This is a genomic window from Streptomyces sp. AA4, from assembly GCF_000158875.1.
Taxonomy (GTDB): Bacteria; Actinomycetota; Actinomycetes; order Mycobacteriales; family Pseudonocardiaceae; genus Amycolatopsis.
This window is the reverse complement of sequence record NZ_GG657746.1, coordinates 6,347,422-6,404,315: the sequence shown is the minus strand read 5'-3', so window position 1 is coordinate 6,404,315 and position 56,894 is coordinate 6,347,422. Positions and strand designations below refer to the sequence as shown.

Here is a 56,894-nt window from a genome sequence, read left to right as displayed (position 1 = left end):
GGTCGGGGCGTTGACGTCATTGAGATACCCGTCCCACGTCTCGGCGACCACCGGCAGCAGCCATTCCGCCGCGGCGTCCGGGCGTTCGCGCACCACCCAGTCGATCGTTCCGCGATGGCACTGCCCCACCGAATGGGTGCTGGTGATCAGAACCGGCAGAGTCAAGGACCCGGTCTCCGCGAGCCAGGCTCGGCCAGTCATTTCTCCGTTGCCGTTCAAGGAAAACGTACCGGCGGAGCACGGCACGTCGAACCGCGAACGGCCGCGCGGGAGGATCGCGGTGACGCCGGTCCGCACCGACGAACCCTCGATCAAGGTGGTGTATCCGACCTCGACGCCTGGGATGTCAGTGATCGCGTTGTGCGGGCCGGGCTTGCCGCCGAGGGCGATGCCCAGGTCGCGGGCGCGGGTCATGCGGGGTCCTCCAGGGAGCATCGGGTCGAAACGCGGGCGTAGGACAGCACCGCCGCCTCGGCGACGGATCGGTCGAGCGGCGGCACCGCTTGCGTCAGGTGCAGTCCGTACCCGTCCTCGAGCGTGACGAGGTTGCGGGCGATGGTGACAGGGGCGTCGGTCAGGTCGAAAATCCCCGTCGCGGCACCGGCTTCCAGGATGCCGACGTACCCGCGGACCTGCCGTTCGTACAGCGCGATGTGCCGCGCGGAGTACGCCGGTTCGCGGCGGGCGATGGTGCCCAGTTCGTACAGCAGCACGCACAGCTCGTCGTTCTTGCCGTTCGGCAGTCCGCTGCTGATCATCGCGCGCATCCGGGCCCGCGGGTCGGACTCGGCGGCGACGGCGGCTTCGCGCGCTACGCAGAAGCGTTCGACGGCCTCCTGCTGCACGTCTTCGAGCAGGTCGCTCAGGGAAGGGTAGTAGTACAACAGGGAACCCGGCGACATGCCGGCGTGGTCCGCGACGTCGCGCAGCTTCAGGTTCAGCACGCCGCGTTCGACCACCGTGTGCCGCGCCGCCGCGACCAGTTCCGCCCGCCGCTCGGGGGCCTTGCTCGGTCTTGCCATGCCCTGATTCTTTGAACAAATCTCGAAAAACGCAACCCCCGGAACGGATCGAGACCGCCGAAGTCTTGACGCGGCGGGCGCGAGGGCCTTAGCTGAACGCCCGGCTGGTTATTTTAGTTCCATTCAAACAACGACGTGATGGAGGCCAGCGTTGTCCACCCCCGTCTTGCGCCGCGGGTTGCGCACCCTCGGCATGCTGCTGATCACGCTTTCCGCGATCAGCCCGGCGTCCTCGGTGTTCGTCATCGCGCCGGGCGTCCTCACCGGCGCCGGATCGGGCGCCTTCTACGCCTTCCTCGCCGCCGCCGTGGTCGGCGTCTTCATGGCCTTCGTGTACGCCGAACTGGGTTCTGCCTTCCCGAGCGCGGGCGGCGAGTACACGATCGCGGCCCGCACGCTCGGCAAAATGCCCGGATTCATGGTGCTGGGCATCATGATCGTGACGCAGGTGCTGATCGTCGCGGTGATCGCGCTCGGCGTCGGCACCTACCTGAGCGTGGTGCTGCCCGGCGTTTCCCCGGCGATCGTCGCGTCGGTGACCTGCGTGCTCGCCGCGATCGTCGCGGTGTTCGACATCAAACTGAACGCCTGGGTCACGGGCATTTTCCTCGCCGTGGAGCTGCTGGCGCTGGCCGTGGTCGCGGTGCTCGGGCTGGTCAAGCCTGCCCGCCCGTTCTCCGATCTGCTCGCGCATCCGGTCGCCCCGGGCGGCGGCCCGGCGACGATCAGCGCGGTGATGATCGCTACCGCCATCGCGATCTTCGCCTACAACGGCTACGGCTCGGCTGTCTACTTTGGAGAGGAAACCAAGGACGCCGGACGCGGAGTGGCGCGCGCTGTCCTCATGGGACTCGGGGTCACCGTGCTGGCCGAGCTGATCCCGGTCACCGCGGTGCTCATGGGCGCCCCGGATCTCGGCACTTTGTTCAACTCTCCCAACATGTTGTCGTACTTCGTGCAGGCCCGCGGCGGGACCACATTGGACACTGTGCTGAGCCTCGCGGTCGCGCTCGCCATCATCAACGCGGTCCTCGCGATCGTGCTGATCAGCTCCCGCCTGGTGTTCAGCAGCGGCCGCGACCGCGCGTGGCCGAAGGCGATGAACCGCGCGCTCGCCGCGGTGCACCCGAAGTTCGGCACCCCGTGGGTCGCGACGCTGGCGACCGGCTTCATCGCCGCCGCGCTGTGCTTTGTGGACCCGCAAATCCTGACCGTCGTGACCAGCACGTCGATCGTCGTCGTGTACGCGGCGCTCTGTCTCGGCGCGATCCTGGGCCGCCGCTCCGGGGCGACGGCGGGGGCGAAGTACCGGATGCCCGGTTTCCCGATCGCGCCGGTGGTGGCGTTGGTCGCGCTGGCGTTCGTGCTGTACGTGAACGCGACCGACCCGGTGATCGGACGGCCGAGCCTCATCGTCACCGCGGCGATTGCCTTGCTGGCCTTGGTCTATTACCTCGTGGTGCTGCGTCGCCGGGGCGGCTGGCAGCTGAGCGAGGCGGTGGAAGAGGAGGAGGTCGCGCCCGCGCCGGTGCGGGAGACCTCGTAAACCGGGACTGGACCGTCCACTTGAGACCGTGGGCGGTCCGGTTGTCCGGCCGCGCCCGGTCCGGGATGATGCCCGGATGCGGGTCTCCGTGCTGGACACGTCGCCGATCGTCGCGGGATCGACCGCGCGCGAGGCGCTGCAGCGCACGGTCGACCTGGCCGAACTGGCCGACGAGCTGGGATATCACCGCTACTGGTTGCCCGAACACCACAGCATGCGCGGGGTCGCGAGCGCCGCGCCTGCCGTGGCAGCCACCCGCGTCGCGGATGCCACGCGCCGGATCCGCGTCGGCGCGGGCGGTGTCCTGCTGCTCAACCATCCGCCGCTCGTCGTCGCCGAACAGTTCGGCACGCTCGCCGCGTTCCACCCGGGCCGGATCGACCTCGGGCTCGGCCGCGCGCTCGGCGGTCCGCCACGGATCGCCGAGGCGCTGAATCCCGGCCCGGCGGAAAGCTTTCCCAGCCGCCTCGAGGAATTGCTGGAGTACTTCACCGACGCCGACCGACCGCTGCGCGCAACTCCCGCACGCGGCAACGTCCCGGAGATCTGGCTGCTGGGCTCGAGCACGGCCAGCGCACACCTCGCCGCCGAACTAGGCCTGCCCTACGCGTTCGCCTACCATCTCCGTCCCGCCGAAGCCGCCGCCGCGACCCGGAGCTACCGGGAGAACTTCCGTCCCGGCCGGACCCGCGAACCGTCCATTGTGGTCAGCGTCGCGGTGGTCGCCGCCGCGACCGAAGAGCGCGCCGAATGGCTCGCCAGGTCCATTCGGGCTAAGGCGTTGAGCCGTTCGCGCGGCGAGCGGATCTTGTTGCCGCGTCCGGAAGACGCGGTCGTCGACCCGGCGATCGGGCCCGGTCCGGTCCTCGCCGGAGCGCCGGCGGCACTGCGGAATTCGTTGCGCACAGTCATCGCCGAAACCGGCGCGGACGAGCTGATGATCACCACCCCGATTCACGACCACGCGGAGCGGAAACGGTCCTATGTGCTGGTCCGGGAGATCTCGGACACTTTACCGCCGCGTACTTGATCCCGTTTTGTCCGGTTAGTTCGAGGGAAACCGGCCGCGGCGCACGGGGTTTCCCCAACGTTCAACCTGGCGCGGGTTCGCATGTCACTTGTCGTGCCTAAGTTCCTCACGGCTTCGGAAAGTGGGGACGGATGAAAACCAGCGACGCGGTGCGAGCCCGCGCGATCACCAAGTGTTTCGGAGACGTGATCGCGCTCGACGGAGTGGATCTCGACGTCGCGTACGGCGAGATCCACGGCCTGGTCGGACCGAACGGAGCGGGCAAGACCACGCTGCTCGGCCTGCTGCTCGGACTCGCGGTCGCCGACGAGGGCGAACTCGAGATCCTCGGCCGCCCGGTCGGCCGCGCGTTCGCCATCCCGGACGGCATTTCCGGCTTCGTGGACGGACCAGGCCTGTACCCGTCGCTCACCGCGCGGCAGAACCTCGCCGCGCTGGCCTCGCTGCGCGGCCAGACCGTCGACCTCGACGCCCTTCTCGCGCAGGTCGGGCTCACCGACGTCGCCGACGACCGGGCGCGCGGATTCTCCCTCGGCATGCGCCAGCGCCTCGGCCTCGCCGCCGCGCTGCTGACCAAACCGCGGCTGCTGATCCTCGACGAGCCTGCGAACGGCCTCGACCCGGCGGGCAAGAAACACGTGCACGGCGTGCTCAGCCGGCTCGCCGACGAGGGGACCGCGGTCGTGCTGTCCAGCCACCGGATGGACGACCTGGAAGCGCTCTGCTCAGAGGTGACGATCCTGTCCGCGGGCTGTGTCGTTTTCACCGGCCCGCTGGCGAAACTGTCCGCCGAGGACCGCGAACTGGCCTACCGCCTGGTGACTTCGGACCAGAAGGCGGCCCGCGAGATCGCCGAGAACGTGCCCGGGCTCCGGATCGACGACACCCAGACCCCGCGCGGGCAGGCCGACGTCCTGGTGGTGAGCGGCCTGGTGCCCGCGCTCGACGACCTGGTCGCGCGCGTCGTCGGCAAGGGCATCGGCGTACGGGAACTGGCTCCGGTGGTTTCGCCGCTGGAGGCGGCCTTCCTGGAGCTGACGGAGCAGGGGGACAAGCGATGACTGTCGTCGACGGGCAAGCGGCACCGGCCTCCGTCCGCCCGGTCGGGCTGGGCCGCGGATACCGGTTCGAGCTGGTGAAGCTGTTGTCCCAGTGGCGGATCCGCGTGCTGTTGCTCGCTTGCTGGCTCGCGCCCGCGGTCTTCGTCGCCGCGGTCAGCCAGCAAAGCGACCTGCCGGTGGACACCCTGTTCGGCCGCCTGATGAACATCACCGGCTGGGCCGGGCCGCTCGTCCTGCTCGGGTTCGCCGGCAGTTACGCGCTTCCGCTGCTGACCTCGCTGGTCGCCGGGGACGTCTTCGCCGCCGAGGACCGGCTCGGCACCTGGCGGCACCTGCTGGTGGCGATGCGGTCATACCGGCGGATTTTCGTCTCGAAGGCACTCGCCAGCGGCACCGTGATCCTGTTGCTGGTCCTCGGCTTGGCGGTGTCCAGCACGGTCGGCGGACTCGTCGCGGTCGGCGGGCAGCCGCTGGTCGGGCTCGACGGACACCTGCTGTCCTCGGGCGACGCGGCGCTGAAGGTCATTCTCGCCTGGGTCTGCGTGCTCGCCCCGACCCTTGCCCTGGCGGGGATCGGCCTGCTCGGCTCTGTCGCGTTAGGACGGTCGCCGATGGGCTTGCTGCTGCCCGCGGTGGTCGCGCTGGTGATGACGGTGGCGCAACTGCTGCCGCTGCCGGTCGTCGTGCGGCTCGCGCTGCCGACGTACGCGTTCATCTCGTGGAACGGCCTCTTCACCGACCCAGTCCAGTTCGGTCCGCTGCTGATCGGCGTCGGCGTGAGCCTGGTCTGGGCAGTGGTCGCGACCGCGCTGGCCTACATACTGTTCGTGAGACGCGACTTCACCGATCTGACCTACGACGGGGCGGGTCGTCGCGTACTGACTGCGGGCCTGCTGCCGCTGGCCGGGCTGGTCGGCGTCACGGTCGCGGTCGTCGCGGTCGCTACGCCCGCGTCGGGCTCCGGCATCGACCAGGCGAAACTGCAGCGGTCGCTGTCGGTCGAATTCGCGCACCTCTACCGCATCCAAGCCGCGCAACTGCACCGTCCGGACGTCACGGAGGAGCAGCTCGCCGCGAGCACGGAATGCACCAAGGGCGGCGGCCTCGTCGAGGCCGAAGGCCCGGGCAACGACTGGCGTTGCGTCGTCTCCTGGCATCTCCCTGGCATCTCAGCGACCGGGCAGGCGATCTACCAGCTCGATGTCACCTCGGACGGGCGGTATGTCGCCGACGGCGACGGACCGAAGGAAGTGAACGGCTACTTCCAGGTGCGGACCCCGGAAGGGGACCGGCCCAACCCGCTGTGGCAGTTCGACGGCAACGTCGAGCTGCTCGCCTCCACGAAGGGATGAGGACATGCAAGTAACGCGCCGTCGCAGGCGTGGCGGGAAGAAAGAACTCCGCAGATCCCGCAAGCTGCGCTTCGTCACGGCAGGGGCGACCACGGTCGCTCTCGTCGCCGCGGGCTCGGGCATCGGCCTCGCCTCCACCAAGCAGTTCGGCACCGACCAGGTCGGCCAGGAAACCGAGAACGGCCTGACCATCTCCAGCGACCAGTACCTCAAGCCGATCGGCGAGCGCCTGGTCCTGCCGAACGGCAAGATCATGTCCTCGACGGTCAGCCCGGACGGCAGCCACCTCGCCGCGCTGACCACCGACGGCGGCATCGCGCTGACCATCGTCGACCTGAAGAGCTGGAAGGTGCAGCAGCTCGTCGGCAAGGACAAGAAGGCCGACCTGCAGCTGCCCGGCAACGACGTCGGCCAGGAAGGCCCGTCGTACTCGCCGGACGGCAAAACGCTGTGGCTGGGCCAGATCGACGGCTACCGCAAGTTCACCGTCAACCCGGACGGCACCGTCGCGAACCCGACGTTCGTGCCGATCCCGGCCGACGGCTCGAAGCATTCCCTCGCCGCGGGCGCGATCTTCTCCGCGGACGGGTCCACTGTGTACTCCGCGGTGAACGGCCAGAACCGGGTCGTCGCGATCGACGCGGCCAGCGGCCAGATCAAGCAGAGCTGGACCGTCGGCAACGCGCCGCGCGCGCTGGTGCAGATCGGCAACCGGATCTACGTCAGCAACGAGGGCGGCCGCGCGGCGAAGCCGGGCGACACCACGATCAACTCGTACGACACTGACATCGTCGCCGACCCGAAGACCGCGGCCGCCACCACCGGCACGGTCAGCGTGATCGACCTGGCGAACCCGTCCGCTCCGGTGAAGAGCATCGACGTCGGCCTGCACCCGACCGCGTTGCGCGCCAAGAACAACACCCTGTTCGTGGCGAACACCGGCGGCGACAGCGTTTCGGTGATCGACACGCAGCGGGGCGTCGTGGTGCAGACCATCGCGACGCAGCCGTGGCCCGAAGCGCAGGTCGGGTACGAGCCGACCGACATCGCGCTCACCGACGACGGCCACCTGCTCGTGACCCTCGGCCGGGCCAACGCGGTCGCGGTCTACCGCTACTGGTTCCCGCAGGCCCCCGCCGCGTTCATCGGTCTGCTGCCGACGGATTACTTCCCGTCTGGTATCTCCGCGTCGGGCAACAACATCCTCGTCGCGAACACCCGCGGCATCGACGCCCGCCGCCCGACCACCGCGGCCGGGCACGCCACGCACGACACCACGTCGAGCCTCCAGCGCTTCACCCTGCCGGCCGACTGGCAGACCTGGACGCAGACGTCCCAGGTGTTCAAGCAGAACGGCTGGACGCCGGGTTCGGTGCAGAAGGCGAACGGCAACCGCAACGTCAAGCCGGTTCCGGTCCCGCAGCGGCTCGGCGACCCGTCGACGATCAAGCACGTTTTCCTGCTGGTCAAGGAAAACCGGACGTACGACCAGCTCTTCGGCGACATCGCGAAGGGCAACGGCAACCCGGCGCTCGCGCAGTTCGGCCAGGCGGTCACGCCGAACCAGCACGCGCTGGCCAACCAGTTCGGCCTGTACGACAACACCTACGACATCGGCACGAACTCGGCCGAGGGCCACAACTGGCTGATGCAGGCGGACAACCCGGAGTACACCGAGTCGTCCGCGGGCGAGTACAAGCGCAGCTACGACACCGAGGACGACGCGCTGGGACACCAGCGCAGCGGCTTCCTGTGGACCGGGGCGCAGGCGGCGGGCAAGACCGTCCGCGACTTCGGCGAGTTCCACCAGTTCCTGACCAAGCCCGCGGACGCGAGCTGGCAGAACCTGTACTGCGACTCGAAGAACATGGCCGCGACCGGCGCGCCGACCGCGTACCCGCTGGTCTCGTCGTCGCCGATCCCGTCGCTGAACAGCGTTTCGGTTCCGGGCTTCCCGAAGTTCGACACCGCGGTGCCGGACCAGTACCGGTACGAGATCTGGAAGAACGACTTCGAGAAGAACGGCCCGGCGGACCTGAACATGTTCTGGCTGTCGAGCGACCACACCGGCGGGCCGCCGAGCCCGGCCGCGCAGGTCGCCGACAACGACCTGGCCGTCGGCAAGATCGTCGACAAGATCTCGCACAGCCAGTACTGGAAGGACTCGGCGATCTTCGTGGTCGAGGACGACTCCCAGGCCGGGCTGGACCACGTCGACGGGCACCGGGCGCCGATCCAGATCATCAGCCCGTACGCCCAGCACGGCAAGACCGACAGCCGGTACTACTCGCAGATCACCATGATCCGCACCATCGAGCAGATCCTCGGGATCCACCCGATGAACCAGAAGGACAGCGCGGCCACCCCGATGGCGACCGCGTTCACGCCGAAGCCGGACAACACGCCGTTCACCGCGGTGCCGAACCAGACGTCGCTGACCGCGGGTCTGAAGACCCCGCCGTCGTGCGGCACGGACAACGTCCCGACGGCGTCCACCGCGGCGGCGTCGGCGGCGGTGCCCGCGGACAAGCAGCAGCTGGCGCAGCAGTGGCAGCAGTGGCAGGCGCAGCAGAAGCTGACCGGCCCGAACGCCACCGCGGACTACGCCAACCCCGCGCAGATGGACCACTTCACGTGGTACCAGGTGCACGGATGGACCCAGCCGTATCCGGGCGAGGACAAGATCTTCGCCCCGGACCAGGTGCCGGGTGCGTTCATTCCGTCGGCCGATTCGGACGGCTGATTCGTTAGCTCAACGGGGAAAGCCCCTGTCCGCTTCGCGCGGGCAGGGGCTTTCTTCGGTTCGGCTGGGCAGCGGAGTGGTCGGGCCGGGGAGGTCAACGTCCCCGTTTTCCAGCGCTTGCGCGTGGTATCTCACTGCGCGTTCGGTGGTCGGCCACTGGTGGCGGTTGGTGCCCGGGAAGACGGTGCCGTGGTGCTCAGAGCGGGGCGGGCGAAGTGTCCGGAGTGGATCGGAGCTTCCGTGGGATCTCACCGTGCGTGGGGCAGTGGGCCAGTGACGGCGGTTGGAAATCTTGCGAAAAGTGCCGGTGTGCAGGACGCGCCTGCCTCGGCAATCCGCCTGCGGAGGGCGGTCGGAAGTTCTGGGCAGGCCGGGCGGGCCGGGCGGTTCGGCGACGAGGGTGCCGCAGTGGCGCGTGTTTCGCCGCCGAACCGTTGCCCGCGGCCGGTCAGGACCCGGTGTGCTGCTCCGGGGCCAGCGAGTTCCCCGGCGGGATGTGGCCGCAGCTGGACGGCGCGGCCTTGCCGGCGAACCGGTCGTTGAGCCACGCGATCGCGGCCGGGGCCCACACCGGGACCGCGGTGGAGTGGCTGAGCGCGTCGTACTGCGTGTACTCGATCGACGTGTTTCCGGTGTCGCAGTACTGGTTCGCGAGCGCGCGCACGTCCCCGGCCACCATCACGCCGTCGCCGCCGCCGATGCCCGGTTCGTTGCTGACCGTGCCTTCGAGCGCGCCGTTGCTGGCCTGCGCGATGAACCCGGGGATCGAGGGCGTCGCCGCCGAGCCGATGTTCACCTTGTTGACCGCGTCGACGAACGGCGGCACCGAATCCGGGTCCGCGTACTCCGGCTTCACCAGCTTCTGCCAGGTCAGGCCGGGGTAGTGGCCCAGCGCATCGGCGATCGACGCGTGCTCGAGCTCGGCGAGCACCTTGAGGCCGTACTCGCTGGCGTACGGCTTGAGGTCGATGCCGTAGCTGCGCGAGACGCCGATCAGCGCCATCGGGATCACGCCCGACCAGACGGGGCTGCCGCTGACGTACTTGAGGTTGTGCGCGGGGTCGACGAGCACCCCGCCCTCGGCGAACCCGACGAGGTTCTTCTCGACCTCCGGCGCGTAGCTCCCGGCGATCGCCGAAGCCCAGCCGGTCGCGATCGCACCGCCGGAATAGCCGAGGAGGCCGAATTCAGTGGATTCGGTCAGGCCGGTGCCGGGCGCGTGCGTCGCGGCGCGGATCGAGTCCAAAGTGGTCTTGCCGTATTCCGGACCGGCGGCGAAATCGGCCGTCGGGCCCTCGGTGTCCGGGATGACGACGCTGTACCCGAGCGCGAGCGCGGGTGCGATGAGCAGCGACTCCGCGTTCGGCAGCACGCCGCCGAACCGGACGTCGCCGGCGATCGCGCGCGACGGTGCGTCCGCCGGATCGAGCGAATCGTACGCGGACTGGTACGACACGGCTTTGCCGTTGCTGTGCAAGGGATTGCGGACGATCGAGGTGACGTTCGCGGTGGGGTTGCCCTGGGCGTCGGCGGTCCGGTAGAGCACCTGCGTGGCCTGTACTGGAGTCGGGAAGCCGAACACGTGATATGTCAACGTCCGCGTCTTCAATACGGTGCCCGGCGCGTACGACGAAAGCGGCGTGCTGCCGTCGTAACTGTAGAAGGAATCGGCCGAAGCCGCGGCGGGCAGCGCGACGGCGGACGTGATCGCGAGAGCGGCGGCGGCGATCAGCGCACGGACGGGTTTCCGGATCATGACTCCCCTTTGAACCATGAAGTGGATCACGACTGGCGGGTAACCTACCAGCGAGTAGGTATTCGCACAACTACGGAAGGTGCTGGCAGTGCCAGTGTCGAGGGCTCAGGCAGGCTCGGCGCAGGCGGCGGCGATCGCGGCGGCGCGCTCGTGCCGCGCGGCCCGCATGGCTTGTGGGGCAAGGACTTCCGCGTTTTCGGCGAGCTGCCACAGCGCCCATTCGGCGTACCGGGAATCCGGGAAGGCCGCCTCCAGTCGCAACCATCCGTTCGTATTGATTTCTTCTCCGCGAATGGCGAGCGCGGTGCGAGCCAATTCTTCCCGCTGCTCCGGGCGAATCCGGACTAGCGCGACGATTTGGTCGCCCCCCCCGGTCCGGAACCGCGTGCTGCGTTCCTGTCGCGCCCGGCCCGGGTCCACGCGATCCGGTTGGTCGAGTTCTTCGGCGGCCAGTACCCGGGACGGCGGGTAAGTCCGGTCCTCGCCCGTCCTCGCCTCCCGGCTGGCCTTGTCGAACTGGAGGGGATCGCGGTCGCCGACCTGCGGGTTCATTAAATCGGCCACCCGCATATATCGCGATGTGATATATATGGACGGGTGACCGAACGAGGCATGTCGGAGCAGGTCTTCCTGATCCTCACCGCGCTCGCCGACGAGCCGAAGCACGGCTACGGCATCGTCCAGGCCGTCGAAAAGCTGTCCGAAAACCGGGTCCGGCTGCGGGTCGGCACGCTGTACGGCGTGCTGGACCGGCTGGTCGCCGACGGATGGGCGGAGCGGGACAAGGAGGAGATCCACCAGGGCCGGCTGCGCCGCTATTACCGGCTGACCGACCTCGGGGCCCGTACGTTGGCCGAGCAGTCTCGGAGGTTGGCCGCGAATGCCGCCGCGGCGGAGTCGGTGCTGCGGGCGCGGGGCTGGGCGCTCGGGGGTGGGGCATGAGTGCTCCCGAGGTTCGGCGTCCTTGGCCGACTGGCTTCTTGTCTAGCTCCAGCAGGTTCGCATGACCGCGCCAGAGCGGCACTATCGCCGGATGATGCGGCTTCTTCCCCGCTGGTACCGCGCCGACCGCGAAGACGAACTGGTCGGCGCGCTGCTCGACGCTCGGGAGGCGGGCGGCGGCAGCCTGGCGGAAGGGCGTGAACTGCTCGCGCTGCTGGGGCTGGGCCTGCGTGCCCGGCTGGCCGCCGGCGCGGCAGCCCCGGCTCGGGTGGTCGCTTTCGGCGACACCGTCCGCCTGGCCGCCCTGCTCGGACTCCTCTGGGGCGTCATGAAGGGCGCCGTCTCCCTCGGTCACGACTTGTACGACGCGTTCGGTTATCCACGAACGAGCGGTCTGCACGCAGCCGGTCTCGACGCCACCTTGTCGCTCTACACTTTCCCGTCGGCCGAACAGCTTTGGCGGGACGTCGCGCTGGTCGCCGCCGCGGCAGTACCTCTCGCGCTTCTCTTCGCCGGACGGCGACGCGCCGCGCGGGGAGTCGCCGGGATCGTGCTCGTCGCCGGATTCGCGGCGTTCCTTTACCAGTATTCCTTCAGTTTCAGTCCTGATCTGCTGGGCTATTTCGTCCCGCAATGGCTGCCGCTGGTGTTCCTGATCGCCGGATTCCACCGTGACGCACCGCTGCCGTCCGCGCGGAAATGGTGGCTCGCCTTGATCGGGGTCACGGCTTCGGCGCTCTGCTTCGGTTTCTTCGGCGAGTCGTATTTCCGCGGGCTTTCCTGGTTCGCCTGGGCGGCCGCGCTCGTCATCCCCGCTTATTTCGCGCTCCGGCGACGTTCGCCCGCATGGTCGTTCTCGCTCGCGTTGTGCTGTTCGCTGGTGCTGATCCAGCCGCTTGTCCTCAAGGCCACCATGGCCGCGGCCGACTTCCAGGCACTAGAGCTGGTGCAGGTGTCCCTGGTGGGCACGGGCATCGTCGCGCTGATCGCGGCCGGAATCATGGATTACCGCCGCCAGGCCCTCTAAAATCCTTCAGTAAGGAAACTCATGGACACTATGCCAAGGGTGCTTCCGCACGCCCTGAATCAGCCCGTTTCGCCGCTCGATAGCAGGCGAAGAAATAGCTGGATAATAGCCGGATCGGTTCTCCTCATCGCCATTCTCGGCTACGTCACCCGCTGGATCTGCGACGACGCCCTGATTTTCACCAGAATCGTCGAGCAGATCCTCGCCGGGAACGGACCGGTCTACAATCTCGGCGAACGAGCCGAGGCTTCCACGAGCACGCTGTGGCAATGGCTGCTCGCTCTCGCCGGATTCGTGTTCGGCCAGTCGGACACGTCGACGCTGTCCTGGATGCTCGGCCTCCTGCTCACCGCCGCCGGGTTCGGCTTCGCGGTCAGCGCGACGATCCGGTTGCACGGCGGACCCGCCGTGGCGATGGTGCCGTGCGGTGTCCTCGTGTTGCTGGGTGTGCGGCCGGTGTGGCAGTACGCGACCTCCGGGCTCGAAACCGGCCTCAACACGTTCTGGATGGCGCTCTGCTGGTGGCTGCTCGTGCGTCGGCGCGGCAACACGTCGGCTAAATCCGTTGTCACAGCGGCGTTCGTAATGGGTCTAGGCCCGCTGGTCCGTCCAGAACAGACACTGGTGGCGGCGGTATTCCTGATCGCACTGTGGTTGGTGACGAAGCCGACCTGGCGCGTCACCCTGGCCGCGGTGGCGGCCGCCGGCGCGCTGCCGGTCGGTTACGAGATCTTCCGCATGGGCTTCTACGGCATCCTCGTGCCGATGCCCGCGCTCACCAAAAACGCGAGCGAATCCTTCTGGGGACGCGGATTCGGATACGTCGGCGACTTCGTGAACCCGTACCTGCTGTGGCTGCCGCTGCTCCTCTGCGCGGTCCTGCTCGCCGGGGTCCTGCGGCGGCAGAGCAGCGACCGGATCGTCGTCCTCACCCCGGTGGTCGCCGGGGCGCTGTCGCTGGGATATCTGCTGAAGGTCGGCGGCGACTACATGCACGCGCGCATGGCGCTGCCGATCTTCTTCCTGCTGATGCTGCCGGTGCTGGTGCTCCTGGCGGCGAAGAACACCCGCGTGCTCGGCGCGGTCCTGCTGGCATGGGCGGTTCTGTGCGCGGGCATCGGCCAGTTCGTGCCGCAAGACAGCAAGCTCATCGACGACGAGCGCGGCTACTACCACGCGTGGACCGGCAAGCTGTATCCCACGGAGGCGGCGGATTTCACCCCGAGGATGAAATATCTCAAGGACGCCACCGCCCCGCGCACTCTGACCTACGAAGGCCCGCGGGAGCAGCTCCTCACCGTGCGGCTGCGCGACGACGTCCCGGCGCAGTCCATGGTCATCGGGGTATACCTGGGGACGGTCGGTGTCATGTCACCGGTGGACGTCGGCGTCGTCGACTTCTGGGGCCTCGCCAACCCGATCGGCGCCCGGTTCGAATTCCCGACGGTGAAACCAGGCCACTCGAAACCGCTGAGCAACGCCTGGCTGCTGGCGGATTACGCGGACCCGTCGGCTCCGGTCCCGAGCCCGGGCAACTTCGCCGTGCGCGCGGACGTCACCGCGGACCAGGTCGCGGCCGCCCGGCACGCGTTGAGCTGCGGCGACCTGGCGGAAATCCAGCGGTCCACCCGCGAGCCGATGACGCCGGGCCGGTTCTGGGCGAACCTCACCGGAGCCGTGCACCGGACCGGGGTGACAGTCCCGCCGGACCCGTTCGCCGCCGAACGCACCTTCTGCGGCGGTCCGTGATCCGTCCGGTGGAACTGCTCTTGCCCAGGTCAGAGCGGTAGCGCATGCTGGAGCCCGCAGGGACGCGGCGGAGGTGACACCGATGGCGGCTGAGCCGACGTTGATCGGGTCCGTGCAGCGCGCGCTGCACCTGCTCGACGCGGTCGGCGCGAGCGAGCGGCCGGTCGCGGCGAAGGTGCTCGCCCGCACGGTCGGGCTCCCGCTGCCCACGACGTATCACCTGCTGCGCACCCTCGTCCACGAGGGATACCTGTGCAAACTCGACGACGGCTACGCACTCGGCAGCCAGGTCAGCGAACTGCGGCAGCACACGTCGCTGCACGCGCTGCTGCCGAAGATCCGCCCGGTGCTGCGAGCGCTGCGCGACGAGGTCCACGGCGCGGCCTACCTCTCGCTGTACTCCGACGGGGACATCAAGCTCATCGACATCGCCGACGGCCCGACCGCCCCGTCGGTCGACCTGTGGGTCGGCGTCCACGAATCGGCCCACGCGACGGCGTTCGGCAAGTGCATCCTGTCCGGCCTCGACAGCGAGGGCCGCCGGGATTACCTGTCGCGCCACCAGCTGGCGGACCTGACGCCGCACACCATCACCGACAGCCGGGTCCTGGAGCAGCGGCTGTCGCAGAGCGGTGATGTATTCAACGACCGCGAGGAGTATCTGCTCGGCACCGCGTGCTTGGCGACGACCGTGCGCACGCCGGGTGCGTTGGGTGCGGTGGCGATCTCCCTGCCCGCGCGACGGCTGGGCTCCGCGCCGCTGCAGTCGTTGCGGCGAGCAGCCCAACGGGTGTCCCGCGCACTAGCCGTCACACACTGAACCGGCCGGTTATCACCATCTGAAATCCCGCCCGTTGTCCGCCGGGAAAAGCCCGGCGAAAGTGGCCTCCAGAACGAACGGGAGGTCCCATGGAAGCGCAGGGCAGGCTGGACCTGTACCGCACGATGGTCCTGATCCGCACCTACGAGGAGGCCATCCTCCGCGAGTACCACGCCGACAAGAAACCGGTCTTCGACATCGGCGCCGGCCTCGTCCCCGGCGAGATGCACCTGTCCGCGGGACAGGAACCGGTGGCGGCGGGCGTGTGCGCGCACCTCACCGGCGACGACGCGGTCACCGCGACGCACCGGCCGCACCATTTCGCCATCGCGCACGGCGTCGACCTCGACCGGATGACCGCTGAGATCTTCGGCCGGACAACTGGACTGGGCAGAGGCCGCGGCGGGCATATGCACCTGTTCGACCCCGCCGTGCACTTCTCGTGCTCCGGCATCATCGCGGAGGGCTACCCGCCTGCACTCGGGCAGGCGCTCGCGTTCCAGCGCCGCGGGACGGACCGGGTCGCCGTCGCGGTCACCGGCGAGGGCGCGGCGAACCAGGGAGCGTTCCACGAATCGCTGAACCTCGCGGCGTTGTGGCAGCTGCCGGTGGTTTTCGTGGTGGAGGACAACGACTGGGGCATCTCGGTGCCGCGCAGCGCGTCCACGTGCGTCACGTCGAACGCGGACCGCGCCGCCGGGTACGGGATTCCGGGCGTGCGCGTCGAAGACAACTCGGTCGAGGCGGTCCACGAAGCCGCCGGCCAGGCGATCACGCGGGCTCGCGCTGGTGAAGGACCCAGCCTGATCGAGGTGCACACGTTGCGGTTGTGGGGCCACTTCGAGGGCGATGCACAGGGTTATCGGTCCGATTTGGACGGTGTGCCCGGCCGGGATCCGTTGCCTACCTATGAGAACCAGCTGCGCGCCAGTGGCGACCTCGACGACGCGAAGGTCGCGGGGTACCAGGCAGCGGCCAGCGAACGAGTCGAAGCGGCGATCGCGTTCGCCAAGGAAAGCCCCGAACCGGACCCCGCCACCGCGCTGGACTTCGTGTTCGCGCGAGCCTGACGACACAGCGAGGAGAAGCAGCAATGACGCTCACCGAACCCTCCGCGCCCGCCGGGCGGAAACTCAGCACCGCGAAGGCCATGGTCGAGGCCATCGCCCAGGAAATGGACCGCGACGAGCGGGTGTTCGTGCTCGGCGAGGACGTCGGGTCCTACGGCGGGATCTTCAGCTCCACCACGGGACTGCTCGACCGCTTCGGCCCGCGCCGGGTGCTCGACACGCCGATCTCCGAGACCGCGTTCATCGGCGCCGCGATCGGCGCGGCGGTCGAGGGGCTGCGGCCGGTCGTCGAGCTGATGTTCGTCGACTTCTTCGGCGTCTGCATGGACCAGATCTACAACCACATGGCGAAAATCCACTACGAATCCGGCGGGAACGTGTCCGTGCCGATGGTGCTGACCGCCGCGGTCGGCGGCGGGTACTCCGACGGCGCGCAGCATTCCCAGTGCCTGTGGGGAACCTTCGCGCATCTGCCCGGGATGAAGGTCGTCGTGCCGAGCAATCCCGCCGACGCCAAGGGATTGATGACCTCCGCGATCCGCGACGACAACCCGGTGGTGTACCTGTTCCACAAGGGAGTCATGGGCTTGCCGTGGATGGCGAAGAACCGCCGTTCGATCGGGCCGGTGCCGGAAGGCGACCACGAGGTGCCGATCGGCAAGGCGAACGTCGTGCGCCAGGGCAGCGACGTCACCGTCGTGACGCTGTCGCTGTCGGTGCACCACGCCCTCGACGTCGCCGACGAGCTCGCCGGGCAGGGCGTCGACTGCGAGGTCGTGGACCTGCGCAGCCTGGTCCCGCTCGACACCGACACGATCCTCGATTCGGTCGGCAAAACCGGCCGGTTGCTCGTGGTCGACGAGGACTACCTGTCGTTCGGCCTGTCCGGCGAGGTGATCGCCCGCGTCGTGGAACGCGACCCGGCCCTGCTGCGGGCACCAGCCGCGCGCGTAGCGGTGCCGGACGTGCCGATTCCGTACGCGCGTCCGCTGGAGTACGCGGTGCTGCCGACGCCGGCGCGGATCCGCCAGGCCGTGCTCGACCTGGTGGGCGCATGACCGACGTGCCGTTCCCCGTCCTGTCCGAGAACGACCCGGACGGCGAGGGCGTCCTCGCCACCTGGTTCGCCGCGGACGGCGCGACTGTCCGCGAAGGCGAGCTGATCGCGGAAGTCGCGGTGGACAAGGTCGACGCGGAGGTCCCGGCCCCGGCTACCGGCGTGGTGCGGTTCCTGGTGGGGGAGGGCGAGGTGGTGAAGCAGGGCGCGCCGATCGCCCGCATCGAATGAAGACGCACGGGTCGCCCCGTGCCGGCGACGGGCTGCCGCCGGGTCCCACCGTTGCCCGGCGGCGGCCCGTGTGCCGCGCTCAGACGACGTTCGCGAACTGGCCCGGCTGGTACAGCCCGGCCGGCGTGCGCACGATGACGTTCATCCGGTTGGCCGCGTTGATCAAGCCGATCAGGCAGATCAGCGCGGCCAGCTGGTCGTCGTCGTAGTGCTCGCGCGCCTGTGCCCACGTCTCGTCCGAGACAACACCGCGGTCCGCGATCCGAGTGGCTTCCTCGGTCAGCGCGAGCGCGGCCCGCTCGGCGGGAGTGAACACGGTCGCCTCGCGCCAGACGGCCACCAGGTGCAGCCGTTCCGCGGTCTCGCCCGCCGCAGTGGCGTCCTTCGTGTGCATGTCGGTGCAGAAGCCGCAGCCGTTGATCTGGCTGGCGCGCAGCGAAACCAGTTCCTGCGTCGCCTTCGGCAGCGACGTGTTGTGCAGGAGCATGCTCAGTCCGGCGAACCGCTTGGCGAGCGACTTGCCGAGGTCGTTGTTCATCATGTCGAACCGGGCACTCATCAGATCCTCCAGTGTGGTGAAGCGGATGCCCATGAGATGCCGGCCGCCCTCCGGATGTGACAACTCGGGAGGTGACCCGCGTCGCACCCGGAAAACCGGTGGCTCGGGGGCCGCGCCGGGACGCAGAATGCGGACATGGCCGACCAGGGCGCGACCGCGCGGGCGACCGGGCTGAGCCTGGTCTCCTGGACGCTGTTCGCGAGTTCCGGTCCGCTCGCCAAGGCGGTGCTGGACGCGGGCTGGAGCCCGGCGGCGGTCACCGCGGTCCGGATCGGGCTGGCCGCGCTCTGCCTCGCGCCCGGCGTCACGCTGCTGCGGCCGAGGGCGCTGCGGTTCCGGCGCGGCGAAGTGTGGCTGCCGCTCGGCTACGGACTGCTCGGCGTCGCGGGCGTGCAACTGTTCTTTTTCGTTGCGGTGTCCCGGATTCCGGTCGCGGTCGCGATGGTGCTGGTGAACCTGTCGCCGGTGCTGGTCGCACTGTGGGTGCGCGTCGTCCGCCGGACGCGGCTGTCCCTGGCGGTGTGGCTGGGCATCGCGCTGGCGATCGCCGGGCTGGTGCTGATCGCCGGTCTCGGACCCGGGGCGAAGCTGGATTTCCTCGGCGTCGCGGCCGGAATGGCGTCGGCGGTCTGTTCCGCCGGATACTTCCTGCTCGGCGAACGCGGCGCGCAGCGGCACGATCCGCTCGGGATGACCGCCGCGGGGCTGGCGGTCGGAGCTGCGGCGACCCTCGCGGTCAGTCCATTGTGGACTTTAATGATCGCCTCGCGCCCGGTATCGCTCGGCGGCGCGACGATTCCGGTCTGGCTGGCCCTGCTGATCCTGGCGGTATTCGGCACCGTGCTGCCGTACCTGGCCGGGCTGCACGCGCTGGGCGGCTTGCCGGTCGCGCTGGCCGGAGTGCTGGCGCTGGCCGAACCCTTGGTCGCCGCCCTGCTCGCGTGGCTGCTGCTGGGCCAAGCTCTCGGCCCGACCCAGCTGGCCGGGGTCGCGGTGCTGCTCGGCGGCGGAACGCTGGCACAGAAGGGAAAACCCGCCCCGCGGCCGGAACTGGCCGCGGGGCGGGCGAACCCGGTCACATCTTCGCGGCGCCGGCCTTGATCGCCTCGCGGATCCGGGAGTAGGTGCCGCAGCGGCAGACGTTGCGGATCTCGTCCAGGTCGGCGTCGGTGATCTCGCGGCCCTTCGCCTTGGCCTCCTTGACCTTGGCGACCGCGGCCATGATCTGGCCGGGCTGGCAGTAGCCGCACTGCGCGACGTCGTGCTCCAGCCAGGCCTCCTGCATCGGGTGCAGGTCGGCCTTCACGGTGTCGGGCAGGCCTTCGATCGTGGTGATCTCGTCGGTGGCCTTGATGTCGGCCACCCGCACCGAACACGGGTTGAACGCCTTGCCGTTGAAGTGCGACGTGCAGGCCTTGCACACGTTGATGCCGCAGCCGTACTTCGGGCCGCGGACGCCGAGCACGTCGCGCAGGACCCACAGCAGCCGCACGTTGTCGTCGACGTCGACGGACACCGGCTTCCCGTTGAGGATGAAGGTGTGCTTGCTCATCGTGCTCCTCAGTAGGTGTGGCTCAGGCCGTCGGTCGGCGATTCGGGGACGGGCGGAACGAACGACTTGACCTCGAAGCCGATCGGGTCGTCGTGGTTGATCGGGAACCGCTTCGGGACCTTCCCGGTCGCGCGGGCGTACGCGCACGCCACGGCCGCCACGGAACAGGCGACGCCCGCCTCGCCGCCGCCGCCGGGCTGCTCGCCGTTGGACGGCATCGCGATCGCGGTGAAGTCGTGCGGGATGTTCCACTGCCGGGTGTAGAAGTAGTTGTCCCAGCTGGCTTCCAGGAAATGCCCGTCCTTCAGGTGCACACTGCTGGTGAGCGCGAGCGCCAGCCCGTCGGAGAAACAGCCCATCATCTGCGCTTCGAGCCCGCGCGGGTTGATTACCAGCCCGGCGTCGATCGCGATGACCGCCTTCGTCACGCGCGGCCCGGTGACGCCGTCGCGCACCTTGCGGTTGACCGTCTCGGGGCGGCAGTCGATTTCCACCAGGCAGGCGCTCGCGCCCTTGTATTCCTTGTGGATCGCGATGCCCTGCGCGGTGCCCGGGGCCATCTTCTTGCCCCAGCCGCCGACCTCGGCGACCTTGCGCAGCACGCCCTTCACCTTGTCGTTCTTGAGGAACTCCATGCGGAAGTCGTACGGGTCCTTGCCCATCGCCTTGGCGAGCATGTCGACGACCAGCTCGTTGGCGCAGCCGACGTCGGGCGAGTAGACGTTGCGCATCGACCCGGTGTTGAACCGCTGGTCGGTTTCGGTGAGCGTCTGGTCGACGACGCCGAAGTTGTACGGCATTTCCTGGCTCAGCACGAAAACCGCCTCGGCGACGCCGAGGTTGCCCAGTCCGGTCGGGAGTTTCGTCGCGACCGAGGTGAGCATTTCGCCGAGCCCGTGCCGGAACGACGTCTCGACCGAGGTGTGCCGCTGCTCGAAGGTGAGCACGTTCCCGGCGAGCACGGTCGCCCGGATGCGCGACGTCGCCATCGGGTGCAGCCGTCCCTGCCGCGGTTCGTCGGCGCGGTGCCACATCAGCCGCACCGGCTTGCCGAACGCCTTCGACGCCTGCGCCGCTTCGACCGCGTGGTTGCCGAACAGCTTGTGCCCGAAGGAACCGCCGCCGGTGACGACGTGGACCTTCACCTTGCCCTGCGGCAAGCCGATCGCCTGCGCGACCTCGCCTTGGGCGACGATCGGCGACTTCAGCCCGGCCCAGATCTCCGCGCTGCCGTCGCGGACGTCGGCGACCGCGCAGTACGGCTCCAGCGCGGCGCTCGACCGGAACATGAACTCGAAATCCGCCTCGACCGTCTTGGTCAGCACCGGAACCTTCGGCACGGCCAGCGGAAGCTCGGCGCGGCGCAGGTTGGCGAGCACGGACTCGTCGTTCTCGCCCTCGGCGCTGCCGGGACCCCAGTCGACCTGCAGCGCGCGCACGCCGTCGATGCACTGGCCGAACGTCTCCGCGCGGACCGCGACGCCGGTCGGGATGATCGCGACGTCGGTGACGCCGGGCAGTTTCAGCACGTCGGCCTTGTTGCGCACGGCTTTCGGCGTGCCGTTGAGCGTCGGCGGGCGGCAGATCATCGTCGGCAGCGCGCCGGGGATGTCCAGGTCCATCGCGAACTGCTTCTTGCCGGTCACGATGTCGAGCGCGTCGAGCCGGGTCTGCGGCTTGCCGAGCACCTTGAACTCGCTGGAGCCCTTGAGCTTGCTCGGATCCAGCTGCACCTGCTTGGTGGTGCTGGACGCGGCCTTCGTCGCCAGTTCGCCGTACGTCGCCGTCTTGCCGTTGGGCGCGGTGACGACGCCGCCCTTGACGATGAACCGTTCCGCGGTCCCGCCGAGCAGGATGGCCGCCGCTTCGAGCAGCTGCTGCTTGGCGATCGCGGCGGCGACGCGGATCGGCGTGTAGGTCGAGACCGTGGTGTTCGACCCGCCGGTGAGCTGGTTGAACAGCAGTTCCGGACGCGCCGGGGCGAGCGTGACGTGCACCTTCTCGACCGGAAGGTCCAGTTCCTCGGCGATGATCATCGCGGTCGAGGTGGTGATGCCCTGGCCGACCTCGGCGCGCGGGATCTCGAACGAGGCGCTGCCGTCCTTGTTGATGGTGACGGTGATCAGCTGCGACGTCGGGAGCCCGGCGTCGGTGAGCGCGTCGTTGAGGTCGTACAGCTCGGGCGGCTGCGGAGCCGACGGGACGGCGGCCGCGGCGGGGGTGGAGAGCCCGACGTCCGCGGCGACGACGAGGGTCCCGGCCGCGACGACGTACCCGAGGAACCCGCGCCGGGAAACGCCCGCGCGCTCCTTCCCGGTGTCCGGCTCGGAGTGACTGAGAGTCACGCTGATTCCCCTTTCGAGGTAAGGACCGCGTGCCGGACGGCAACACGTGCACGCGGGTGGTGGTGATGGACCACCTTGCCGGGTGAATCGGGGCTTGAGTGTTCAAGTTCTGTACAGCGGCAGCGGAGAGCGATGGTTATCCTGCTGCGCGTCACCAACGAAGGTGGAGATCCGCGTGAGCTCGATGACGTCCTCGCGCAGCGTCGTGCTGCGGGAACCGATCGCCCAGTCCTGGCGGCGTGCCTCGCTCGCCGGAGTTCGTCCCGAAACCGCGCTGCTCGACCTGCGGTTCGAGGAGGTCGACCCGGCCAGCAGGCTGCTCTCGGCGGCCGCGCCGGTGCTGGAGGACCTCGACGATCGTCTCGCCGGGACCGCGATGTCCACCGTGCTCGTCGACCACGACGGCAGGCTCGTCCACCGGTGGAGCGCCGACCGCGCCGCCGAGGACTGCTTCGAACAACTCGGCCTCGGGGTGGGCGCCTGCCTGCTGGAGGACGAGGTCGGGACCACCGGCCCGGGCACGGCGCTGGAGACCCGGTCGAGCATCGTGGTGCACGGGGAGGAGCACTACGCCGAGGCGCTGCGCGGGTTCAGTTGCTACGGGCACCCGATATTCCACCCGGTCACGCGCAGGCTGGAGGGCGCGCTCGACATCACGCTGCTGGCCGCACAGGCGAATCCGCTGCTCGCGCCGCTGGTCGCGAAGGCGGTGGAGGAGATCGAACGGCAGCTGCTGGAAGGCAGCCGGGTGTCCGAACGGTCGCTGCTGGCCGCGTTCCAGGCGACGTCGCGCCCGACCCGTCCGGTGGTCGCGATCGGCCCGGATCTGCTGCTGTGCAACCAAGCCGCCGCGGACCTGCTCGAAGGCGCGGACGTCGCGCTGCTGTGGAACCTGGCCGGCGAGGCGGCCGGACCGTCCGAAATGGAGACCGAACTGCGCTCCGGCCAGCGCGCCCGGGTCCGCGCCGAACCGGTGCCCGGCGCCCGGGGCGGAATGCTGGTCGAGATCCGCCCGCTGACCCCGACCGAGGCCCGCCGGACGCGCCGCCGGGCCGCTGTCGCGCCCGGTCCGGCGGCCGGGCACGTGCACATCTCCGGCCCGCCCGGAACCGGCCGCACCACCGAGGCGCGGCTGCGAGTGCCCGAGGAACCGTGCACCACGCTGACCGGCTCGGAAGCCGTGCTCGGCGGGTCGGCGGCCTGGGCCGCGCGCTTCACCGCCGCCGTTTCGGCTGGTACTGGGAGCATTTGTGTCGACGGCGTTGATTTGCTGCCCGCGGAGCTGGTCGACCTGGTCGCGACGCATGCCGCGCGCGGCGTCGGCCCGCATCTCGTGCTCACCACCGGTCCGCGCGAGGGGCTGACCGGCCCGGAGCGGGCGCTGATCGCGTCGTGCGCGGAGAACGTCGAACTGCTGCCGCTGGCGCACCGCCCGGACTTCCCCGAGGTCGCCGCCCGGATGCTGGCCGAACTCGGAGCCGCGCGGACGCACAACATCACGCCGGGGGCGCTGCGGATCCTCGGCTCGTACGACTGGCCGGGGAACCTGCCGGAGCTGCGCGGCGTGCTGAGCCAGGCGATCCGCAAACGGTCCGCGGGCGCGATCGGGCCGGGCGATTTGCCGCCCGCGCTGGTGGCGGACGCTTCGGGGCACGAGCTGGCTCCGATCGAACGAGCCGAACGGAACGCGATCGTCGCGGCTTTGCGGTCTGCCGGCGGGAACAAGGTGCGGGCGGCGAGCACGTTGGGGATTTCCCGGACGACGTTGTATGCCCGGATGCGGGCGTTGAAGGTGCCGGGGTAGACGGGTGGTTTCGTGGGCGTCTTGCGCCGGTGGTGATTGGGTTAGGGGAGCCGCTGCCGACATGTGATCGGTGCGGTTCGGTCGCATCCCGCGGAAACTCGCGCCCTTCGCCGGGCCGAAGTGGGTGCGCTCCAAGGCAAGCTGCCGGTTAACGGGAGTCCGCGGGGCGACTTTCCACCCGATCGGGTGACGTGGCTCGGCCGGGATCCGCGAGCCGAGGCACCGGTTGGCCTCCATCGACAGCCATGCGCCCAGCTCCGTTCCGAAAAGTCCACAAAGGACGGTTGAACGCGGCGGCCATCGATCCGCACGCAGAGCCCGCGGCCCCACCGCTTTGGCGACCGCCACAAGGCCGGGGCCGGATCTCTGGGCTCCCGTCCAAGGCTGCCGCGATCCGGCCCGACCGATACTGGCGTTCCTCGACCCGCCGCGGTCGGGATGCCGAGGTCCCCGGAGGTTCCCAGCAGATGACGCCGCCCCTGCCCCAGGCCGTGAACGAGGCGCTTGACCAGGCCTGTCGCACCGCGTTGCACGAGAAGTCGTTCGCCGTCGGGCTCTCGATGGCGGTCACCGACCGCGACGGGATCCTCGCGTCCGGCGCGTTCGGGCACGCCGATCTCGCCGCCGCCCTGCCGACGGCCGAGGACACCCTGTTCCAGATCGGTTCGATCTCCAAAGGCCTGACCGCGGCCCTGCTGTTGCGGGCGCGCGACGCCGGGCTGGTCGACCTGGACAAGCCGGTGACCGAGTACCTGCCGTGGTTCTCCGTCCGGTCCGCGCACGCGCCGATCACCGTGCGCCATCTGATGTCGCACACCGCCGGGATCATCGCGGGCACGGATGTCTCCGGCGACTCCGCCTTCGAGGTCTGGGCGCTGCGCGACACCGAAGCCACGACACCGCCGGGCACCTGGTTCCACTACTCGAACTCCGGGTACAAAGCGCTCGGCCTGGTCCTGGAAGCGATATGCCAACGGCCGTATCAGGAACTCCTCGGCGACTTCCTGGCCGAACTGGGGATGTCTGCTGCCGTACCAGCGATCACCCATGAGATCCGAACCCGCAGTGCCGTGGGATACCTGCCTCGCTACGACGACCGGGTCCCGGTCCGCGAAGACGGCGTGGTCCCGGCGACCTGGCTCGAGACCGCCACCGCGGACGGCAGCGTCGCCTCGACCGCGCGCGACATGACCGGGTGGCTGCGCGTGCTGATGGGCAATGGGTCGGCGGCGCTCTCCAAAGAAGCGCTCACCGATCTCACCAGCCCCGAAATCCGCATCGAAGGCGAAGACTTCTCCTACGGGCTCGGCATGATCATCGGCGAGTTCGACGGCCGCCCGCACGTGTGGCACACCGGCGGCATGATCGGCTACTTCGCGGCACTCGCCTACGACGTCGACGCCGGCATCGGGGCCGTCGTGCTCGCCAACGGCATGGGTCCCTGGCAGGAGACCGTCGTCCACCTCATCGCCGCGACCCGAGCCGCCCGCAGCGGCGATCCGGTGCCGGAATTCGCGCTGCCGGAACGGAAACCCCCGATGCTGCCCACGCCGGACGACCCGCCCGCGCACTGGGCCGAGGTCGTCGGGCACTACCGCTGCCACAACCCCTGGCTGTCCAATTTGCACGTCTACGCCCACGACAACCGCCTGTGGGCGTCGATCGCGGGCGGACCGCCGAACGAACTCGTCCCGCTGCCGGACGGTTCCTTCCGCGTAGGCGAGGACGAACGCCTGCCGGAACGGCTGAAGTTCGACGTGGTGCTCAACGGGGTCGCGGTCCGCGCCGACTACTGCGGTTGCCCGCTCTACCGCACCTTCACGCCGTAGGCGGTCTCGGCGGCTAGGCGCGTTCGGTCTTCGACTCAGCGGCAGCGGAGGACTACGCGCTCGGACCGCACCGGATGCGGCAGCTAACCCGCACTGCACGACGGCAAGCTGGCTGGCCGTCGTGCAGTGCGGCTACCAGCCGAGTTGATCCCCCAACCTCAACCGCAGCCACAGCACCAACCGCTCGTCCGGATCCGCCAGGTCGAACCCGAAGATCTCCTCCGCCCGCGAAAGCCGGTACCGGATCGTGTTCGGATGCACCGACAACCGCGCCGACGCCGCTGCGATGTCACCGTTCGTGTCGAGATACGCCAGGATCGTCGGCGCGTAGGTGGTCCCGTGCTCGCCGTCGTGCGCCCGCACCGCCGGGCCCAAGCGCCGCGGCAGCGAGGCGTCCCCGGCCAGCAACTGCGCCAGCACGGACAACGTCGCCCCGGCCCAAACCTCGTCGATGGCCGCCGCCTGGCACGGTTCCGGCGACGTGCGCTGCTCGGCCAACGTCCGCAGGACCAGGTCCGCGTCGGCCCGCGAGGAAGCGATCGACCGGAGTCCGGCGACCGTCGATCCGAGCCCGGCTCGCACTGGCATCCGCAGCGCGCCGTGTGCTCGCCGGGCGATGTCGGCGACCAGTTCGCGGTGCGCGGGGCCCTCGGGAAGCAGCGCGTAGACCGTCCCGTCGATCAGCGCGCAGCCGTGCCTGCCGTAGTGCGCCTCGCAGTGCAGGCTCACCAGATCGGCCAGTCGCGTCGCTGCGTGGGCGGCCAGGACGTCTTCCGGATCGGCGACGGCGAACGCCGCGACCGCGAACGGCGCGTCCGGGTCGAGGCCGAGCTGTGGGGCGACCGCGGTGACGCTGCTCGGGTCGGCCAGCAGCCGTCGCAGCAGGTCAGCGCGTCGCCGACGGACCACGTCGACCGCCGTGCGCGCGGCCAGGAGGTGCAGCGCGGCGATCTCGGCGGCGTTGAACAGCGCTAGTTCGGCGGCCTCGTCGAGGCTGTCCTCGGCGTCGACCACCCAGATCGACCCGAGCATCTCGCTGCCCGCCCGCACCGCGACGCCGAGCCGGGTCAACCCGCCCGGCAGCGACGGAAACCGGCAGGTATGCCGCGCCCGCGCGAGTTCGCGGTACTGGTTTTCGTAGTACAGCGGCACCTCCGGCACCTGCAGGCCGAGGATGCTCTGGCGGCGCCCTTCGTCGATGGGCTGGCCGGGCAGGGTCGAGTACGCCAGGATCCGCCGGTGCGGATCCTCGATCGTGGTCGCGCCGCCGACCATCCCGGCGATGGCGTTGGCCAGCGCGAACAGATCGCCCGCCGCCGGTGCGCCGGGCGTGCGCACGGCGGGTGCGAGCGCCGACGAGAGCATCGCCTCGAGGTGGTGCCACGGCACGGCTTCGTCGGCGGCGAGCAGCACGACCCCGGCGTCCTGGGCGGCGCCGGCAAGCTCGGTGAGGGGTTCGCCGAAGCTTTTCACCACCAGCGCTGAATATCCCACCGCCGCGTTGAGGAGATCTTTCGCCTCCGCCGGATCGGCCCCGACCGCGAGCAGGATCGTGTCCTGCCCCGGCGCCGCGCCGCCGCGCCGCTCGTGGATGAGCACGCCGGACACCGGCACCGGCCGGTCCGGCAGCGGGCTGACCGGCCGCAGCAGCGAAGCGCCGAGCGCGTCGAGGACCTGCGCGAGATCGGGCGCCACCGGGTCGAGCATCGTCACCTCTTTAGCCAGTCGCACAAAACATCCGCGGAATCTCTGGACGGGCACTGCACGCACCCGGGCGATCCGGCCGCGAGGCTGTCCGCATGCACGTTTCCCCAGGCGCACCCGCGACCGTACCCCCTCCGGCCCCGGACTCGGCCGTCTCGACCGCGGTGCGCGCCGCGAACCGGGCCGGCGTCCGGATCCGGCTGGCCGACGACCTCCGGACGCTCGACGCGGTGTCGCGGTTCCTCGCCCGGGTATGGCTGACCCCGGAATCCCAGCCGCCGTTCGGCACCGACGCGTTGTGCGCCGTCGTCCACGCGGGCGGCGCGGTGCATTACGCGTCGGACGACGACGGTATTCTCGCCGCCTCCGCGCTGATTTTCTGCGCGCCCGCGACCCGCGCGGTCTACTCGCTGATCGCCGCCGCGCGCGCGAGCGACCGCGGAGTGGGCTTCGCATTGAAACAGGCACAGCGGGTGTGGGCACTCGACCAGGGTGCGGAAACGATGATCTGGACCTTTGACCCGCTGGTGAGCCGCAACGCGCATTTCAACCTGGCAAAGCTCGGCGCGCGCGGGACCGAGTACACAGTGGACTTCTACGGCCAGATCGAGGACGGCGTCAACGGCACGGACGAAACCGACCGGTGCACCGCGGTGTTGTCGCTGCGCGAGCCGAATCCGGCGCAGCTTCCCGACCCCGACTTGACCACTGCGGAAATAGATCCGCGCCTCGCTCCCGACGGCGAGCCGTTGCTGGCCCGCGACAGTTCCGGATATTGGTGCCGAGTCCCGTCCGACATCGTCGCCATTCGCCGGTCGGACGCGCGACTGGGCGCGCAGTGGCGCTACGCGACCCGCGACGCTCTCGTCCCCTTGTTCGCCGACGGCTACCTGGCCACCGGATTCAGCCGGTCCGGCTGGTACCGCTTGACCAAGGGGGACCGGGCGTGAAAATCGAACGGATCGACCTGATCGAGGTCAGCCTCCCGCTCGTCCGTCCATTCCGGACTTCGTGCTCGCTGGACACCGAACGCAACACGCTCCTGCTGCACGTGGTGACCGACGTCAGCGAGGGCTGGGCGGAATTCGGCGGCGACCCGGAACCGGTGTACCACCCGGAATTCACCGCCGGAGCCGAGCGGATTCTGCGCGATCATCTCGTCCCTCGCGTCACCGCCTTGCCGCAGCTGACCGCCGCTCGGGTCGCGGGCGCGGTGGCTCCGGTCAAGGGAAATCCGCTGGCGAAGGCCCTCCTGGAAACCGCGATCCTCGACGCCGAATGCCGCGCCCACGCGATGCCTTTGTCGGTCTATCTCGGCGGGGTACGCGATCGGATCCAGGCTGGAGTTTCCGTCGGAATCACAGACACTCTGCCGGAATTGCTCGACACCGTCGCCGGTTACCTGGCCGAGGGATACGTCCGGATCAAGCTGAAAATCGAACCCGGCTGGGACCTCGAACCAGTACGCGCCGTCCGCGCCGAATTCGGCCCCGGCCTGGTATTGCAGGCCGACGCGAATACCGCTTATACCCTCGCCGACGCCGACCACCTGCGCCGCTTGGACGAGTTCGGCCTGGTCCAGCTCGAACAACCGCTGGCTGCGGACGACCTCGGCGGACACGTCGAACTCGCGAAACTCCTGCGCACCCCGATCTGCCTGGACGAGTCGATCTGCTCCGCCCGCGACGCCGCGTTCGCGATCCGCTCGGGGGCGTGCCGGATCATCAATGTCAAACCCAGCCGCGTCGGCGGCTACCTGGAAGCGCGCCGGATCCACGACGTGTGTGCCGCACACGGAATCCCGGTGTGGTGCGGCGGAATGCTCGAAACGGGAATCGGCCGCGCGCAGAACCTCGCCCTCGCCGCGCTGCCAGGTTTCGTGCTGCCCAATGATATCTCAGCGTCGAGCCGTTACTACGCCACGGATCTCACCGCGCCGTTCACGCTCGAAGACGGCTGTCTGTCCGTTCCGGACGGACCGGGCGGTGGGGTCGCGGTGGATCCGGTCGCGTTGCGCGAGCATACCGTTGCTTCGCAGACACTTTTCGCCGTTTGAGGAAGACGTGCGAGCTGACCGAGGATGGAAGGCGCGGCCGCTGAGACCGATGGACGCGTTCATGGGCGCATCGATCCGCGACATTCGATAAGACCTCCGGGCGGTTGCTGTGTCCCCAGCGCGGCAGCCGCCCGGACCCCCAGCGAACCGACGACCGCGCCCGCGCCCGCGCCGACGGTGCCCATCGCGACGGCTCCGCCAGCCGCTTCGCAAGCGGCGTAACCGAAATCGGCGTCCGGCCGACTGTCCCAGCAAGTTTCGGACGCTGGACTCGTCCAGGCGCTGGTCGGGTGCTCAGGCGTTCGCGAGACGCAGACGTTCCGCTGCCTGCTCCCGCAGCGCGGCACCGCACATCGGCGGATCCCCGTGCAATGCTTCCCATCGTGCATTGTGCGCGGCGGGCCACAAGCTCGCCGCCCACGCGACTTCCCGTTCGGCTGGGGAGAACCGGCGGCCGCGGAAGTCCTGATAGGACTCCAGGAACGCGGCGGAACTCTCGATCGGCGCCAGCGTCGGCGGGGTCGTGCTCGGGAACGTCCCGCTCGCCGCTCCCGTGAGGGCTGCTTCCGGTTGCCATGCCAGGCTGTCCCAGTCATGTACCGTCCAGCCTTCGTTGATATCCCAGCGGAGGTTCTGCGCTTCGAAATCTCCGTGCCCGAGGACGTTCGGCAGCTCGGCGGCGAGCAGTCGTCGGCGCGCTCGGTCGGCGGTTTCGGTTACCTCATGCGGAACGAGACGCTGGTCTCGTTCGTCCAGGAAGTCGATCGCTGGCCACAGGCCAGGGTCGTGATGGTCCCAGCGCAACCACCGGGGATTCGGCAGCGGTGGCGGGACGGAGATCCCGTCGAGGGCGCCCAGCAGCAGGGCGAAGACCTCGGCGTAACGCACGGCAATCTCCGGTGAATCGCAGGGGATTACTTCGCCACCGGGGCGGTATTCCTCAGCGTGCACGGCCAGGGAGCCTTTGCGGATGACCGGCGTCAAGGGGCGTGCGCAGGGGAAGCCCCGCGCAGCCAGTTGGGCTTGCGCCGCGACGCACGACTCTGCGCGGCCGTCGTCCGGACGGGCTTTGAGGACGATCTTCCGGCCGTCAGCGAGCCGCAGGCCGTGCACTGTCGAGACTTGTTCTGCCTTGAACAGCACGTCGACCGGCGCGGTGCCGAGGTGGGCGAGACACCAATCCGACAGCCATTGTTCCAACTATTCGACTCCCGGTGCGGTCGCGCGTCGCTCGGTGGACCGGCGTTCGATGGCTTCCGCGACGCCGTCGATCGCCTGGCGGATCATCGCACCGTATCCGTCGTCGGCGAGTGCGTCCTGGCGTTGTCGCGCTGCGGCGAGCTGTTCCGCCGCAGCGGAGAACGAGCCCAGGCGACGGAAGTTGTCGGCCAGGTTCAGGTGCAGCGACGGGTAGAAGCCGGCGATCCCCAGTCCGGCGTCGTGGGCCTGGACCTGCTCGTCGGTGACCGTCGCGGCGGCGTCCAGCGCTCTGATATCCCAGACCAGTGCCTCTGCCGGGTCAGCGAAGAGATCTGCCTTGTAGTGCGCCAGAACGCAGCGGTAAAACGGATCCCCGCCCGGGCCGATCTCGTCCCACAGTTCCTGCAGACGCGTCCGCGCGGCGTCGGTCGAGCCAGCTCGGCCTTGCGCCACCGCGGCGGTGATCTCGGCCATTGTGTCCGTCATACGGCAGTTCCTAATCGGTAGTAGGGATAGTTCTTCCGGCTCGTGACCGGGTCGGTTGGTGCTGGTCCGCCGGCGGGCGACGCCTGTGGGTTCCCGTCGTTCGACGACTTGTGAAAGAACGGCGCGTCCGCCGGTGGACTGGTGATCGTGGTGGTGGGATGTCGTAGCCCGAGTCCGCCGCAGGAGGTGACCTCTCGATGTGTTCCCGAGCTTCGAGCTCTTCGACAGAACGAGGACCCTGCGGTGTGCTGGAGTCACGAACGGCTACTGAGATGACGGACCGCCGAGTCCCGCGATTAGGGCGCTGCGTGACCCCGCCTGGACCCGTGAGCAGCAGCAACAGGAAAGGAAACGTGACGGTTTGACACTGTTCTGCGGCATCGACTGGGCCGAATCCCACCACGACGTCGCCATCATCGACGACACCGCAACCGTGATCGCCAAAGCCCGCATCGGCGACGACGCCACCGGGTTCGCCCGGCTGCTCGACCTGCTCGCCGAGGCCGGAGACACCGCCGACGCGCAGATCCCGGTCGGCATCGAAACCGACCACGGGCTGCTCGTCGCCGCGCTGCGCTCCACCGGCCGCACCATTTACGCGATCAACCCCCTCTCGGCATCGCGCTACCGGGCCCGGCACCAGGTGTCGGGCGCGAAGTCCGACGCCGCGGACGCCGCGCTGCTGGCCAACATCGTGCGCACCGACGCGGCCGCGCACCGACCGCTGCCGGCCGACACCGAACTGGCCCAAGCGGTGCGGGTGCTGGCACGAGCGCAACAGGACGCGGTCTGGGCCCGCCAGCAGCTGGGCAACCAGCTCCGGTCGCTGCTCAAGGAGTTCTACCCCGCGGCGCTGGAAGCGTTCGCCGGACAGCCCGAGGGCGGCCTGGCCCGCCGCGACGCCCGCACCGTCCTCGCCGCCGCCCCGACACCCGCGCTCGCAGCGACACTGACCCGCGCCCGGCTGCGGACACTGCTGACCAAGGCCGGACGCCGCCGCAACGTCGATGCCGACGTCGACCGCCTCCACGGCGTGTTCCGGTCCGAGCGGCTGCGGCAACCGCCGATCGTGGAGAACGCGATGGGCATCCAGTTTTCGGCTCTGCTGAGCCAATTCGAGGCCGCCTGCGCCGCCTCCGACAGTCTGGCGGAGGCGGCACGGACACATTTTGAACAGCACCCGGACGCCACGATCATCACCAGCTTCCCCGGCCTCGGACTGCTGGCCGGCGCCCGGGTGCTCGCCGAAATCGGAGACGACCGCACCCGCTTCACCGATCCCCGCGGACTGAAGGCCTACGCCGGATCCGCACCGATCACCCGCGCCAGCGGCCGAAAAACCGTGGTCTCGCACCGCCACATCAAAAACCGCCGCCTCGCCGCAGTCGGACCCGTCTGGGCGCTCGCCTCGCTGCGAGCCAGCCCCGGCGCACGACGCCACTTCGACACCCGCCGCGCCGCCGGAGACTGGAACCACCAAGCCCAACGCCACCTGTTCAACAAATTCCTCGGACAACTCCACCACTGCCTGCAGACGGACCGCCTCTACGACGAACACCAAGCCTTCCCACCTCCTCCAGCCCACACGGCTTGACTTCTAACAACCTGAGATGTCTTTCACTGGCATGGCAAGGGTGGTCAGGTCGCCGTCGTCGGCGGAGCGCACGACTACCGGCAGGTGCGGGCCCGCGACGTCCAGCATCACGTCCGGTCCGACTGCGGTGCTGATCGCCGGGTGCAGCGTGCTGACGGCGAAGGAGAGCGTGATCGGCGGGCCCGTGACGTCCGCGGGGATTCTTTCGATGCCCACCGTGATCGCGGTGGCGGAGAGGTCTAGTTGGATCTGCGCGGTGTATTGGCGCTCCAGACCTGCCACGAGCGCGTTACGAGATATCACCGCCCGCGTAAGGACTTCTGGCAGCGACGCGAGCATCAGCCGGTAGTCGGGAAAGTCCTCGGAAAGTGTGCGGCAGGTTCGTACCGCGTCGTCGCCCTGGAACCAGATCTCGTCGGCGCGGACGCTCAGGTGCAGGTCGTGTTGACGGCGCGTCCATGGCATCGCGAGCCGCAGGTCGTCGGCGTCTGCGGTGGCGGTCCAGGTGGACGCGCTCGGCTCGGCGGGGACCAGCGTGCGGGTCGAGAGCCGGTACCGGTCGGTGGCGGTGAGCACGATCGCCGCGGGGGAGACTTCCAGGTGCACGCCATTCAGCACCGGGAGGTCCTGCGTGGTCGCGGTGAGCACCTGCTCGACGGCAGCGGTGAACACCGGGCCGGTGACCTGGACCGACGGTGCCGGTGCGGTGGCGCCCAGCGTGGCCTTCACCGCCGCGGCGGTTTCCCGCGCCTGCTGCACCTGAGATACCAACCCGGCGACGTGGTCGTCGATGATCCGCGCCGCCTCGTCCGGTCCGGCGGCGAGGACCGCGCTGACCCGCTCCAGCGGCAGGCCGATCTCCCGCAACCGCCGGACGAGCAGCGCGGCCGAGACCTGGCCCGGGGAGTAGTAGCGGTAGCCGGATTCCTCGTCGACCCGGATCGGCCGCACGAGGCCGGAATCGGCGTAGAAGCGCAGCGCGCTGGCGGTCAGGCCGCAGCGGCGGGCGAACGCTCCGATGGTCAGCAGGTCGGGCACCTGTCCATCATCGGGCTTCAAGCAGCTTGAAGGTCAACCCCGGTGCGCTTGACCAGGATATTTCGCCGATCGTGCTAGGCAGAGTCGCCGGGTCTCGGTGGCGGGTGTCGGGATCGCGCTGTCGGTCGAGGCTCCGTTTCCGCCGGACGGCTGTGCACCGTTGCGGACTTGCGGCGACCGTCGCGCCGTCCACCGTGGGCTTGTCGCCGGCTGCGCGATGACTCGGGTGCGGGCGATCGAGAATCCTGCCTGGTCGGTGCGTTAGGCCAGGGTGAGTGCGTCGTCGATGGTGGCGTCGAGGAACGCGAGGGTGTCGCGTCGGCGCGCCAAGGGGTTCCGGTAGCTGCGATGGCCTTCCTCTCCCGAGGTCCGCAGGCTCATGCTCTCCGCGATGATGCGGTGCCACCGCGGGTCGAATTCCTTTGCCGCATAACGTCCGGCACCGCATTTCGAGGTCAGTTCCCCGGTGGCCAGCAGGTGGTGCAGACGGCTCACCCCGAGCACCGCCCACACCGGGAACCATGGGCTCATGCCGACGGCCAGCGACAACGCGCTGGTCCGGCGGTTCTTCTCCCACCACGGACGCCAGTAGCGAATCAGGTTGTCGAGAGTGAACGCGCGCAGAGCGTCCTGATCCGCCCAGACGTCCACATCGGACGGTCGAGGGCCGCGCACGGCGATCCCGTGCCGGGCGAGTTCGCAGAACGTCACCGGGTTGAGGCCGTCCCGGCCCGATGCGGTGAATCGGCTTACCTGTGCGCAGGGGACGTCGGGGCATTCGTCAGGTCCGGCGGCAAGATCTGCCCAGGTGAGCACGGTTCCGTCGAAATGCGGCTCCGGGAACTGAGCGATCGTCGTGGCATGCGCGTGTGCGAGTGCTGATATCTCACCCGGCCCCGGACGCCGATCAGCGACCGCGACGAAATCGATGTCGCTGGCGGTGCCCAGCCGTCCGCGTCCGGTGCCGCGGGGGTGGAAGTCGCCGAAGCAGACCGAGCCGACCAGGTAGAAACCGCTCACCAGCCCGGGGGCGGCTCGGTCCACTGTGGACAGGAACAGGTCGGTGCTTCGGCGGACTTCCTCTGGTATCTCACTGGGCACGCCTGCCACGTTACCGAGTTACGCGAGTGCGACGGCGGGTCTCTTCAGTTCGTCGACACTGCCGGACATGCCCGTGCGGTCGTGCTTGGCGAGGTGGTCCGGTGGCCAGTCTCGCCAGGCGATCGCCAGCAGCCGCTCGACGTCCTCGTCGCTGCACCGGCGGCGGGCCCCTTTGGCCGGGCTGCCGCCGACGATGCCTCGCACCGCGACAAAGGGCGGCCCGGACGGCTGCTGCGGGCAGCGGCAGACGGCGTCCTCTCGTCGGTGTCGGGTGGTGGACGCGAGGTTTTGTCGGTGTCCGGGAGGCGGGCTGGTCGGTGTCGGGTGGTGGACGCGAGGCTTGTCGGTGTCCGGGGGAAGCGCGCTCGTCGGTGTTGGATGGTGGACGCGTGACTTATCGGTGTCCAGTTGGCGGACGAGAAGCGCGCCGGTGTCCGGTGCCGGGCCCGAGATTCCTCGATGTCGCGTGGCGGACTCGAAACTCGTCGGCGTCCGGTGGCGGACGCGAAGCTCAGCGTCGCCCGGTGGCGGACCCGAACCCCAGCCAGGTGTGCCGGTTTCCCCACCAGCACCAGCCGACTTTCGGGGCGTTGCGGCGTTCGCTGCCGTCGCGGCCGGTGCCGTTGCTGATCCACAGCGCGGGCGTGCGCGCGTCGAACTTGCCGTTCTCCTTGCGCAGCCGGGAGCCGATGGTCATGAAGCAATGGTTGCGTTCGAGCGCCGACGGCTGCTGCAGCACCCAGTGGATCCCCTCGGTGAGCAGCAGCGGGCTGCGTCCGGTCTTGGTGATCGCGGGCAGGGCTTCCTCGGGGCTCCAGTTGGCCATCTCGTCGCCGCGGTCGAGGCCCGTGACGAGGTACAGCGGGGCGTCGGGCAGGTCGATGTCGCGCGGTGCGAACTGGTCGACGTCCGGCATGTCGGTGACGACGAACCCGGCCTTTCCTTCGCGGCGGAGCAGCGGCGACAGCGCCGACGCGGGCGCCCGGTCCGGGTGGACTGCCAGCAGTGCGCCGTCCGCGTCGGCGTGGTCGGCGGCAAACGCGCGCAGGTCGTCGGCGGCAAGCTGCGCGATCTCGGGCACCCCCAGCGCGATCAGGTGGTCCGCCTGGTCCGCGAGCGAAGGGAGGGCAGCGATCGACAAGTGGTTCTCCTTCGGGTTATCTTACGTCGGTAGTAAAAGTATGCCTAGACTATCGATGGGTGTCAAGGTAAAATTACGTCGGAGGTAAGTTTTTGATGGATGTCGGCCTGCGGGAAGCCAAGAAGCAGGAGACGCGCCGGCTGATCTCCGACCACGCGACGCGCCTGTTCCTCGAGCAGGGCTTCGAGGAGACGACGATCGCCCAGGTCGCGGAGGCCGCGCGGGTCGCGAAGAAGACGGTGACCAACTACTTCGCCCGCAAGGAAGACCTGGTCCTGGACCACCAGGACGAGTTCGTCGCGACGCTGGCGGACGCGGTGTCCTCGCGGCGGCCGGGGGAGTCCGCGCTCGCGGCGTTGCGGCGGGCGTTCGAGGCCGCGGTCGCGGCGAAGGACCCGGTGGTCGGCTTCGCCGGGCTGGAGTTCAGCCGGATGATCGCCGAGAGCCCGACGCTGTCCGCGTGCCTGCGGGGCCTGCACGAACAGCGGGAACGGGCGTTGGCGCAGGCACTGGCGGACGCGGTGGGCAGCCCCCGGACGGACATCACCGTCCGGACGGCCGCCGCGGTGCTGGGCGCGGTGCACCACAGCCTGTTCCAGCGGATCGAGGAGCTGACCCTGGCCGGATGGCCCGTCGACGAGGTCGCGGAAACGGTCGCGGCGGAGGCGGCGCGGGCGTTTGACCTGCTGGAACCTTCGCTGGGGGGCTACGCGGTGGCGTGATGCGGCGCGGGCGTTTGATCTGCTGCCGTCGCTGACCCCTTCGCGGTGACTCGGCGCGGGGTGGGCGCTCGACCTGGACCTGTCGCTGGGGGATTTCGCGGCGGCCTGACGCGGGGTGGGCGCTCGACCTGGAACTGCCGCCGGTGGACTGCACCGTGGCCTGATCCAGTGCGGGCGTTCGACCTGCCGGGGTTTCGCTGGAAGACTCGCGGCGGCTTGATTCTCCGCAGGAGTTCCACTTGCTGGAACCGTCGCCGGGGGACTTCGCGGTGACCCGACTCGGCGCGGGTGTTCGCCTGGAACCGTCGGTGGGGGCACGGCACCGTGACCTGATCCGCCGCGGGCGTTCGACCTGCCGGAGTTTTCGCGAGGAGACTTCGCGGCGCCTGAGTCGCGGAGGGCATTCGGCCTGCTGGAGCCATCGGCAGGGAATCGCACCGTGGACTAAACGGGTTCGGCAAGACCACGGCGCTCCGAGACGTGAAACCACAGCGACGTCGCAGCAAGACCGGGCCCACCCCCAGGACCGCACCCCACCAGACGAGACGAAGCGACAGAAACCCCCCTCGCCCAAGCCCCCGAACCCGCCCAAAAAAGTTCCCCCGAGGATGTCGATCCGCGCGAACCCCGATCGTCGCTTGAGTGAGACGACCGGAAAGAGCGCAGGGGAGAGACGAAATGAGTGCCGGACGACGCGAATGGCTGGGCCTGGCGGTGCTGGCCCTGCCGACCGTGCTGTTGTCGCTGGACATGAGCGTGCTGCACCTCGCGGTTCCGCACCTCGCCGCGGACCTGCGGCCCTCCAGCACGCAATTGCTGTGGATCATCGACATCTACGGCTTCATGATCGCCGGGTTCCTCGTCACGATGGGCACCCTCGGCGACCGGATCGGCAGGCGGAAGCTGCTGATGATCGGCGGCGGCGCGTTCGGGCTCGCGTCGGTCGCGGCGGCGTTTTCGACCAGTCCGGAGATGCTGATCGCCGCGCGGGCCGTGCTCGGGATCGCCGGGGCGACGCTCATGCCGTCGACTCTCGCGTTGATCAGCAACATGTTCCAGGACCACAAACAGCGCGGCACCGCGATCGCGGTGTGGATGAGCTGCTTCATGGGCGGCATGGTGGTCGGCCCGGTCGCCGGCGGGTTCCTGCTGGAGCATTTCCGCTGGGGTTCGGTGTTCCTGATGGGCGTCCCGGTGATGATCCTGCTGCTCGCGACCGCGCCGAAGCTGCTGCCGGAATACCGCGACGCGTCCGCCGGGCGCCTCGACCTCGCCAGCGTCGCCCTGTCGATCGCCGCGATCCTGCCGGTCATTTACGCGCTCAAGGAAATCGCCAAGAACGGCTTGTCCCTGACCGAAATCGTCGTGCTCGTCGCGGGTCTCGCGGTCGGCGCGGTGTTCGTCCGGCGGCAGCGGCGGCTCGAACACCCGCTGTTGGACCTGCAGTTGTTCCGGGTGCGCGCGTTCAGCGCGGCGGTGGCGATCATGCTCGTCGGCGCGGTCACCATGGGCGGCGTGTTCCTGTTGGTCAGCCAGTATCTGCAGATGGTCGCCGGGCTGAGAACGGTCGACGCCGGGCTGCTGCTGGTCCCGCAGGCGCTCGCGGTGGTCGCCGGGTCGATGATCGCGCCGCGGCTCGCGCGCCGGATCCGGCCGGAATTCGTGCTGGGCTTCGGAATGCTGATCGCGGCGGCCGGAATCCTGTTGTTCACGCTGGCCACCGGGCCCAGCGGCGTGACTTTCGTGGTGCTGGGCATGTCGATCGCCAGCTTCGGGATGGGGCCGCAGGGCGTGCTGTGCACCGAAATGGTGGTCGGTTCGGTACCGCCGCAACGGGCCGGTGCGGCTTCGGCGATGTCGGAGACCAGTGCGGAATTCGGGATCGCCATGGGGATCGCGGTGTTCGGCAGCATCGGGACGGCCGTGTATCGCGACCAGATCGCGGTCCCGGCGCACGTGCCCGCCGCGGCGGCCGCTCGGGCGACCGACAGCATCGCCGGTGCGACGGAGGCGTCGGCGACGCTGCCCGGCGCGATGGGGGAACAGTTGCTGGCCACCGCGCGGGAGGCGTTCGCGTCGGGGTTGCACACGGTGGCCGGGATCGGCGCGGCGATTGTCGTGGTGTTCGCGGTGGTGGGGATGGTCGCGCTGCGGCGTGCCCCGGCGGCGGCGAAAGCGGAAGAACCGGTGCCGGTCGCGTCGTGACCGCAAAGCAGCGGGCCGGTGTTCCCCTCGAAGGAAAAGAGGGGAACACCGGCCCGTAGATCTGGTGCGGAATCAGGGTTTCCGCGCGACCCCGACCGCCACGATGCGCTGCGCGACCGTCGGCTCGCCCAGCAGCGGGCCGTCCGGCCACCATTCGACCACTGGCACGATTTCCGCCGGTTTGTTCGGCCCGCTCGGGATCAGCTCCAGGTCGTGGAACAGTTCCTTGATCTCGGCGCGGGTGCGGGACGAAACGTCCTTCATCGACCCGTTGTGGACCGATTCGATGATGCCCTGCACGGCCTCGTCGTCCTCGGAGCCGTCGTGGGCGTCGAGGAGATGCGAAATCGCCACGTACGAACCGGACGGGAGCCGGTCGATGAATTCCTTCGTCACCTTCGCTGGCAGCTCGCGGTCGCCGGTCTGGTGGTGCAGCGCGAGCAGGAACAGCACCGCGATCGGCTGGTTCCAGTCGAGGTGCTCGTTGACCGTCGGGTGGTCGAGAATGCTCGGCGGGTCGAAGAAATCGGCCTGGATGTATTCGGTGAATTCGTTTTCGTCGAGCAGCGCGCGTCCGTGGCTGGCCACCACCGGGTCGTAGTCGACGTAGACGACCTTCGTCTGCGGATCGGCCCGCTGCACGATCTGGTGCACGTTCTCCGAGGTCGGCATGCCGGAACCGCAGTCGATGTACTGCCGGATGCCCGCGTGGTAGGCGAGGAACCGGCAGATCCGGGTCATCAGGTGCCGGTTGACCCGGGCGGTTTCCGCGATGTCCGGCATCACGCGGGCGGCTTCCCGCGCGACCTGCCGGTCGATCTCGTAATTGTCTTTCCCGCCCAGCAGATAGTCGTAAACGCGGGCGGCGCTCGACTCGTTCGGGTTGACCCCCGGCGGTGCGTTGAGTGCGTCGGACACGACGCGTACCTCCCGCGTGTTGACACGGTGATAGATGCCGTACCGAGAGTAGCGGACTTCCCCGAGGCTGCGAAACCGGTTCGGCTATGCCTCCCGGAGGGCTTTCCCCAACGCGCTGACCAGCTGTTCCAGCACCGGCTCCGCCGCGCCGAAGGTGAGCCGGACGTGCGTGCCCGGGGCGTGCAGATCGGCCCCGCGGATCGCCGTGACTCCGTTGCGCAGCAAGGCCCGGTCGATGTCGTCCGGGCTGCCGCCGAGCCGTCCGCAGTCGGCGAGCAGGAACGCGCCGCCGCCGGGGCGCACCGGGGCGGGCAGGCCGACGGCCGCGATGCCGTCGCACACGAGGTCGCGTTTCCGCTGGTACGTCGAATGCTCCCGGTCCAGCCAATCGCGCGGCCCGGTGAGGGCGGCGGCCGCCGCGTATTGCGCGACCGCGCCGCAGCACACCGCTTCCCACTGCAGGCGGCGTTCCATCGCGTCGACAATTTCCGCCGGCGCCAGCACATAGCCGATCCGCCAGGTCGCGAGCGCGAAGTACTTGCTGAGGCTCGCGACGGTGATCAGGTGCGGCCATTCCCCGGACAGTCGCTCGATCGGATGGTGTTCGTTCTGGTCGAAGGCGAAATGCCGCCACGAATCATCGGAGATCACGACCAGGCCGTGGCGGGCGGCGAGACCGACCACCGCGGCGACAGTTGCGGCATCGGGGAGGTAGCCGGTGGGATTGACCGGATTGCACAGAAGGAGAGCACGGCTGCGGGAAGTGACCGCGGCGGCCATGGCGTCGAGATCGAAGGTCCAGTCCTTTCCGGGCGGGACGTACACGGGCGCCGCGCCGGATTCGCGGATGGCTCCGTCGAAGAAATACGCCGGGGTCGGCACGATCACCTCGTCGCCGGGTTCGAGAACGGTCCGCAGCACCAGGGAAAGCCCGTGCTGCGCGCCGTGCGTCACCAGCAGCCGGCGCTCGGGGTCGACGCCCGGGCCGTGCTCCGCGGCGATGGCCGCGCGGAGTTCGGGAAGTCCCCGGCTGTCGCGCGGGTCGGGTTTGCCCATCGCCTCGCAGACCGCCTCGCGCACGTGCGCGGGCATCGGCAGGACCGGGGCTCCGACGAGCGGGAGCATCGGGACGCCGGTCTCGCGGGCCCGGTCGCGAGCGCTCAACGCGCCGAGCGCCGGGACGTCGCGGGAAGCGGGGAGGGCCCAGGAAGTCGAGCTGCTTCGCGGCATGACTCCAGCTTCGCACACTGAGATATCAATTACAAGAGTAGATATCTTTGAGGGGGACCAGTGAAGCGCTTGTGCCATATCAACCAGCCGTACTGGTATTCTGAACGCGTGTCCGACATCCACGACGTCCTTTCCGGCACGACGCACATTCCCGCGTTGCTGCTGGTCGGCAAGGACGAATCCGGCCTCGACCGGACCAGCCAGGCATACCGGGCGATCCGCCGGCAGATCATCGATCTGACCCTGCGGCCCGGCAGCAGTTTCACCGAGACCTCGCTTGCGCAGCAGTGGCAGATCAGCAAAACGCCGGTGCGCGAGGCGCTGGCCCGGCTGCGCCGCGACGGGCTGGTCAGTGCGCTGCCGCGTGCGGGCTACAGCGTCAGTTCGATCACGTTGCAGGACACCGACGATCTGTGCGGCCTGCGGTCGCTGCTGGCCGCCGAAGCGGCCGCGGAAGCGGCGCGCAACGGCATTCCGCCGGCGGCGCTCGAACGGCTCGAAATCCTCTCGAAAATCTCCGCCGATTACGTGGCGGGCGAGACGAAACCCGACGACTGGCTGCCGATCGGGATCGAATTCGAGGCCATCATGGCCCATTTCAGCGGCAACAACCGGCTCGTCAAATCGCTCGTCGACGTGCTCGACGAATTGGAGCGCGTGCTGCGGCTGGTGCTGATGATCGCTCCGGACGTCGCGAGCCCGCCGGGCGAACTGCGCGCGATTTTCGAGAGCCTGTGCGACCGGGACCCGGAGGCGGCGCGCAGGTCGATGCAGGCGCGGTGCGAGCGGGTGCGCCGCGACGTGCTGCAGGTGCTGACCAAGAGCACGTCGGTCAGCCGCGCGAACATCGAAATCCCGTTGAATTGAACCGGTGCGGCCCGGGGAGCGCGTTCTCCCCCGGGCCGCGACCCGGTCAGACCGCGGTCGGGAAGTGCAGGCTCGCCCCCTCCGGGGATTCCGGCCAGCGGCTGGTCACGGCCTTGGCGCGGGTGTAGAAGGCGACGCCCTCGGGGCCGTGCATGTGGTGCGCGCCGAACAGCGACTGCTTCCAGCCGCCGAACGAATAGAACGCCATCGGCACCGGGATCGGGACGTTCACGCCGATCATCCCAACCTGCACCGACCGCTGGAACTGCCGCGCCGCCCGGCCGCTGCCGGTGAAAATCGCGGTGCCGTTGGCCCAGTCGCTCGCGTTGATCAGGTCGATCGCTTCGGCCAGCGAATCGACGCGCACGACCACGAGCACCGGGCCGAAAATCTCGTCGCGGTAGATGCTCATTTCGGGGGTCACGCTATCGAAAAGTGTTGGCCCGACGAAAAATCCGCCCTCTTCGACGGTGACGTCCCGTCCGTCGACCACGAGTTCGGCGCCCGCGGCGACCCCGGCGTCGAGGTAGCCCCGGACGCGCTCCAGTGCTTCCGGCGACACGACCGGTCCCATTTCGGACCCCGGCGTCAGCCCGGGACCCACCTTGATCGCCCGCGCCTTTTCGCCGATCAGCTTGACCAGCGGTTCGGCCACGTCGCCGACCGCGACGGCGACGGAAATCGCCATGCACCGCTGGCCAGCCGATCCGTACGCGGCGGAAACCAGGTGCTCGGCAGCGTTTTCGAGGTCGGCGTCGGGCAGGACGACGGCGTGGTTTTTCGCGCCGCCGAGCGCCTGCACGCGTTTGCCGTTGGCGGTCGCGCGCTCGTGCACGTACCGCGCGATCGGCGTCGAGCCGACGAACGACACGGCGGCGACGTCCGGATGGTCCAGCAACGCGTCCACCGCGACCTTGTCGCCGTGCACGACGTTGAAAACGCCGTCGGGCAAGCCGGCCTGGGCGTAGAGTTCGGCGACGAAGTTGGCCGCGGAAGGGTCGCGTTCGGACGGTTTGAGGACGAACGTGTTGCCGGTCGCGATGGCGATCGGGTGCATCCACATCGGGACCATGGCGGGGAAATTGAACGGTGTGATGCCCGCGCACACGCCGAGCGGCTGCCGGAACGAAAACAGGTCGATACCGGTCGAAACCTGGTCGGAGTACTCGCCTTTGAGCAACTGCGGGATGCCGCAGGCGAAATCGACCACTTCCAGGCCGCGGACGAGTTCGCCCTTCGCGTCCTCGAACACCTTGCCGTGTTCGGCAGAAACGATCCGGGCCAGTTCGTCGAGGTGCTTTTCGACCAGCGTGCGGAACGCGAACATGAGCCGCGACCGGCGCATGACCGAGGTGTCGGCCCAGTCCGGCAGCGCGAGGCGCGCCGCTTGCACGGCGGCGTTGACGTCGGCGGGTTCGGCGAGCAGCACTTCGGCTTGACGCTCGCCGGTCGCCGGGTTCCACACCGGCGCGGTCCGGGTCGAATGACCGGTGGTTTCCCGGCCGCCGATGCGGTGTCGGATGGTGGGGTGCACGAGAGAACTCGCCTTCTGGTGAGGAGCGGGCGCAGCGTCGGACGTCGATGCTGCGGTCTGGCAAGGGTTTCGGCGCGGGAAACCTCAGACGATGAGGTCGCCGCCGTTGATGTCGATCGCGGCGCCGGTGACGTAGGCCGCCCGGTCGGACGCGAGGAACGCGACGAGTTCCGCGACTTCCCAGGGCAGCCCGGCGCGCGGCACGGGGAACGACCGGGTGGCTTGGTCCAGCGCCGCCGCGGAAAGCAGGCCGCGGACCATCGGGGTGTCGATCAGGCCGGGACAGACGGCGTTGACCGTGATCCCGTCCGGGCCGTAGTTCTTCGCGAGGTGCCGGGTGAGGCCCAAGACGCCGTGCTTGGCTGTCGTGTAGTGCGCGCCGCCCGCGGTGCTGATCGTTTTTCCCGCCGTGGAAGAGAAATTGACGATCCGGCCCCAGCCGCCGGCGCGCATCGCGGGCAGGGCGCGCTGGCAGCACAGGAACGTTCCGTGCACGCTGACCGCGAGCACGCGATTCCACTCGGCTTCGGTGATCTCTTCGAACGCCGTCGGTGGTGCGATACCGGCCGCGTTGACCAGGATGTCGAGCCGGGATTGCTCGGCCAGCACCGCGTCGAACGCGCGGCCGACCCGGTCCGCGTCCGTGACGTCGACCGCGATCGAGCGGAGCCGTTCCACCGGAACCGACAGCGTCGCCGCCAGTTCCTCGACGTCTGGTGCGGCCGGGTCGAACACCGTGACGGTCGCGCCCCGGCTGGTCAGCGCGTGCACTGTCGACAGGCCCATCCCGCTCGCGCCGCCGGTCACGATCGCGACGCGGCCCTCGAGTTCGCGGCTGTCGATGCTGGTCGGAGCACGGAGGCCGGCGTCGGTGCTCATGCGGCGGCCACCAGGTCGCGCACCCGTCCGAATGCGGCGGCCGCCTGTTCGAGGTGTTCGCGCGTGTGCGCGGCCGAGACCTGGACACGGATCCGCTCTTCGCCGGCCGGGACGACCGGATGCGAGAGCGCGAAGACGAGGACGCCTTCCCGCCGCAGCGCCGCTGCCATCTCAACGGCGAGCGTTCCGCCGCGCAGCATCACCGGGACGATCGGGTGTTCGCCGGGCAGCACCTCGTAGCCGAGATCCCGCAACGCGTTCCGCATCCAGGAAGTGTTGGCGGACAAGCGTTCTCGCAGCTCCGGGCGGCTGGCGGCGAGCCGGATCGCGGTCAGCGCGGCAGCCGCCAGCGGGGGTGCCATGGCGTTGGTGAAGATGTACGGCCGCGAAACCTGGCGCAGGGTTTCGGCGACCACGCGCGGCCCGGCGACGAAGCCTCCGGCCGCGCCGCCGAGTGCTTTGCCGAGCGTTCCGGTGACGAGGTCGACCTCTCCGACCAGCCCGAAGTGCTCGGCAGTGCCTCCGCCGAGCACCCCGGTCGCGTGCGAATCGTCGACCAGCAGCACCGCGTCGTACCGCCGCGCCAGTTCGACGAGCTGGGGGAGCGGGGCGAGGTCGCTGTCCATGCTGAACACGCCGTCGGTCACGATCAACCGGTGCCGTGCCTCCGAGCTCTCGCTGAGATATCGCTCCAGCTCGGTGAGATCTGCGTGGGCGTAGACGCGCCGCCGGGCCTGCGACAGCCGGATGCCGTCGATCAGGCTGGCGTGGTTGAGCGCGTCGCTGAAGATCACGTCGTCAGGGCCGAGCAGGGCGGCGAAGACGCCGAGGTTCGCGTCGAAGCACGAGCCGTACAGCACGGCGTCCTCGGTGCCGACCAGCTCGGCGATGGCCGCCTCGAGTGCACTGTGGACACTCCGGGTGCCGCAGAGCACGCGGCCGGCGGCCACGCCGAGTCCCTGGTCAAGCATCGTTTCCCGGGCCGCGGCAAGGACTTCCGGGGACCCGGCGAGACCGAGGTAGTCGTTGGAGGCGAGGTTGACCAGCACCTCGCCGTCCACGCCCACCGTCGGGCCCTGCGCACCGGAGACCACGAGGTCGCGCCGCGCCCGGCGGCCCTCGAGTTCGGTGCGGAGCCGGTCCAGCAACGCCGTGTTCACGCGGTGTCTCCTCTCCATTCGGCGCAGGACACGACCTCGAATCCCCGGCTGGGGAAGACCTTGTCCAGCAAGAAGTCGTTGACGTCCGGGTCGCCGTCGGCGCATCCGTCGCGCAGCACCGTCACCCCGTAGCCGCGGTCCGCCGCGTCGTAGCAGGTGGCGGTGACCATCGCGCTGGTCGCCACTCCGGCGACCGCGAGGTCGCGGACGCCCCGGGCGCGGAGCACGAGGTCGAGGTCCGTGCCCGCGAACGCGCTGGCGCGGCGCTTGAGGACGACGACGTCTTCCGGGGCGACCGGCAGTGCCAGTTCGGTGCCCGGCGAGCCCTCGTGGAACGCGTCCCCGGCGTCGAAGAACGAGCGGTACAGCGCGCCGTGGGGAAGGTCGGTTCCGTTGTCCCGCATGGCGAAGTGCACGAAGACGACGAGCACGCCGGCCTTCCGGGCCCGCGGCAGCAGGCCGGAGAGCGGAGGCACGACCCCGCGGGCGAACGGGTAGCCGTCCGTGATGCCCCGCTGGATGTCGCCGACGATCAGTGCAGTGGTCATGAAAGGTTCCCGTCCAGTCGTTCCATCCGCCGCCCCGTGGTGAGCAGGGCGGTCAGTCCTGCCGACATGATGATCGCGATCGCCAGCAGCGCATAGGTGAAACTCCCGGTCGCCGACGCGACCGCGCCGGTGAAGTACGGGCCGATGAACCCGCTGAGGTTGCTGACCGAGTTGATCAGCGCGATCCCGGACGCGGCGGCCGCGCCGGTCAGCCCGATCGCCGGGATCCGCCAGAACTGCGGCATCGCGGTGAGGATTCCGGAGACGCTCAGACAGACCGCGATCACGAACAGCGGACCGCTGCTGGTGAACGTCGCCAGCAGCAGGCCGACAATACCGAGCGCCATGGGGATGGCAGTGGCGGTGACTGCCGTACGACGGGCCGCGAATCGGGCCCACACCAGCAGCGCGAGCAATGCCACCGCGTACGGGATCGCGGACAACAGGACGCTGCTGACATCTCCGGCGCCGCCGATGCTGTGCGTGATGGACCGCAGCATGGTCGGCAGGAAGAACTGGAGCGGGTAGAGCCCGAACGCGATGGCGAACCAGGTCACGGCCATGACCCAGACGCGGCGGCTGGTCAGCGCCTCGCGCAGGCCGGAAAGCGCGCCGTAGGCCCGGTGTTCCTCGGCTTCCGCGGCCAGCGTCGCCTCGATCGCGGCCTTCTCGTCGTCGTCGAGCCAGCGGGCGGTGGCCGGGCGGTCGGGCAGGAAGACGAAGACCAGGATGCTGACCACCACCGTCAGGAGGCCCTCGACGAGGAACAGCGACCGCCAGCCCGCGATGCCGAACAGCTGCTGGCCCCATTCGAGCAGCGCGGCGGCCAGCGGCGAGCCGATGATCGAGGACACCGGCGTCATCAGGAAGAACGCCGACAACGCCCAGGACCGCTGGCGGCGCGGAAACCACAGCGTCAGGTAGAGCAGGATCCCGGCGGCGAGCCCGGCCTCGGCGAACCCGAGCAGCAGCCGGGCCAGATACAGCGTCGCGGCCGAGTTCACCGCCGCGGTGGCCGCGGTGACCAGGCCCCAGGTGATCATGATGCGCGCGATCCACTTCCGCGCGCCGAACCGCCGCAGCGCCAGGTTGCTCGGCACCTCGACGAGGATGTAGCCGATGAAGAACAGCCCGGCGGCGAGCCCGATCTGGCCGGTGCTCAGGTGCAGGTCGCGCGACATCGGGGCGGCGAGGTAGCCGACGTTCGCGCGGTCGATGTAGCTGGCCACGTAGGCGAGCCCGACCAGCGGGATGATCCGGAGGCCCGCTTTCCGCCAGGTGCGCGGTGCGACAGTGCTCCGGCCGGCGGCGACATGGGAACTCATGGCGAAGTCCGATCTGTCGGGGAATGGGAGTGGTGGTATGTCAGCGCGTCCCGCCGCGTACAGCAGCGGTGGCGGCCAGGTCGATCCCCCCGTCGTCGATGACGACGCCGTAGTCCCGGGCGGCCCCTTCGCGGGTGACCTTGCCGTCCAGGACGTCTTCGAGCACCCGTTCCGGTTCGCGGCCGAACGGGTGTCCGTGCCCGCCCCCGCCCGCGGTCACGTGCCGGTGCCGGGACCCGGCGGTCATGGTGAAGTGCGGTTTGGACTCCAGCACGCGTTCGCCCGGACCCCCTTGGTCGAGGACGTTGAGCGACGGCGTTCCCGGCGCGCCGCCGTCCAGCCCGTACGGCAGGAACTTCCGCCGGTCGGACCGGATCTGCACGCTGGCTTCGGGGGCCAGCAGGGTCATGTCGCGGAACGTCGCGAGCCCGCCGCGCCAGCGTCCCGCGCCGCCGCTGTCGGGCAGGTAGCCGTAGCCGTCGATGCGGAGGTGGCCGGAGCGTTCGAGTTCCTCGACCGGCGTGTTGGTCAGGTTCGCGCCCAGCGAGCTGATCCCGTCGACGCCGTCGCGGTCGGGCCGGGCGCCCCACGCGCCGGCGAGCGGATCCCACAGCACCATGGATTCGCCGTCCGGTCCGACGAGCCCGATCGCGATGCCGTCCGGACCGCCCTCGCCCGCGGCGGGCACCCGGTCCGGGAACACCGGCGCGAGCGCGCCGAGCACCGCGTCGATGATCCGGAAACCGACCAGCCCGCGGGCCCCGCGCGCGGCCGGGCGCTGTCCATTGAGGATGGACGCTTCCGGGATGACGAAGCTGAACGGCCGGTAGAACCCGCTGTTCGCCGGGATGTCGGAGGCGAGGACGCCTTGCAGCGCGGCGTAGGCGGCGGAGCGGGTGAACGATTCGGTCGCGTTGAGCGCGGAGCCGACCTGCGGCGAGGAACCGGTGAAGTCGAGTTCGATCCCGGCGTCCGACAGCGTCGCCTTGACGCGGATCGGGATCGGTCCGGAGCCGAGTCCGTCGTCGTCGATGTGGTCGGTGAACTCGTACGTGCCGGGCACGGCTTCGGCGAGCGCGGCGCGCAGGAGGGTTTCGGAGTAGTCGAGCAGTTCGTCGATCAGCTCGGCCAGCCGTTCGACGCCGTGCCGCTCGGCGAGGGCGCGCAGGCCTTCGGCACCGGTATGGCAGGCGGCCAGCTGGGATTCCAGGTCGCCGCGCAGGAGTTCCGGTTCGCGGACGTTGCGCAGCAGCACGCGCAGGAAGGTTTCGTTCGTGGCGCCCGCGTCGATCAGCCGCACCGGTGGGATCTGAATTCCCTCGGCGAAGATATTAGTGGACTGGACTGCCATCGACCCGGCCGCCCAGCCGCCGACGTCGGTGTGGTTGACGACGGTGACCGCGAAGCCGAGCAGCGTTTCCCCGGCGAACACTGGGGAAACCGCGAAGATGTCCGGCAGGTGCATGCCGCCGAGCGACGGGTCGTTGAGCAGGTAGAGGTCGCCAGGCCGCACCGAATCGCCGAACTCGGCGAAGATCGCCTCCATCGCGTCCGGAATGGACCCGAGATGTACCGGCAGCGTGTTGGCCTGCGCGATCACCCGGCCGCGGGCGTCGCACAACGCGGCGGAGAAGTCCATGCTGGACGCGACGAGCTGCGAATGCGCGGTGCGCAGGATGGTGATCGCCATTTCGTCGGCGATCCCGGTGACGGCGTTGCGGAAGACCTCGAACGTCACGGCGTCGCGGATCATGCGGCACTCCAGGTGATCACGATGTTGTTGAACCGGTCGCGGTACGCCTGCGCGCCGGGCGGGACGAGGGTGGTGGCGTCCATGTCCTCGATGATCATCGGCCCGGCGGTCGGTTCGGCGCCGAGCGCGGACCGGGTGAGCACCGGGGCGGAAACTGTTTCGGCGAAACGGCATTCGCGCGTCTTCGGGGCCTGGGTCTCCGTCTCCGGGAGCGCCAGTACGTCCGAAATGGACATCGGGGTGGGCTGCCTGCCGCGCACGCGGAGGTTCACCGGCTCGACCAGGTCGTCGGTGCCTGCCCGGCCGTAGGTGCGCTTGTGCTCGGCGTGGAACCGGGCGCGGGTTTCGGCGAGCAGTTCCTCGGTGAGTTCGCCGTCCGGGACGCGGATCCGCAGTTCGAAGCGCTGTCCGCGGTAGCGCATGTCCAGCAGCCGGTCCACGACCGCATCCTCGCCGAGTTCCTCCCGCACCTTCGCGGACAGCCTCGCGAACTCCTCGGCCAGCGCTGGTATCTCGGCGAATTCGGCGCGGTAGGGCGAGAGTTCGTGCTGTTCGGTGTCGGCGACCAGCAGGCCGAGGCTGCTGAAAAGCCCGGGGTGCACCGGCACGAGCACGGTGTCGATGCCCAATTCGCGGGCCAGCGCGGCAGCGTACAGCGGGCCCGCGCCGCCGAACGCGACCATCGTGGCCTCGCGCGGATCCCTGCCGCGCTCGCTGGTCACCGCTTTGACCGCGGTTGTCATACTAGAAACGGCGACCTGATATGCCCCGCGGGCGGTCCCTGGGATGTCATCCCCGAGCTGTTCGGCCACTGTGGACAGTGCCTTTTCGGCGAGGTCCGGGTGAATCGCGACGCGGCCGCCAGCCAGCGACTGTGGGCTGAGATATCCCAGCGTGACGTTGGCATCCGTCAGGGTTGGCAGTTCGCCGCCCTGGCCGTAGCAGGCCGGGCCCGGCCGCGACCCGGCGCTCGCCGGTCCGACATGGAGCGCGCCTGCCGGGTCGACGGAGATGATGCTTCCGCCGCCGGACCCGACCTCGGCGATGTCGATCGACGGCGCCCGCACCGGGTAACCGGCCCCGGAACTGAGCCCGCGTGCCACGTTCATTCCGCCGCCGACCTCGTAATCCGCCGAGACGAACGGTTCCCCGTGCTCGATCAGCGAGGCCTTCGCCGTGGTTCCGCCCATGTCGAAAGCGACCACTGTGGACAGACCGATCAGCTGCGCGAGCTTCTGCACCGCGGTGACCCCGGCGGCCGGGCCGGATTCGATGATTTGCACCGGCCGTTGCGCGACCGAAGCGGCATCGAGCAGACCCCCACTGGACTGCATGACCAGCAGCGGCGCCTGGACGTTTTCGGCGCGCAGTCCTGCTTCCAGCCGCGTGAGGTAACCGTGCACCGCCGGGCCGACGTACGCGTTGACCGTCGCCGTGCTGGTGCGCTCGAATTCGTGCGGCTGCGGGGAAACGTCGACCGACGCGGTCACGTAGACGCCTGGCAGTTCGGCGCGCAGCAACTCGGCGACTCGCCGCTCCTCGTCCGGCCGGACGTAGGAATTGAGCAGGCACACGGCGATCGCTTCGATGCCGTCCACACGCAACTGCTCGGCCAGCGCCCGGACCTCGTCCGCGTCGGTCGCGGGAGCGAGCTGTCCGTCGGCGGTGATGCGCTGGTCGAGTTCGTAGCGATTCCTCCGGCGCGCCAACGGTTGCGGCTTCGACCAGGACAGGTCGTACAGCGCGGGACGCCGCAACCGCCCGATTTCCAGTACGTCGCGGAAGCCGCGGGTGGTGACCACCGCGGTCCGGACGCCGCTCATCGACAGGATCGCGTTGGTGGCGACGGTCGTGCCGTGCAGCATCGCGACGACGGACTCCGGCTTCGTTCCGGCGGACGACAGCACCGCGGTCGTCGCCGTCACGACGCCCGCGCCGTAATCGGGCGGCGTCGACGGCACCTTCATCGGGACGACCTCGCCGGCCGGGCCCAGCGCGATGACGTCGGTGAACGTGCCGCCGATGTCGGCGCCGACCCGCCAGCCGGCCGGTCGAGGATCGTGACTGCGAGGCACTGCGATCTCCTTCGTTCAGCGAGCGACTGGGATCACAGTAGGTCTGAGTTGAGATATCAGCAAGCAGCAGTTGCCATTTTTTAATCCAGAACTGGTCGTATCAGACGGTGACGGCAGGTATTGCTGAGGTGGCCGCTTGACGTGCGATTCGGTGCGTGGACCTGCTGGTTTGTGGCGGAACGGGCCGGTTGAGGGTTGGCGGTCGTCCGATGTGGTCGGTGGCGGCTGGTGGGTGAAGCGCTTGGCTGGGCGAGCTGGTTATGCGTCGAGGGCGAGCAGTGCGTCGAGCAGTTGCTGCGGAGTTTCGACCTGCGGCAGATGTCCGGTGCGGGGAAGCACGGTGAACGTCGCGCCCGGGATGGCGGCGGCGTAGGCCTCGCCGTACCGCGGGTCGGCGATGCGGTCGCTCTCGCCCCACAGGACGTGCACGGGGATCTGCGTTGTGCTCAGGCGTTCGGCAAGCGTCGGGTCGGTCATCGCCGGGCCGGTGTAGCTCACGAGGGCCAGGACGTCCGGGCTCGGACCGCTGCTGCCTGCTGGCGGGGTCGGCGCCTTGGCCGGGTCGTGGAACGAGAACTGCTGGATTTCCGCGACGGTTTTGCCGCGGACGTCGGCCAGCGGATGCCCGTCGACCTCGATGCCGATCCCGTCGACGACCACCGCGCGGCTGACCCGCGGGCTGTGCAGCAGCGCGATTTCCGCGGCCAGCCAGCCGCCGAAGGAGTTGCCGACCACGGTGACGTCCGAGAGGTCGAGGTGGTCGAGCAGTGCGACGTACGCCTTGGCCAGTGCGGGGACGTCGGTGAGTTCGGCGGCTTTCGGCGTGCCGTTGAAGCCGGGATGGGTGGGCAGCAGGACGCGCGAGCGGGTGCGTTCGGCGAGCAGGTCGGCGAAACCGGCCATCGTCGCGACGCCGCCTCCGCCGTGCAGCAGCAGGAAGGTCCGGGTGCGGTCGTGGTCTTGGACGGTGATCTCGACCGGTCCGGCCGAGCGGAACTGGAGGGTCTGGGAGGAAGTCATATCAGGAACCTTAGATAAGGATGTTGAGATAAGCAACCTGTCTTGGAACGGGGTAGGCTCCCGGCCATGAAGTACCGCCACGCCGACGTCGCACTGGCCGTCAAGCGCCTGCAGCATCGCCACCACCGCGCGCTGAGCCAGGCATTGCAGCCGTTGGGGCTGTCGCTGGTGCAGTGGGATACGTTGCGGCACTTGGACAATCACCCGGAGGCGTCGCTGCACGACCTCGCCGTGCTGACCTTCCAGACCGACCAGTCCTTCGGGACGCTGGCCGCGCGGATGGTCGATCGCGGCCTGATCGAGCGCGTGCCCGGACCGGGCCGGGCGGTGCGGCACCGGCTGACGGAGAAGGGCGCGGAGCTGCGGGCGACGGGGCAGGAACTCGTGGACGTCGTGGTGAAGAAGTCGTTCAGCGGGCTTTCGGCGGCGCAGCTCAATGAGCTGGGTGCGTTGCTGGACGTCGCACTGGAATCCGAGCCGGCGTAACCGGTGCGGGCTCAACTCGTCGAGGCGGGTGCGCTTCCGGAAGCCGCGCCCGAGCCGGCCCGGGCGTAACCGGCCAGCCGGTCGGCGAACGCGCGCATCTGGTCTTGGAGCGCGTCCGGTTGCTCGATCACGAACGCCCGGTCGAGGGCGGCGAGCCGAGGCGGGATCCAGTCGAGGCGTTCGGCTCGGATGCGTGCGCGGGTCCACGGGTCGTCCGCTTCGAGGATGGCGATGGACGGCGGGAACACCGCGCGGATCTCCTCGGCGGTCGCGCGGATCCGCACTGCTACGTCGTGCCGGTGCGGTGCTTGGGCGATGCCGGTGAGCACCTGGTGGGTCGGGTCGAAATCCGTTGGGGCGCTGAAGGTTCCGGCCTGCGGTTCGGCCCGCTCGATCCGGTCGACGCGGAACGTGCGCACCTGTCCGGCACTTGAGTCGAAGCCGGTGAGATACCAACGGCCGGAATGTGCCACGACACCGTACGGCTCGACGACGCGTTCGCTGCCTCGGCCGTGCGCCGCGGTGTAGGCGAGCTTGACCGGACGCTGGTCGCGCGCTGCCTCGGCGACTGCGAGAAGTACCTCCGCCTCGGCGGTGAGCGATGTGCGGGCGGGTGCGGTGAAGTCGGCGACCTGCAGCAACGCGTCGAGCCGACGGCCCAGCGCCTCGGGCAGCACCCGGCGGACCTTCGCGACCGCGCTTTCCGCGGCCGCGACCGACGTGGTGACCAGCCCGGCACGCCGTCCCGCGACCAGTCCGAGCAGGACCGCGAGAGCTTCCTCGTCGGTGAGCATCAGCGGCGGCATCCGGTAGCCCGGCGCGAGCCGGTACCCGCCGTAGCGCCCGCGCACGGAGCGGACCGGAATGTCCAGGTCAAGCAGGTGTTCGACATACCGGCGGACGGTGCGTTCGTCCACGTCCAGTCGCTCGGCGAGTTCGGCGACGGTCCGGGTGCCGCCGCTCTGGAGGATCTCCAGCAGCGCCAGCACGCGGGCGATCGGCCGGGTCATGCGGAGAATTCTCGCAATACCGGGCGGATCCTGTCCACTATTGCTCCTAGCGTGGCCACCAGGCAACGAGAGAGGAACCTGGCCGTGCAGTTGACTTCCGTCCGAATCATCACCAGCGACGTCGACCGTCTGACGTCCTTCTACGAGCAGGTCACCGGCCTCGTGGCGAGCCGGCCGGCGAAGCAGTTCGCCGAGTTCGTCGGCGCGACGGCGACGCTGGCGATCGGCAGCGCCGAGACGATGGCGCTGTTCAGCGCGGGTGCGGCGGTGCCGGAGGAGAACCGGACCGTCATCCTGGAATTCCTGGTCGAGGACGTGGACCACGAGTTCGCGCGGCTCCGCCCGCTGCTCGCCGAGGTCGTGCAGGAACCCACGACGATGCCGTGGGGCAACCGTTCGCTGCTGTTCCGCGACCCGGACGGCAACCTGGTGAACCTGTTCGCGCCGCAGACCGAGGAGGCGCGCGCCCGGCTCGCGAGGTGATCGGAAAACGCCTGGCCGGACCGCCCGGTGACCGGCGAGGATCACCGCATGACACGCGCACTTCTGCTGGAGCGGTTCCGCTGGGCCGACGGACACGCCGATCTCTGGCCGGTTTTCCGGGACGGCGCGGCGTTCGCCGAGGTGGTCAAGGCGCTGGCCGAGCCGTTCCGGGACGCGGGCGTGACCGCGGTGTGCGGGATCGAATCGCGGGGTTTCCTGCTCGGCGGGGCCGTCGCGCTGGAACTGGGCGTCGGATTCGCCGCGGTCCGGAAGGCCGCCGGGCTGTTCCCCGGCGAGAAGCTGACCCGCGAAACGGACCCGGACTACCGGGGTTTCCGGCACGTCCTCCGGATGCAGCGGTCGGCGCTCTCGCCCGGCGACCGGGTGCTGCTGGTGGACGACTGGATCGAGACGGGCAGCCAGGCGCTGGCCGTACGCGATTTGGTGACCGGGGCGGGCACGGAGCTGGTCGGTTGCGCGGTGGTGGTCGACCAGTTGGACCCGGCGAAACGGGCCCGGGTCGGGCGGGTGCATGGGTTGCTGGCTGCGGAGGAATTGCCGGATTGCTGATGCCGCGGAGCTGGTCGGCCGCACGGTGCTGGTCGACCGGTTCGATCCGGTGAAACGGGCCACGGGGTCGGGCGGATGCATGGGTTGCTGGCTGCGGAGGGGTTGCCGGATTGCTGATGCCGCGGAGCTGGTCGGCCGCGCGGTGCTGGTCAATCAACTCGGCCCGGCGAAACGGCTCCGACCCGGGCACACGCGTTGCTGGCCGACCCGGTGGATTGCCGACGCGGAAGCGAGTGCGCCAGGCTCAGCTATTGCTGGGAAAGCAACATCGGAGCGCGCCCGTTCAGCTCCTTGCCGCCACGGAGAATCTGCGCCCGCCCGGCCCCCGGCCAGCTGTTGACCCAGCTCGATCCGCGGATCCCCTTCGCCTGCTTCTTCAGCGGCGCCAGCAACCGCGCGCTTTCCCGGTACGACCCGGAACCGGTCTGGACCAGGCTCGCCAGGGAGAGCGTGACCGGCACCCCGTCGGCGGACCAGTCGTGGCCGAGGACCGCGTCGGCGAGGGACGTGATGTCCTCGACCCCGCACACGACCAGGAAATCGTCGCCGCCTACGTGGCCGACCGTGACGTCGCCGAGTCGCCGGGCGTGGTCGGTCAGGGCTCGGCCGATGGCGCGGATCAGGTCGTCGCCCGCGGCGAACCCGGCGGTGTCGTTGAGCCGCTTGAAATGATCGATGTCCAGCCAGGCCACGACAAACGGCCGTCCGGCGCCGGCGCGGCGGGCGACGTCCTGGGCGATCGCGTCGCTGCCGGGCAGCCGGGTGAGCGGGTTGAGCGCGACCGCGGCCTCGACCTTCACCGCGGCCATCCGGCGCATCACCTCGTTCGGCCGCACCACGCCCTGGTACCGGCCGGACGCGTCGGTCACCACGAGGTCGTCGCCGCTGTGCTCGGCCCCGCCGTCGGCGATGAGTTCGAGCAGTTCGCGGGTGCCGGTGTCGATCCGGACCAGCCGCGGCGGGCCGGCCAGTTTCGCGGCGGGTTTCCCGGAGTACAGCGCGTGCCCGTACCGGCCGGTCACCGCGAGCAGGAACCGCATCCGGTCGATCGTCCACTGTGGACGCGCCTGCTGGTCGAGCCCGACGATGGCCTTCGGCGCGTGCTCGGCGGACAGGATCGCGTGGACGTCGTCGCACGTCGCGTCGTCCGGCAGGGTTTTCGCCTGGCGGAGGAACTCGGGGATCCGCAGCCCGGCGGAGGGCGAGACCACCATGGTGCCCGGCTGGTCGCCGCGTTCGGCGGTGGGCAGCACCCGCTCCGGGGCGGCGGTGGCGAACAGATTCCCTTGCACCAGCCGGATTCCGGAGCGCCTTGCGACGTCGAGTTCCGCGTCGTTCTCGATCCCCGTCGCGACGAGCCGCAGGTCGGTTTGCGCGGCGAACTGGACCAGCGCCTCGACAAGCGCGACGGTCGCCGCGTTCGCCGGGAGCCGGCGCAGCGTCGCGCGGTCCAGTTTGATCATCTCGATCGGCGCTTCGGCCAGCAGGTTCATCGGCAGGCCCGCCGCGCCGAGCCGGTCGAAGGCCAGGCGGAAGCCGAGGTCGCGGAGCCGGTGCAGGCCCCGCAGCAGGGTTCCCGGATTCGGGGCGGCGAGCGGCGCGGTGACTTCCAGGACGACGTCGGCGGGACGGCGGCCCGTGCGTTCCAAGGTCTGGAGCAGCGGGATGAACCGTTCGGCGGGCGCGCCGGCGGTGCTGGCGCTCAGGTTGAGGTGCAGCGATACCCCGGCGGCGGTTGGCCCGACCGCCGCGGCCGCGCGCGCCGCGAGGTCGAGGTCGGCTTCGATCAGCTGGGCGTGGTCGCCCGCCGCGTCGAGGAGATCCTGGACCCAGCCGGCCGCCGGATGCCCGACCGCTTCGACTGCGACAGCCGAGCCGCTGTAGAGGCTGTACAGCGGCTCGAAGGCGAAACGGACCTGGTCGGCGGGGGCGAGCACACGCAGATCCTCGCTCGGAACGCACGGATCTCCATGAAACCGTTATCTCCCGTTGACCTGCCCGGTCGGCGCTCGAACCGGAAAACTTCTCGGGATCGTTGGCTGTGCTCGGGATTCGCGCGATACGGGAGCAAACCGTCGGTATGGCCCGTGAGGACCATCACAATTCGGCTACGCAGCATGCGTGACCAGGTGTGATGGCTCGGCCACGGGCGATGCGCTACGCCAATACGCCGCTGATGTACCGCAGGTCGCCCACGCGCAGATCGTCGTCCCGCAGCGGAGGCAGGCCGTTGGCCGCGAGCAGTTCCCGGACCGTGCTTCCTCGCACCGCCCAGCCGAGCCCCTCCAGATAGG

General features: G+C 69.6%; 50 protein-coding genes and 1 pseudogene (2 of these 51 only partly in view). 24 read left to right on the top strand and 27 right to left on the bottom strand.

The features are described 5' to 3' along the window. Together SSMG_RS29215 and SSMG_RS29210 are read right to left on the bottom strand one after the other, a co-directional pair. Positions 1–414: the 5' portion of a P1 family peptidase gene (locus tag SSMG_RS29215; protein ID WP_037715203.1), read on the bottom strand. The gene continues 654 nt to the left of window position 1, outside the view; the window shows 414 of its 1,068 coding nt (coding positions 1–414); the start codon lies at positions 412–414; its stop codon lies off the left edge, out of view. Continuing rightward, a complete protein-coding gene (locus SSMG_RS29210; RefSeq protein WP_009081987.1) occupies positions 411–1,022 on the bottom strand; it encodes a TetR/AcrR family transcriptional regulator in 612 nt (203 codons plus the stop codon). Before SSMG_RS29210 ends, SSMG_RS29215 begins: the two co-directional genes overlap by 4 nt. Before the next feature lie 151 nt (positions 1,023–1,173). On the opposite strand from SSMG_RS29210, the gene SSMG_RS29205 reads away from it, so the two are divergent. The 5 genes from SSMG_RS29205 to SSMG_RS29185 all read left to right on the top strand — a co-directional run bounded on the left by SSMG_RS29205 (position 1,174) and on the right by SSMG_RS29185 (position 8,754). Next, positions 1,174–2,568 (top strand): APC family permease, encoded by a 1,395-nt coding sequence (locus SSMG_RS29205; protein WP_009081986.1) that lies wholly within the window; start codon positions 1,174–1,176, stop codon positions 2,566–2,568. A gap of 76 nt (positions 2,569–2,644) precedes the next feature. Further along, positions 2,645–3,598: an MsnO8 family LLM class oxidoreductase gene (locus SSMG_RS29200; protein WP_037715201.1), complete on the top strand. Its 954-nt coding sequence runs from the start codon at positions 2,645–2,647 to the stop codon at positions 3,596–3,598. A gap of 131 nt (positions 3,599–3,729) precedes the next feature. After that, positions 3,730–4,659 carry an ABC transporter ATP-binding protein gene (locus tag SSMG_RS29195; RefSeq protein ID WP_009081982.1) on the top strand — a complete coding sequence of 310 codons (930 nt, stop codon included), beginning with the start codon at positions 3,730–3,732 and terminating at the stop codon, positions 4,657–4,659. After that, a complete protein-coding gene (locus SSMG_RS29190) occupies positions 4,656–6,011 on the top strand; it encodes an ABC transporter permease (RefSeq protein WP_009081978.1) in 1,356 nt (451 codons plus the stop codon). The genes SSMG_RS29195 and SSMG_RS29190 overlap by 4 nt, the downstream gene beginning before the upstream one ends. 4 nt (positions 6,012–6,015) lie before the next feature. Continuing rightward, positions 6,016–8,754, top strand: a complete 2,739-nt coding sequence (locus SSMG_RS29185) for a bifunctional YncE family protein/alkaline phosphatase family protein (RefSeq protein WP_009081976.1) — start codon at positions 6,016–6,018, stop codon at positions 8,752–8,754. Positions 8,755–9,202: 448 nt separating this feature from the next. On the opposite strand, the gene SSMG_RS29180 is transcribed toward SSMG_RS29185, so the two are convergent. After that, a complete protein-coding gene (locus SSMG_RS29180) occupies positions 9,203–10,510 on the bottom strand; it encodes a lipase family protein (protein WP_037715199.1) in 1,308 nt (435 codons plus the stop codon). A 105-nt stretch (positions 10,511–10,615) separates the two neighbouring features. Continuing rightward, positions 10,616–11,062, bottom strand: coding sequence for a WYL domain-containing protein (locus SSMG_RS29175; RefSeq protein ID WP_050788311.1), 447 nt, complete (start codon positions 11,060–11,062; stop codon positions 10,616–10,618). 60 nt (positions 11,063–11,122) lie between these two features. Here SSMG_RS29175 and SSMG_RS29170 point away from each other — a divergent pair, with 60 nt between their 5' ends. The 7 genes from SSMG_RS29170 (at position 11,123) to SSMG_RS29140 (ending at position 17,406) form a co-directional block, all read left to right on the top strand. After that, positions 11,123–11,452 (top strand): PadR family transcriptional regulator, encoded by a 330-nt coding sequence (locus SSMG_RS29170; RefSeq protein WP_037715196.1) that lies wholly within the window; start codon positions 11,123–11,125, stop codon positions 11,450–11,452. A gap of 61 nt (positions 11,453–11,513) precedes the next feature. Further along, positions 11,514–12,479 carry a hypothetical protein gene (locus tag SSMG_RS29165; protein WP_009081969.1) on the top strand — a complete coding sequence of 322 codons (966 nt, stop codon included), beginning with the start codon at positions 11,514–11,516 and terminating at the stop codon, positions 12,477–12,479. A 39-nt stretch (positions 12,480–12,518) separates the two neighbouring features. Then, entirely contained in the window at positions 12,519–14,228 is a 1,710-nt protein-coding gene (locus SSMG_RS29160) for a glycosyltransferase family 39 protein (protein ID WP_199841098.1), read from the top strand. Between the two features lie 82 nt (positions 14,229–14,310). Next, a complete protein-coding gene (locus tag SSMG_RS29155) occupies positions 14,311–15,048 on the top strand; it encodes an IclR family transcriptional regulator (RefSeq protein WP_037715194.1) in 738 nt (245 codons plus the stop codon). Between the two features lie 89 nt (positions 15,049–15,137). Next, entirely contained in the window at positions 15,138–16,118 is a 981-nt protein-coding gene (locus SSMG_RS29150) for a thiamine pyrophosphate-dependent dehydrogenase E1 component subunit alpha (RefSeq protein ID WP_009081964.1), read from the top strand. Positions 16,119–16,141: 23 nt separating this feature from the next. Then, positions 16,142–17,176, top strand: a complete 1,035-nt coding sequence (locus SSMG_RS29145) for an alpha-ketoacid dehydrogenase subunit beta (protein ID WP_009081963.1) — start codon at positions 16,142–16,144, stop codon at positions 17,174–17,176. Then, positions 17,173–17,406, top strand: coding sequence for a biotin/lipoyl-containing protein (locus SSMG_RS29140; RefSeq protein WP_009081962.1), 234 nt, complete (start codon positions 17,173–17,175; stop codon positions 17,404–17,406). The genes SSMG_RS29145 and SSMG_RS29140 overlap by 4 nt, the downstream gene beginning before the upstream one ends. A 79-nt stretch (positions 17,407–17,485) precedes the next feature. Here the strand turns inward: SSMG_RS29140 and SSMG_RS29135 are convergent, their stop codons facing one another. Further along, positions 17,486–17,965 carry a carboxymuconolactone decarboxylase family protein gene (locus SSMG_RS29135; protein ID WP_009081960.1) on the bottom strand — a complete coding sequence of 160 codons (480 nt, stop codon included), beginning with the start codon at positions 17,963–17,965 and terminating at the stop codon, positions 17,486–17,488. Between the two features lie 135 nt (positions 17,966–18,100). On the opposite strand from SSMG_RS29135, the gene SSMG_RS29130 reads away from it, so the two are divergent. After that, positions 18,101–19,066, top strand: a complete 966-nt coding sequence (locus SSMG_RS29130) for a DMT family transporter (protein ID WP_009081957.1) — start codon at positions 18,101–18,103, stop codon at positions 19,064–19,066. Here the strand turns inward: SSMG_RS29130 and SSMG_RS29125 are convergent. Both SSMG_RS29125 and SSMG_RS29120 read right to left on the bottom strand, forming a co-directional pair. Further along, on the bottom strand, positions 19,041–19,517 hold the full coding sequence (locus SSMG_RS29125) for a (2Fe-2S)-binding protein (RefSeq protein ID WP_009081955.1): 477 nt from the start codon (positions 19,515–19,517) through the stop codon (positions 19,041–19,043). The two genes, SSMG_RS29130 and SSMG_RS29125, sit on opposite strands and share 26 nt — an antisense overlap. Before the next feature lie 8 nt (positions 19,518–19,525). Beyond that, complete coding sequence (locus SSMG_RS29120) at positions 19,526–21,862, bottom strand: molybdopterin cofactor-binding domain-containing protein (RefSeq protein ID WP_009081953.1); 2,337 nt, start codon at positions 21,860–21,862, stop codon at positions 19,526–19,528. Positions 21,863–22,046: 184 nt separating this feature from the next. On the opposite strand from SSMG_RS29120, the gene SSMG_RS29115 reads away from it, so the two are divergent. Both SSMG_RS29115 and SSMG_RS29110 read left to right on the top strand, forming a co-directional pair. Then, positions 22,047–23,666 carry a sigma-54-dependent Fis family transcriptional regulator gene (locus SSMG_RS29115; RefSeq protein WP_037718186.1) on the top strand — a complete coding sequence of 540 codons (1,620 nt, stop codon included), beginning with the start codon at positions 22,047–22,049 and terminating at the stop codon, positions 23,664–23,666. Between the two features lie 467 nt (positions 23,667–24,133). Then, positions 24,134–25,495: a serine hydrolase gene (locus tag SSMG_RS29110; RefSeq protein ID WP_100266920.1), complete on the top strand. Its 1,362-nt coding sequence runs from the start codon at positions 24,134–24,136 to the stop codon at positions 25,493–25,495. Positions 25,496–25,627: 132 nt separating this feature from the next. Here SSMG_RS29110 and SSMG_RS29105 read toward each other — a convergent pair whose 3' ends face one another. Further along, positions 25,628–27,202 carry a CdaR family transcriptional regulator gene (locus tag SSMG_RS29105; RefSeq protein WP_009081947.1) on the bottom strand — a complete coding sequence of 525 codons (1,575 nt, stop codon included), beginning with the start codon at positions 27,200–27,202 and terminating at the stop codon, positions 25,628–25,630. Between the two features lie 92 nt (positions 27,203–27,294). Here SSMG_RS29105 and SSMG_RS29100 point away from each other — a divergent pair, with 92 nt between their 5' ends. Together SSMG_RS29100 and menC are read left to right on the top strand one after the other, a co-directional pair. Next, the gene (locus tag SSMG_RS29100; RefSeq protein ID WP_009081946.1) at positions 27,295–28,149 is read left to right on the top strand and encodes a hypothetical protein; all 855 of its coding nucleotides are present in this window, start codon (positions 27,295–27,297) and stop codon (positions 28,147–28,149) included. Next, positions 28,146–29,255, top strand: a complete 1,110-nt coding sequence (gene menC / locus SSMG_RS29095) for an o-succinylbenzoate synthase (RefSeq protein WP_009081944.1) — start codon at positions 28,146–28,148, stop codon at positions 29,253–29,255. Before SSMG_RS29100 ends, menC begins: the two co-directional genes overlap by 4 nt. A gap of 294 nt (positions 29,256–29,549) precedes the next feature. Here menC and SSMG_RS29090 read toward each other — a convergent pair whose 3' ends face one another. Next, complete coding sequence (locus SSMG_RS29090; protein WP_009081942.1) at positions 29,550–30,455, bottom strand: phosphotransferase; 906 nt, start codon at positions 30,453–30,455, stop codon at positions 29,550–29,552. After that, a complete protein-coding gene (locus SSMG_RS44970) occupies positions 30,456–30,941 on the bottom strand; it encodes a hypothetical protein (protein WP_009081941.1) in 486 nt (161 codons plus the stop codon). It abuts the gene before it with no gap. A gap of 361 nt (positions 30,942–31,302) precedes the next feature. On the opposite strand from SSMG_RS44970, the gene SSMG_RS29080 reads away from it, so the two are divergent. Further along, on the top strand, positions 31,303–32,535 hold the full coding sequence (locus SSMG_RS29080; RefSeq protein WP_009072274.1) for an IS110 family transposase: 1,233 nt from the start codon (positions 31,303–31,305) through the stop codon (positions 32,533–32,535). A gap of 3 nt (positions 32,536–32,538) precedes the next feature. Here SSMG_RS29080 and SSMG_RS29075 read toward each other — a convergent pair whose 3' ends face one another. From SSMG_RS29075 to SSMG_RS29060, 4 genes and pseudogenes are all read right to left on the bottom strand, one after another. After that, on the bottom strand, positions 32,539–33,573 hold the full coding sequence (locus SSMG_RS29075) for a MerR family transcriptional regulator (protein ID WP_037715191.1): 1,035 nt from the start codon (positions 33,571–33,573) through the stop codon (positions 32,539–32,541). 261 nt (positions 33,574–33,834) lie between these two features. After that, entirely contained in the window at positions 33,835–34,674 is an 840-nt protein-coding gene (locus SSMG_RS29070) for an aminoglycoside adenylyltransferase domain-containing protein (RefSeq protein ID WP_009081937.1), read from the bottom strand. An 18-nt stretch (positions 34,675–34,692) separates the two neighbouring features. After that, positions 34,693–34,872, bottom strand: a pseudogene (locus SSMG_RS29065) (antibiotic acetyltransferase); the annotation flags it as partial. A gap of 313 nt (positions 34,873–35,185) precedes the next feature. Next, positions 35,186–35,809 (bottom strand): DUF5701 family protein, encoded by a 624-nt coding sequence (locus SSMG_RS29060; RefSeq protein WP_199786354.1) that lies wholly within the window; start codon positions 35,807–35,809, stop codon positions 35,186–35,188. 101 nt (positions 35,810–35,910) lie between these two features. Here SSMG_RS29060 and SSMG_RS29055 point away from each other — a divergent pair, with 101 nt between their 5' ends. Together SSMG_RS29055 and SSMG_RS29050 are read left to right on the top strand one after the other, a co-directional pair. After that, complete coding sequence (locus SSMG_RS29055) at positions 35,911–36,537, top strand: TetR/AcrR family transcriptional regulator (RefSeq protein ID WP_009081930.1); 627 nt, start codon at positions 35,911–35,913, stop codon at positions 36,535–36,537. Between the two features lie 678 nt (positions 36,538–37,215). After that, complete coding sequence (locus SSMG_RS29050; protein ID WP_009081928.1) at positions 37,216–38,742, top strand: MFS transporter; 1,527 nt, start codon at positions 37,216–37,218, stop codon at positions 38,740–38,742. A gap of 72 nt (positions 38,743–38,814) precedes the next feature. Here the strand turns inward: SSMG_RS29050 and SSMG_RS29045 are convergent, their stop codons facing one another. Both SSMG_RS29045 and SSMG_RS29040 read right to left on the bottom strand, forming a co-directional pair. Beyond that, the gene (locus SSMG_RS29045) at positions 38,815–39,660 is read right to left on the bottom strand and encodes an SAM-dependent methyltransferase (RefSeq protein WP_009081926.1); all 846 of its coding nucleotides are present in this window, start codon (positions 39,658–39,660) and stop codon (positions 38,815–38,817) included. 84 nt (positions 39,661–39,744) lie between these two features. After that, positions 39,745–40,890 carry a pyridoxal phosphate-dependent aminotransferase gene (locus SSMG_RS29040; RefSeq protein ID WP_009081924.1) on the bottom strand — a complete coding sequence of 382 codons (1,146 nt, stop codon included), beginning with the start codon at positions 40,888–40,890 and terminating at the stop codon, positions 39,745–39,747. 108 nt (positions 40,891–40,998) lie between these two features. Here SSMG_RS29040 and SSMG_RS29035 point away from each other — a divergent pair, with 108 nt between their 5' ends. Beyond that, positions 40,999–41,757 carry a GntR family transcriptional regulator gene (locus SSMG_RS29035; RefSeq protein WP_009081922.1) on the top strand — a complete coding sequence of 253 codons (759 nt, stop codon included), beginning with the start codon at positions 40,999–41,001 and terminating at the stop codon, positions 41,755–41,757. Between the two features lie 46 nt (positions 41,758–41,803). On the opposite strand, the gene SSMG_RS29030 is transcribed toward SSMG_RS29035, so the two are convergent. The 8 genes from SSMG_RS29030 to SSMG_RS28995 all read right to left on the bottom strand — a co-directional run bounded on the left by SSMG_RS29030 (position 41,804) and on the right by SSMG_RS28995 (position 52,051). Further along, complete coding sequence (locus SSMG_RS29030) at positions 41,804–43,279, bottom strand: CoA-acylating methylmalonate-semialdehyde dehydrogenase (RefSeq protein ID WP_286157072.1); 1,476 nt, start codon at positions 43,277–43,279, stop codon at positions 41,804–41,806. A 96-nt stretch (positions 43,280–43,375) separates the two neighbouring features. Next, positions 43,376–44,170 (bottom strand): SDR family NAD(P)-dependent oxidoreductase, encoded by a 795-nt coding sequence (locus SSMG_RS29025; protein WP_009081918.1) that lies wholly within the window; start codon positions 44,168–44,170, stop codon positions 43,376–43,378. Continuing rightward, positions 44,167–45,330, bottom strand: a complete 1,164-nt coding sequence (locus SSMG_RS29020) for a glycine C-acetyltransferase (RefSeq protein WP_037715189.1) — start codon at positions 45,328–45,330, stop codon at positions 44,167–44,169. The genes SSMG_RS29025 and SSMG_RS29020 overlap by 4 nt, the downstream gene beginning before the upstream one ends. After that, the gene (locus tag SSMG_RS29015; protein ID WP_009081914.1) at positions 45,327–45,878 is read right to left on the bottom strand and encodes a cysteine hydrolase family protein; all 552 of its coding nucleotides are present in this window, start codon (positions 45,876–45,878) and stop codon (positions 45,327–45,329) included. Before SSMG_RS29015 ends, SSMG_RS29020 begins: the two co-directional genes overlap by 4 nt. Next, positions 45,875–47,203 (bottom strand): MFS transporter, encoded by a 1,329-nt coding sequence (locus SSMG_RS29010; RefSeq protein ID WP_009081913.1) that lies wholly within the window; start codon positions 47,201–47,203, stop codon positions 45,875–45,877. The genes SSMG_RS29015 and SSMG_RS29010 overlap by 4 nt, the downstream gene beginning before the upstream one ends. Positions 47,204–47,243: 40 nt before the next feature. Further along, positions 47,244–48,956, bottom strand: a complete 1,713-nt coding sequence (locus SSMG_RS29005) for a hydantoinase B/oxoprolinase family protein (RefSeq protein ID WP_009081911.1) — start codon at positions 48,954–48,956, stop codon at positions 47,244–47,246. After that, a complete protein-coding gene (locus SSMG_RS29000; protein ID WP_009081910.1) occupies positions 48,953–51,031 on the bottom strand; it encodes a hydantoinase/oxoprolinase family protein in 2,079 nt (692 codons plus the stop codon). The genes SSMG_RS29005 and SSMG_RS29000 overlap by 4 nt, the downstream gene beginning before the upstream one ends. A gap of 258 nt (positions 51,032–51,289) precedes the next feature. Continuing rightward, entirely contained in the window at positions 51,290–52,051 is a 762-nt protein-coding gene (locus tag SSMG_RS28995) for an alpha/beta fold hydrolase (RefSeq protein WP_037715186.1), read from the bottom strand. A gap of 66 nt (positions 52,052–52,117) precedes the next feature. Here SSMG_RS28995 and SSMG_RS28990 point away from each other — a divergent pair, with 66 nt between their 5' ends. Continuing rightward, a complete protein-coding gene (locus tag SSMG_RS28990) occupies positions 52,118–52,537 on the top strand; it encodes a MarR family winged helix-turn-helix transcriptional regulator (RefSeq protein WP_009081906.1) in 420 nt (139 codons plus the stop codon). Between the two features lie 11 nt (positions 52,538–52,548). On the opposite strand, the gene SSMG_RS28985 is transcribed toward SSMG_RS28990, so the two are convergent. Next, positions 52,549–53,547, bottom strand: coding sequence for a YafY family protein (locus tag SSMG_RS28985; RefSeq protein ID WP_009081904.1), 999 nt, complete (start codon positions 53,545–53,547; stop codon positions 52,549–52,551). Positions 53,548–53,631: 84 nt separating this feature from the next. Between SSMG_RS28985 and SSMG_RS28980 the strand changes: the two genes are divergently transcribed. Further along, positions 53,632–54,030, top strand: coding sequence for a VOC family protein (locus tag SSMG_RS28980; RefSeq protein WP_009081903.1), 399 nt, complete (start codon positions 53,632–53,634; stop codon positions 54,028–54,030). A gap of 48 nt (positions 54,031–54,078) precedes the next feature. Continuing rightward, positions 54,079–54,600: a phosphoribosyltransferase family protein gene (locus SSMG_RS28975; RefSeq protein WP_037715183.1), complete on the top strand. Its 522-nt coding sequence runs from the start codon at positions 54,079–54,081 to the stop codon at positions 54,598–54,600. A 248-nt stretch (positions 54,601–54,848) separates the two neighbouring features. On the opposite strand, the gene SSMG_RS28970 is transcribed toward SSMG_RS28975, so the two are convergent. Continuing rightward, positions 54,849–56,537 carry a bifunctional diguanylate cyclase/phosphodiesterase gene (locus SSMG_RS28970; RefSeq protein ID WP_037715181.1) on the bottom strand — a complete coding sequence of 563 codons (1,689 nt, stop codon included), beginning with the start codon at positions 56,535–56,537 and terminating at the stop codon, positions 54,849–54,851. A gap of 220 nt (positions 56,538–56,757) precedes the next feature. Beyond that, positions 56,758–56,894: the 3' portion of an SAM-dependent methyltransferase gene (locus tag SSMG_RS28965; RefSeq protein ID WP_009081897.1), read on the bottom strand. It continues 772 nt past the right edge of the window; the window shows 137 of its 909 coding nt (coding positions 773–909); its start codon lies beyond the right edge, outside the window; it ends in the stop codon at positions 56,758–56,760.

What these genes read in the sequence shown, in the direction of transcription:
- SSMG_RS29210 (WP_009081987.1), bottom strand. Translation starts at nt 1,022, where the DNA reads ATGGCAAGACCGAGCAAGGCCCCCGAGCGGCGGGCGGAACTGGTCGCG.
- SSMG_RS29200 (WP_037715201.1), top strand. Translation starts at nt 2,645, where the DNA reads ATGCGGGTCTCCGTGCTGGACACGTCGCCGATCGTCGCGGGATCGACC.
- SSMG_RS29195 (WP_009081982.1), top strand. Translation starts at nt 3,730, where the DNA reads ATGAAAACCAGCGACGCGGTGCGAGCCCGCGCGATCACCAAGTGTTTC.
- SSMG_RS29190 (WP_009081978.1), top strand. Translation starts at nt 4,656, where the DNA reads ATGACTGTCGTCGACGGGCAAGCGGCACCGGCCTCCGTCCGCCCGGTC.
- SSMG_RS29185 (WP_009081976.1), top strand. Translation starts at nt 6,016, where the DNA reads ATGCAAGTAACGCGCCGTCGCAGGCGTGGCGGGAAGAAAGAACTCCGC.
- SSMG_RS29180 (WP_037715199.1), bottom strand. Translation starts at nt 10,510, where the DNA reads ATGATCCGGAAACCCGTCCGTGCGCTGATCGCCGCCGCCGCTCTCGCG.
- SSMG_RS29175 (WP_050788311.1), bottom strand. Translation starts at nt 11,062, where the DNA reads ATGAACCCGCAGGTCGGCGACCGCGATCCCCTCCAGTTCGACAAGGCC.
- SSMG_RS29170 (WP_037715196.1), top strand. Translation starts at nt 11,123, where the DNA reads ATGTCGGAGCAGGTCTTCCTGATCCTCACCGCGCTCGCCGACGAGCCG.
- SSMG_RS29165 (WP_009081969.1), top strand. Translation starts at nt 11,514, where the DNA reads ATGACCGCGCCAGAGCGGCACTATCGCCGGATGATGCGGCTTCTTCCC.
- SSMG_RS29155 (WP_037715194.1), top strand. Translation starts at nt 14,311, where the DNA reads ATGGCGGCTGAGCCGACGTTGATCGGGTCCGTGCAGCGCGCGCTGCAC.
- SSMG_RS29150 (WP_009081964.1), top strand. Translation starts at nt 15,138, where the DNA reads ATGGAAGCGCAGGGCAGGCTGGACCTGTACCGCACGATGGTCCTGATC.
- SSMG_RS29145 (WP_009081963.1), top strand. Translation starts at nt 16,142, where the DNA reads ATGACGCTCACCGAACCCTCCGCGCCCGCCGGGCGGAAACTCAGCACC.
- SSMG_RS29140 (WP_009081962.1), top strand. Translation starts at nt 17,173, where the DNA reads ATGACCGACGTGCCGTTCCCCGTCCTGTCCGAGAACGACCCGGACGGC.
- SSMG_RS29135 (WP_009081960.1), bottom strand. Translation starts at nt 17,965, where the DNA reads ATGAGTGCCCGGTTCGACATGATGAACAACGACCTCGGCAAGTCGCTC.
- SSMG_RS29130 (WP_009081957.1), top strand. Translation starts at nt 18,101, where the DNA reads ATGGCCGACCAGGGCGCGACCGCGCGGGCGACCGGGCTGAGCCTGGTC.
- SSMG_RS29125 (WP_009081955.1), bottom strand. Translation starts at nt 19,517, where the DNA reads ATGAGCAAGCACACCTTCATCCTCAACGGGAAGCCGGTGTCCGTCGAC.
- SSMG_RS29115 (WP_037718186.1), top strand. Translation starts at nt 22,047, where the DNA reads ATGACGTCCTCGCGCAGCGTCGTGCTGCGGGAACCGATCGCCCAGTCC.
- SSMG_RS29110 (WP_100266920.1), top strand. Translation starts at nt 24,134, where the DNA reads ATGACGCCGCCCCTGCCCCAGGCCGTGAACGAGGCGCTTGACCAGGCC.
- SSMG_RS29105 (WP_009081947.1), bottom strand. Translation starts at nt 27,202, where the DNA reads ATGCTCGACCCGGTGGCGCCCGATCTCGCGCAGGTCCTCGACGCGCTC.
- SSMG_RS29100 (WP_009081946.1), top strand. Translation starts at nt 27,295, where the DNA reads ATGCACGTTTCCCCAGGCGCACCCGCGACCGTACCCCCTCCGGCCCCG.
- SSMG_RS44970 (WP_009081941.1), bottom strand. Translation starts at nt 30,941, where the DNA reads ATGACGGACACAATGGCCGAGATCACCGCCGCGGTGGCGCAAGGCCGA.
- SSMG_RS29055 (WP_009081930.1), top strand. Translation starts at nt 35,911, where the DNA reads ATGGATGTCGGCCTGCGGGAAGCCAAGAAGCAGGAGACGCGCCGGCTG.
- SSMG_RS29050 (WP_009081928.1), top strand. Translation starts at nt 37,216, where the DNA reads ATGAGTGCCGGACGACGCGAATGGCTGGGCCTGGCGGTGCTGGCCCTG.
- SSMG_RS29040 (WP_009081924.1), bottom strand. Translation starts at nt 40,890, where the DNA reads ATGCCGCGAAGCAGCTCGACTTCCTGGGCCCTCCCCGCTTCCCGCGAC.
- SSMG_RS29025 (WP_009081918.1), bottom strand. Translation starts at nt 44,170, where the DNA reads ATGAGCACCGACGCCGGCCTCCGTGCTCCGACCAGCATCGACAGCCGC.
- SSMG_RS29015 (WP_009081914.1), bottom strand. Translation starts at nt 45,878, where the DNA reads ATGACCACTGCACTGATCGTCGGCGACATCCAGCGGGGCATCACGGAC.
- SSMG_RS29010 (WP_009081913.1), bottom strand. Translation starts at nt 47,203, where the DNA reads ATGAGTTCCCATGTCGCCGCCGGCCGGAGCACTGTCGCACCGCGCACC.
- SSMG_RS29005 (WP_009081911.1), bottom strand. Translation starts at nt 48,956, where the DNA reads ATGATCCGCGACGCCGTGACGTTCGAGGTCTTCCGCAACGCCGTCACC.
- SSMG_RS28995 (WP_037715186.1), bottom strand. Translation starts at nt 52,051, where the DNA reads ATGACTTCCTCCCAGACCCTCCAGTTCCGCTCGGCCGGACCGGTCGAG.
- SSMG_RS28990 (WP_009081906.1), top strand. Translation starts at nt 52,118, where the DNA reads ATGAAGTACCGCCACGCCGACGTCGCACTGGCCGTCAAGCGCCTGCAG.
- SSMG_RS28985 (WP_009081904.1), bottom strand. Translation starts at nt 53,547, where the DNA reads ATGACCCGGCCGATCGCCCGCGTGCTGGCGCTGCTGGAGATCCTCCAG.
- SSMG_RS28975 (WP_037715183.1), top strand. Translation starts at nt 54,079, where the DNA reads ATGACACGCGCACTTCTGCTGGAGCGGTTCCGCTGGGCCGACGGACAC.